This is a genomic window from Ruminococcus sp. AM42-11 (genome assembly GCF_003480145.1).
GTDB classification, from domain to species: Bacteria; Bacillota; Clostridia; order Lachnospirales; family Lachnospiraceae; genus Blautia_A; species Blautia_A faecis.
Genome location: NZ_QUIO01000012.1, coordinates 57,672 through 111,121, shown reverse-complemented (window position 1 = coordinate 111,121; position 53,450 = coordinate 57,672). Strand labels below are relative to the sequence as shown.

The following is a 53,450-nucleotide window of genomic DNA, read 5'->3' as shown; positions in this document are numbered from 1 at the left end:
TTAGTCGCAGTTAGCAGTTAGTTCGCTGGAGCGTTGCGCCGGCGAGTGAGCAATCACCATTGTCCGAATGCGTCCGCCTTGAACAACTTTCAACACACTAAATAGCAACTTAGCTAAGTACCTTCCTGGACTCCTCATCCGCAAATTGCTGCCGTACCAACTGGTAATAGTAGCCTTTCTTCGCCAACAGTTCCTTGTGTTTTCCCTGCTCTACGATCTTACCGTCACGGACTACCAGAATCAGGTCGGCGTTTCGGATGGTGGACAAGCGGTGGGCGATCAGGAAGGAAGTGCGGTCTTTCAATAGTTTGTCTGTAGCCTGCTGGATCAGCTGCTCGGTTTTGGTGTCGATAGAGGAAGTTGCTTCGTCCAGAACGAAAATGGCGGGATCTGCCAGTACTGCGCGGGCAAAGGAAAGAAGCTGCTTTTCTCCGGTGGAGAGACGGTCGCCGCCTTCACCTACGTCACTGTCATAACCTTTGTCAAGCTTTTCGGCTACCTCATCGGCATGAACTGCCTTCGCAGCAGCCTTTACTTCTTCATCAGTGGCATCCAGTCTTCCATAACGGATATTCTCCATCACAGTCCCGGAGAACAGATGGGGATTCTGAAGCACATACCCGATGTTGCTGTGCAGCCACAACTGACTTCGCTCACGGTAATCTCTGTCGTCGATGAGGATTCTTCCCTTAGTGGGCTCAAAGAAACGGCAGGCCAGGTTCACCAGCGTACTTTTTCCTGCACCGGTCTCTCCGACGATTGCCACATTGGTACCAGCCGGAATTTTCAGGTTGAAGTTGCTGAGCACCTCTTCTTTTCCATCGGGATACTGGAATGAAACGTTTTCAAACTCAATGTCGCCTTTAATGGGTTCCCAGTTCTCCTTGTGGGGATCAAAGAAATCTCCATACTTTTCCAGAACCTCTGGGGAGTCTACCACCTGGGGCTTCTCTTCCAGAAGGGAGGTCACCCGCTCAATATTTGCCTGAGCAGAAATGCACTGGGACAAAATTCCTGCAAGTCTCTGAATTGGTTCAAAAATTCCAACTGCATATGCAGTAAATGCAGCAATTGTTCCTATGTCCATACTTCCATTCAGAACCATAATGCCGCCACGCTCCAGTACAAGGGCAGTTGCCAGAGCTCCAAAGAAAACTACCAGCGGAATATAAATTGCATTTAATCTGGCAGCCTTGATAGACGCACTTCTCATCTCCTCAGTGACAGAGGCAAACTCCCGGAAGTTTTTCTCCTCCACAACCAGGGATTTCACAGTTTTCGCGCCCATAATTCCTTCGTTGTAGCCACTTGTGATCTTGGAATTGATTTTTCTCACCTGACGGTTCCATGTGAGGATCTTATTCTGGAAATACCAGGTAAGGACTGCAATAGCTGGAACGATCAGCATGATCACCAAAGCCAGTTTCCAGTTCAGAAACAGCATTGCAACAAACACACCCACTACATAAAAGATAGCCCACAGCATATCGATCACATCCCAGGCGATCAACTCTGTGATCCTGGCTACGTCGTTCATTACCCTGGACAGGATATATCCAACCGGAGTTGCATTGTAGTAGGAAAAAGACAGCTTCTGAAGATGAACAAACAATGCCCTTTTCATATCACGGCCTGTTTCCACATCAAGTGTCATGCAGCCTCTGGTGAAACAGATGACGGACCACATCTGAAAGACGATCACTGCAATATACAGCGCAATAAATCCTCCAAGTCCTGCCAGAGTATTTTTAGCGATAAAGGAATCAATGGCCTGTCGCTGAAATAACGGCATGATAATATCCACTGCTGAGCAGAGAATATTCATCACAATTACCATAATCAGCACATTTTTCCGGGGTGCAAGGAAAGGGAAAACCTTTTTCCAGATGGAAATATCAATAGACTTTGTATATTCTTTTTCTTCTATTCGCATGCTGCACCTCCTTCCATGAGACGGATGTCACTGTTCATCTGGATCTCATAAATGTCTTTGTATGGTCCCTCCTGGTGGAGTAGTTCCTCATGGGTACCCATCTGCTGGATTTCTCCCTTGTCCATCACAATAATACAGTCAGCCTGCATAAGAGATGTGATCCGGTGGGAAATCATAATAACCGTTGCTTTCTCCATCTCTTTTTTCAGTTCTTTGCGGATTTTGTTGTCTGTCTCCGTATCTACTGCGGATAGGGAATCGTCAAATACCAGGATCGGAGCTTCTTTCATCAGCATTCTGGCAATTGCAACACGTTGCTTCTGTCCACCGGACAAAGTGACGCCACGCTCACCTACGATGGTGTCATATCCGTCTGTAAAATGAAGAATTGACTCATCTACACAGGCAATCTCCGCTGCATGGCGAATTTCTTCATCCAGAAGCTTCTCCTTTGTGATGCCAATATTCTCACGGATGGTTCTGGAGAAAAGGAACGGTTCCTGGAGTACCATGCCGATATTCTGGCGCAGGTACTGACGGTCAATGTCACGAATGTCTGTACCGCCAATGGTAATACTGCCGCAGTCTTCCGGCAGATCATATAAACGGTTCAGTAAATGGACCAGAGTTGATTTTCCACTTCCAGTTGTGCCAAGGATTGCAAAGGTGCTTCCGGATGGGATTGTGAAATTGATATTTTTCAGAACCGGGTGGTCTGGAGAATAACCGAAAGATACATCGCGGAAGCAGATATCGCCATCCATGGCAGGTTTCATTCCACTGACAGGTCCCAAAGTCTGCTTTTCTCCACAGCCTTTATTTTCGGAATCCTCACTCGTTTGCTCTGCTGTCCGCGCAGGAATCTTATAATCCAGAGTTGCCTCACTCTGTCCTGCCTTCTTCTTTTTCGCAATATTCTCTGCATTTTCATTTCTGTCTGTACACTTAGCTTCACACTTTACAGCAGCATCCTCTTCCTCAGCCTCCAGAATATAAACCACACGTTCCATGGAAACCCCAGCCTTACTCATATCTGAAATAATCCTTCCCAGGCTTCGCACCGGCCAGGTCAGGGACGCATTATAGGAAATAAATGCCATAAACTCGCCCAATGTGATCTGTCCATTCACGGCAAAAACAACACCAGTCACCATAACCACCAGCACCTGCAGGTTGGTGATCAAATCTCCCGATGCCCAGTAAACGCTCATCAGTTTTCCAAGATATACCCATAAATTGGAGTAGGCATTATTTTTCTCATCAAACCGGTCGATTTCATACTTTTCTCTACCAAAAGCACGCACTACACGAACTCCAGTCAGATTCTCCTGCACGGTACTGGAAAGTGCCCCCTCCGCCTCATCAGCATCCTGAAAACGTTTCCCGATCCTGGAATAGAAATAGCAGGAATAACCGATGATCACCGGGAAAAAAGCTGCCGCAGCCAGTGTGATCTGCACATTCATGGAAAACATGATTCCCAGATACAGTACGATCAGGAAACAGATTCGAAACACCTCCGGCAGCTGCCTGCACACAAAGTTACGGATCACTTCCACGTCAGAGGTACATCTCTGAATGATCTCCCCGGTCTGGTGCTTTACATGCCAGGAAAAAGGCAGATACTGGGTGTGGTGATACAAGGTGTCACGGATGGATTTCAGGAAATTCTCTGAGCCTTTTGCCAGGCACATTTTACTTAAGTAATTAAAAACTCCCGAAAGAACTGCCGAAGCAGCTACCAGAAGTGCTGCCAGAAGCAGTGTCTGCCGCACATTCAGACCATCCGGAATTCCATCCAGCACCAGAATATGGTCTGCTGTGTATTTCACGATCTGTGGGATCAACGCATTACATGCTGTAAACAGCACCGAAAATAATAGCGTCCCCACAAAGAACCGGATATTTCCTTTCAGGAAACGGAAAATGATCCGGAATTTCCCGGTTTTATTTTTCGTATTCATACTTTCCCCCATTTTATAAAAAAAGAACACTCCCTGAACGAATCAAGGAATGTCCTCCTTCACTCCAAAAGTTTTACATATTCTTTCCAATGCATCATATTCCAAGGCCTGGTTTCCTACATAACTCTCAAAAGCTCCAAAAAATTCCCAGGCTGCAGGCTGCAGATACAGTTCTTTTTTCACATATCCATCCAGGATCACTGCTTCTGGCAAAAAGCTTTTATAGGCGGCGCTCTGTGCCCCCAGCACATAAATCCTGTGCACCTTCGATAGCTGCTCCAATGCTTTTTTCTGCTCTGCAGTTGGTGCAAGCTCACCATTTACCAGAATACTTCCCGGAACCGGCTTTTGTACCAGCTTCATGGAAATACGCTCTCCCTGCAGGTTCCATTTCCCACACACAAGGTAAGTCTCACCATTGTAGGAAACCGTTTCCACCTGGTTCTCCTCTGGTCTGGCTGCAGCAAGTACCGGAAGGCGCATTATCCGAGGCGGTTTTCCTTTCCGTAGTCTCCCAGCTGCTGGCAATCTGCCGGAGCATATATCCGGTCAAATACAGTAAGGGCTTTTCGCCATCTTGCCGGATATTTTTCATGGATGTAAGGCAGAAAATCAAGATCCACCAGAACTTTCATTTTCGCCGGTGCCTCTGCTGCCAGATAATATGGCAAATACCCGGTACTTCCAGCCATGATTACCACATCCCAGGAACTGCTGCCGAACAGCCTGCCCCACTCTCTTTGGGCAAGCATTCGCATATATCTTCGTATTTCCGGATTTTCCAGATAAAGAGCCGGATTTTTCTCAATCATACGGTAATTCAGGAAATCCTCCTCACTCAGAGTCATCCTTCCTGCGCCCATCACTTTTGGAATCTCTTTTTCAAAGGCGAGAAATTCTTTCACATCTCCCCTGCTTCCAAGCCAGCCACTATAAATAACCGTATCATATTTTTCCCTATCCATACTGTCTGCAAGCTTTCGGACAACAAGCTTAGCCTCCCGCTCGGCTTTCCAGCTGCTAAGGATCAGGACTTTCTTCCTTTCCTCCTGATTTCGAAGGGAGAAAAACTCCATTCCAGGCACTGCATTCTGACTTCGGATACGCTCCAGAAGACTGCCTCTGCCTTCTTTTAATCCTTCCTTTTTCTCTATGATCACATTTCCATCATAGACTTTTCCCAGGGTGCATTTTTCCAGCCATGCTTCCTTCGCTTTGCTCTTAGACGGAGCGTAGATATAATCTGTTTTCAGAAGCTCCCTTGCCGTAACTGAGAGAAATTCTGCAGTCTCCACAGACTTCCTATCATAAATTTCCAGCATGGGATTAAAATAAACCTGTGCTTCTTTTTTCACAAAAGAGCCTGGCAGAACCATATTACCGATAATGTAACCTGCCTGGGAAAGCGCCTCCAGATATTCACGACTTTCCTCTTTTACATAGTCCACACCTGTTTTTTTCACCAGATGAAAACCGCCTTTTATGCAGGCCGTAACACTCGCCTTCTCAGAGGAAACATAATTCTTCAGCGCATAGTCCAGCATTTCCAGAAGCAGGTCACTGCCAGGCTTTTTTCATCTATAAGGAAGAAAAAATGGGAAGCATCCACCGGATTCCCGCATACCTCTGCGTAGGCATAGTTTTTGGAAAGTTCTTTCTTATTCTCATGAATGAATTTCAGAGCCTGACGCTTCACGCTCTCATAATCCTCCATATTATCTTTCAAAATCTTCTCTATCTCATTCATCTGAAGTCCTCTTACCTTCTATCAGCTCATCCAGCTTCTCACTCTGTTCCTGATTCCAGGATCTGGCCTGGAAGCTGTAAGGCATTTCCGTTGTGCAGTCTTCTGCCAGCAGCTTCATATTCATGGTTTTTGCAGCAAGGGTACCCAGGCTTTCTTCTTCCCCTTCCGGGCAGATAAAATAATCGCACAGATTCATAAATGCAAAGGGTTTCTCAAGCCATCCGGTAAGGATTACCCTTCCCTCCAGGTGAAGATCTGAAACCATAGCTTTCAGCTTCTGATACCCTTTCCCTTTTCCGGTAATGTAAAGACAGGTATTTTTCTCCAGACGGCAAAAAGCTTTCAGAACGTTCTGGGCTTTTTGCTGGTACATGCAGATATAATTGATTTTCTCTGTATCCGGTGCCGGAATGGCTTCCACAGTAATAACAGCTGGATTACTTCCCTGGTATCTGGCAATAAAGTAGCTTTCTGTGGCAGATACGATTACCTGCTGGCCTGCCAGCTCCTTTGCAATCTGTTTTTCACGGACAAAACGTGCATTGTATTGGAAAAACCGAACGCCATCCATCTCCTTTGCCACCACTGAAAACAGGCTCTTTTTCCCGGTAAGGTCAATTGCACAGTCGAATTTCGCCTCTCCAAACAGGCGCCTTGCCTCTCTCTTGTAAAAAGCATGTGGAATATCTTTTATTTTTCCCTTCAAAAACAGCTCATTCTTCGCGATTTCCTCCGCTTTTCCGTTAAAAGGCTGACCACGGTAAAGGATCCGAAGCCCGGCAGGAAGACCTATGATCTGTTCTTCTGCAAAATTGTCTCCACCACCGCACACAAGCAGGGTAACATCGTATTTCTGAAAATCCAGGTTCTCTGCAAGTCCAAGAAATGCTTCGGTGTCATCTCCCTCCGAAAAATCACCGGCATACATCAGAAGCTTTTTCTTTGGTGACTGCGCCTCATCCTGACAGGCTATACACCGGGAATCTTCTTTTCCGTGGAACACAATGTCTGCAAGGCGGCGGCAGACCTCTCCGTCATCTTGCGGACACGCCCAGGCTGCTTCCCTTTCGTAAACCTTCCAGTATGGCTCCATGGCTCTTTCGGCATCCTTCACATAATCTTCAAGCTGCTCATAAGTTTCTGCAACAGGACCCGGCAGCTTATCAATTCCGAAGTATAAGCCTCTGTAATTTTTATATTCTGCAAGATCCGGGATAAAGAACAAAATGGGCTTTTTCGATACCAGATAGTCAAAATAAATACTGGAATAATCGGAAATCAGAACATCTGTAGCACGAAGAAGCTCATTGGTATCTACGGTTGCAGGAATATACTGACCGGTTATCCCTACTGTGTCTTTAATGTGGTAGTATACAATTTGATGAGGCTTCACCAGCACCTGGTACTCCCTGGTATCCACATTCTCCTCGATGGTACGGATCATCTTCTCATAGGCATCCAGGCTGGTATCCGGGCTGGAATACCTGCTTCCCTTCCAGGTAGGCGCATAAAGGATCAGCTTCTTCTTTGGATCAGCCTCCACGCCTGCCATCTGCAGCTTCTTAAATATGGCCTCCCGGTCTGTGTGAAAATAGCTGTCATTACGGGGCTGCCCGATTTCCAGGATTTTTCCGGGATAAAGATTTTTCATTTTGAACGCATTCTCATAAATCTCTGTCATAAAATGATTGGGCGCGATCAGATAGTCTGCTGCAAGGAAATTCCTTACTGTATTTCCTGCACTCACCTTGCCTGCCGGAATGTCAAATCCAATGGTTTTTAACGGGATTCCGTGCCAGGTATCCACAAAGATCTGCTCCTTACGTTTGGTAAAATATCCGGGAAAGCTTACATTATTGATCAGATATTTGGCTGTAGCCAGATATTCCCTGTATTCTACAGACTGGAATTTAATAAATTTCACATTTGGATCATCCCTGTAAAGTCCCATCCATGGTTCATTATCCGAAAAATCGTCAATGACCCAGACATGGAGATACTCCTGAAATTCTGTCTGGGTCAGCAAATACTTGAAAATGGCATGAGGGCTACAGGTCATGCCTCTGCCCCCAAATGCCTCGTATAGTATACATTTTTCTTTTATGGGACTGTCAAGAAAATCCGCGTACTTCTCCCGAAGCTCCTCCGTAAGATTGTATTTTGCCTCATCCCGGGCTCTCTTTAAGGCAGCCTCAAAAGTGTCCTTTTCTTTACCGGAATTTTCATCCGGGCGGACTATCCTTTTCACCAGCTTCTTCAGATTGTTCACGGTGATCTTCATGTTACTTCCCCCTCTTCTTCGCAACTACACGTTCAAAAAGTCCGTCCCATTCTTTCACAGCCTTGTCGATAGAGAAATCATCAGACTTGGCAATGGCGTTCGCAGACATCCGGGCACGAAGCTCTTCATCATGTGCCAGTTTCAGCATGGCCTGGGCAAATTTGTGGGGATCAAACGCTTCAGGAAGGAAACCGGTCTTTCCGTCATCAATGATCAGATCCATGGCGCCCATATGATAAGCGATCACCGGAAGGCCAAACTCAAAGGCTTCCATAATCACCATAGGCCAGCCCTCCCATCTGGATGGAAGAAGGAAAACAGAAGAATTCAGATAATACTTCTCAGGCTCATTGGTATATCCTACAAAATGGACACGCTTCTCCAGATGACGCTTCTTCGCATCTGCCTGATCTGGTCAAAAAGATCTCCGTCTCCGATGATATCAAGCTCCCACTCCGAATCCTCTTTGCAGAACTCTTCAAAGGATTCCATCATCAGATCCAGTCCTTTGGCATATACGAAACGGGTCGCCATGAGAAAACGTTTGGATTTCACATCGCACTTCTTTTCACTGACAAAGCTTCTGGGATTGATTTTTACTTCACAATCTATTCCAAGCTTCTCCATATAGTCCCGCTTATCATAATCACTCAACACAATGTAGCGGTCCAGATTTGGCAGATACTGCTGAAGAAGGTTCTCCTGCTGCCAGAAGACGACAGGCTTCACATGAAGATATCCGTCATAGCAGTTATGCTGCCAGCCGATGGTTGCGGCTTTTAGCCGGGGCGCGATCATGGCAAGTCTCAGGCTTAAGGATGCTGTGGTAAGGATCACGTCATAATCCTGGGAATTGAAATATTCCACCCATTTCTCTCTTGTTTTTTTAGGAAAAATTGCTTCTGCAAGAATGGGATTCAGGCTTTTTTTATTAAACAGACCAGATCTGTCATTGAGCTTCTTCACCAGATAGCGGGCGCAGAAAGCCGGGGTATGATGCTTATTCACGAACTGGCTGTTGTCAATGAAATCCACATTGATATCTTCACTTAAATGATACATGGTGCGGTCTTCACGAAAGCGGTCTTCATAAGTCATGATCGTCACTTCATGCTCTTTCACCAGCTCGTTTGCCAACAGGGAAACCACTCTCTTGGTTCCGCCCAGATCAAAGATTTTTGTTATCCAGATACATATTTTCATGTTATATACCACCCCTGCAGGGGCTTCCTCCTTTTGCGGGATAAATCCTGAAGCATGTAAAAAAGACTTTCGTATTTTCTCTGTTATACCGTAATTTTGAAATAATCCAGAACACGTTTGCAGTAATTATCTGTTACATTATGAGTCTTTGCAAGAATTGCCTTACGCTGATTCTCATAGTCATCTTTTCCATTTTTGACATCCAGAACAAACTGTTCAAACTGCTGTACATTGTAAATATGTTTTCCTGGCATGTATTCCAGTGGATCTTCAAATACCCATCCTCTGGACTCCGTATAGGCATCATAGTCATCCAGGGTAAATCCAATAGGTCTGTTGAGAAGCAGATAATCAATTGCCACAGAGGAATAGTCAGAAATCAGGGCATCCGAACAGTTGATAAACTCATAAAGCTGCAAGCCATTGTCTTCCAGATCCTGATTTTCCAGGTAAACAATATTTGTCAGCACATTTTCTCCAAAGTCATATGGAATCTGGAGATAATGCTTCTTAATTACCACAAGTACATGATTATCACGACAGAAATTATTAAAAGCAAGAAGCCGCTCCTTATCGTCCAGGATCGGGATATTAAATTCATTGTTCAGCGTTTCCTCATTCAGTCTCTCGCTGCTTGCATGACGGTAGGTAGGCATCCACAGGATCAGCTTGTCACTGTCAGCTGCTTTCAGAAGCTTTTCCTTATATGCTCTTGCGGCGTCGCTTCCCTTCATCATCTGATCGTAACGGGGATAGCCAAGTGCAAGAAGCTTCCTGGAACTGCAGCCAAAGAACTCTTTCTTCGTCTCAATAAACACATCTCCTGGCACCAGACAGTAGTCGAAAAATACCTTGCGGTTGTTCTTGTTCGCCTTGTAGCCGCAGCCATGCCAGAGATTTACAAAAGTCTGACCCTTTCTTGCCATTCCGATCCAGTTAAACGCCTGGGTGTAAAAAATAAAGGCTGAGGTCAATGCATAGCGGTAAGCTGCTGCCCTGCGGATCGTCGTGTTCTTCTTGAAATTGCGAACAAACTTCACATTCTCCGCCTGGTATTTCTTATACTTCTCCGGCTCATGAACCAGCCAGACAAGCTCATATTTTTTATTATATCCATTTGCAACCATATAATCAAAAAGAGCCCGGCAATTGTCTGTAAAATCATCATTTGTCTCAAACAGGATTCTGTTTTTCACCATACGCGGGGGGAATTTACGAAGTCTTCTCACTTTCCAGCGGTCATATAAAGCATAAGTCACATAGCCTTTGAATGTGGTGAACAAAGGTCCTGCGCCCTGCTCTTTCAGGATTTTTGAAAATTTCTTTAGAATTCTCTGTGCTCTTTCCATGGATTTTACCTTTCTTAATATATTACAATCCAGAGCCTGTTTAAAAAAGGCTCTAAATCAGTCCGCATTAATACTCTTTCAGTTTCTCACGAAGCATTGTAGAAGAAGTATCTTTGGTGTAGGGAAGATAAACCAGCCTGGCTCCCAGGGCTTCCATCTCTTTCCCGGTGCGCTCCCAGCGCTCATTTCCCTTCCAGTCATCTCCGATATAAATTTCATCGAAACGGATCTTATCCCAGATTTCTTTTTTATCAAGGGTATTCGTGATGATCACCTCGTCCACATATTTAATAGACCGGACGATCTCAGCCCGCTCTTCCAATGGCACGATAGGTCTTTTATTCTTATAGCTTTCCACAAGCTCATCTGTATTTACGCCTACGATCAGATAATCACATCTTCTCTTAGCATTTTTGATCAGGTTCAGATGACCGATATGAAACATATCGTAAGTTCCCTGTGTGTATCCGATTACCTTTCCCATTTATCCCTCTCCTGTATCTGTTTTTTTCGAAAAAATAATCATAGCACATTGTTTTCTAAATAACTATACCACTCACTTGTCTGTGAATCCGATTGATATAATTATTTACGAAATGATGTACTAGAACCTTTTTGGATGGGTAACTTCTGCTTTTATTTTACTTTATATTCAAATACTCTGCAAGTGCCTCGCAGTAACCTGACTTCTTTGGCATAGTGTGCATTGCAGGCAATAATCTTCTTCTCTCTTCTTTAAAAGGATCCTCTCCCACTGCGATATGGGAAAAATAGTCCTTCAGATCCTCTAAATTGTAAATCTTCTCACCTGGCATATATGCTTCCGGATTTTCAAATACAAATCCTCTTGTATTTCGATAGCTTTCCAGGTCTGTGAGCACATAGCCCAGAGGTCGGTCAAGAAGCATATAGTCTACTGCAATGGAGGAATAATCCGAAATCAGTCCATCCATAAGTCCCACCAGTTCATACAGCTGAATGCCCGATTTCTGAAGCATTTCTTCTGTCACATAACGGATATTGGTATACGCACCTTCATCCAGGGACCAGCCAGACTGAAGGGGATGTTTTTTGATGATCAGAAATATTCCGCATTCCCTTAAATGAACATCCAGTGCTTTCAGCTCCGCCTCGCTCTCCAATGCAGGAAGCTGAAAGGGAAGTTCAATTTCATTCTCTGCGCTGATCAGCACCTCACTTTTTCGGAAAGTAGGCATCCAGATCACTGTTTTCATATCCTTATGGGAAAAAAGCTTCTCCAGCGCCTCCCCACGGCTGACAGATGGATGGAGCATCCAGTCATACCTTGGATAGCCAAGGGCAAGAATCTTCTCTTTCTCACAGTTCCAGTAACGGGATTTTGTTTCCACAAACACAGGTCCCGGCACCATGGCATGGTCAAAATGCATCATGCTTTTTCCTGTAGGCGGCTTGTTGTCTTTGGCTGCATCCTTATAGCCGCAGCCATGCCACATGTTCACTGTGATCTGCCCTTTACAATGGTAAAAATTCAGGTAAGCTGTATTGTTTGTATAGAAAAAAAATCCTGCAACAGCGCCATAATAATAAGCAAGGGGGCTGGACCAGCCATATTTATTCTCTGCTGTTACAAATTTAACATTCTTGCATTTCAGTTTCTCACATTTTTTCTTATCGGAAACCATCCAGATAATCTGATGGTTCTCATTTATTTTATTCTGAATCAGATATTCATAAAAGGCCCTGGGATTGTCTGTCATGTCCTGCATGGTACGGTTTTTCAGCACAATACAGTTCTGACGGAGCTTCCCGTGATTCCCGAACCATTTTCCCACCAGGGCAAGCTCCGCCTTTGAACAAAAGCGGCCCAGATAATAAAGAACACTTCCAGCCAGACCCTCTTCTTTTATTTTCCTTTTAAGGGAATCCTTTGTCATCTCTTACCCTCGTTTCTATAATTTACCTGATAAAATTACGATACACCAGAGTGCTTTTGAAAAAAGCTATTTGCAATTACATCTCAAAAGACGATTTCTCCGGAAAATCACTTCGAAGCTTTTCTGAATTTCTTTCTTCTGCTTCTCAAAATCGCCCACATTCACATCATCATTAAGGCAGATCATCTTACACGCCTGTCTGCGAATGGTATGGTGAATCTGCTGATCATGTTTTCCTATGGTATAAAATCTTCCAAGCTTCGATGACTGGGGCGTGAATTTTCCTTCCATGTACTGCCAGTATTTCATCACGTACTGGTTCACATCGAATACTGTGCGGAAACGATTTTTACAAACCTCATCCAGAACAGTGCCTTCTTCGTCCCATACTTTCCAATAGGTTGCTTTCAAAAAAGGACTTGGAAGATGTGAATATTTAAAACTGGAAAATTCACGATAAGGCAGCATCAGCACATTGCGGAAGAGCATTGCTCCATAAGCCGGGCTAAACCATTTTTTTGCCTGCTTTTTGATCACTTCTTTTTTATTATAATGCATATTGACAAGAGCTGCATCATTCATAAGAATATTGGCAAAAGGATTGCGGATATTGTCCTGCACAAGGGCAGTCTCAATACAGCAGTCACAGGGAGTCCGTTTTTGAAAAAATCTTCCTGTTTCACGGAATCAATGAGAAACATATCATCATTAAAAAAGACGAAATGCTCTGACAATCCTTTTATTCGGTGAAGATTCAGTTCTATAGAATTAATATTAAAGGTAGGAAGATAAGCAGGCGCCATAAAATCCTCATGCTTTACAATCTGAATCTTTTCATGCGCTGTGTTCAGCCACTTTGGAACATGTCCCCATGTAACAAAATATATTTTATTTACCCAGGGAGCAAATTTCTCCACACCGCGGAACCAGTACTGAAGATTGTCCCAGTCGCGGTATCTGCTCTCCCCGGCGTCAGTTCCCCTGCCAGGCTGATATTCCCTGCGCTGTGCAAGCCAGTCAGGGTCACTGCCGTCCACCCAGGTGAGCACAAAATCTATTTTTTCCATTTACGTTCTCCTGCTCTTTAAATGATTGCGGGCTAGAGCGTGTCTGAAAAAGGCTTTCTGCAAGATGTTCGTCACAATTTGTGGGAGATTTCGCCCTGATGAGGGCGCCGTAGCGGGCTACGGCAACCGAATTCGGGTGAAATATACCGCAAAGTGGGGCGTGCAGATTGCGGGAATGATTTTTCAAACACACTCTAGAGCCTTCTCAGTCAGCTTATCTGCCATACAGAAGCATCAGCTTCTGCCCTTCCTTATGGATGTCAAATCCTGCTTCTGCCAGCCTTCTGGCCGCTTCTTCTCTTTCGATTCTCCCGGCTTCCTTCATCTTAAACACAGCTTTGGCCCATTTCTCCGGGCTTTCTGCCAGAGAAATCATCGTCACATTTTCCCGGGAGAGTACTGCTTCTCCTGTGATCTGGTCTGAAATCACACAGGGCAGGCCATTGGCCTGAGCTTCCAGAAGAGTAAATGGAAGTCCTTCAAATAAAGAAGGAAACAGGAAAACATCCATGGCGCTTAAGTACCGCTCCACGTCCTGACATACCCCCGTAAATATGATTTTATCCAGGACACCCGCCTTTTTAGCCTGCTCCTGGATCTGTTCCTTTAATTCGCCGTCACCAATAAGGCAAAGCCTTGCAGCTGGCTCTTTTCGTTGGATTTCATGGAAAATACGAAGAATGGCCTCATGATTCTTCTGAATCTGAAACCTGCCTACATGCCCTACTACCAGGGCATCCCCAGAAATCCCCAGCTTCTCTCTGATTTTCCGCCTGTTTGACTCTGAAAAGCCATATTTATCTGTCTCAATTGCGTTTGCAACCAAAGTTACTTCGCCCCGTTCAAAAGCCTTATCTCCGAACAACCATCTGCCTGCTTTTTCGGAACAGGCAAACTTCTCATTCACATAATGCTTCATTCTGGGACGATTCACGCCATCCATCAGCTTACGCACAATTCCCGGTGCTGAAGCGTTATGGGAATGTGCGATCACCTTTCTCACTCCTGCCTGCTTCGCCAGGCGAAGTGGTACGATATTGGCTGCTGAAAGCATATTCACATGCACGACATCGTACTTCTCCCGGGAAAGGAGCTTCCGAAAGGCCTTTATATAGCCAAAGTAATCTTTTTTTATATTGGGAACATAAAAAACCCGTCCACCAAGCTCCAGGATTTCTTTCTCATAAGCAATCGTTCCATACATGGATACAAAATCAAAGGATACTCCCTGTCTGGCCAGTTCCCTGAAATAATTCATTACAAATGCTTCCATACCGCCAGGATTATTTCCCAGCCCTACCTGCAGGATTTTCATTTTTCACCTTCTAAACGCTTTATCAGCTTGTCATATCTGGAAACTTCCCGGGTTAATTCCTTTTTCATAATCAGCCACCTATCATTTTACTGTATTGCTCAGAGATCGGATCAATGTCGCCGTATGCGATCAGCTTGCCTTTTTCCAGAATCATGGCCTTATTGCAAAGGCGCTGTACCTGTTCCAGAGAATGGGATACAAAAAGGACGGTAACACCTGAGTCAAACATACTCATGATCTTCTTTTCACTTTTTTTACGGAACTTGGCGTCACCTACGGAAAGGACCTCGTCCAGGATCAGGATCTTCGGTTCTACTACTGTGGCAATGGAAAAGCCAAGTCTGGATTTCATACCGGAGGAATAATTTTTCACCGGAACATCCATGAATTTCTGAAGTTCAGAGAATTCTACAATCTCATCATATTTGCTGTCAATAAATTTCTTGGTATATCCAAGCATGGCACCATACAGGTAAATATTCTCTTTTCCTGTATACTGCGGGTCAAAACCAGCGCCAAGTTCCAGAAGGGGAACCATTTTCCCATGTTTGTCCACATGACCCTCTGTAGGCTTGAATACACCGGAAATCACCTTAAGAAGAGTACTTTTTCCAGCTCCGTTAAGACCAAGGATACCTACACGGTCTCCCTTTTCCACGCTGAAGCTTACATTCTTCAAAGCCCAGAATTCATTGTACTGGATTTCTCTCTTAATGGTTTTAAATATATAATCTTTTAAGCTGTCAACCTTCTCACGGCTCAGGTTGAACTTCATGCTTACGTTATCGACTTCAATGGCTGTCTTGCTCATATTTTCTCCTTAACATGTTCCTGTAAATGGTAGTTTAGAGCGTGTTTGAAAAATACTTTCTGCAGGGAATGATTTTTCAAACAGGTTCTAGATGTACAGAATAAAATTATCCTGTTTTTTCTTGAAGCATACAAGTCCGATGATGGTGATCACTACGCTGAATGCAGCTGCATAAATTACATATGGCGCATACATAGGCTCTCCGAAGATTGCAGATCGGAAAATCTGAATGGTACAGTACAGAGGATTGAACTTCAGGATCCATGCCCAGCCACTCTTCAGCAGCTTGCTTGGATAATAGAAGATGGCACATGTATACATGATCAGCATCAGGGCAACAGACCAGAGGTACTCAATATCTCTGAAAAATACACCGATAGTTGCAAGGAACATTCCACTTCCGTAGGAAAGGATCAGAATGATGATCAAGGCAACCGGTGCCTGAAGCAGATAAATAGTCGGTTTCACACCCAGGATCACGCCTACAATGGCAAGCACAACCAGGGAGATCAGAAAAATAATATAATTATAAATTACAGTTGAAAGTGGATACAGATATTTCGGTACATACACTTTCTTGATCATTGCTGCATTGGACCGGATGGATTTCAGCGCAGCTTTGGTTGCAGAGGAATAAAAGCTGTACAGAAGACGTCCGGAAAGAATGTATACAGGGAATGTTTTGTCCGTGTTTCCATACAGGGTTCCGAAGACAATTGTCAGTACCACCATGGAAAGCAGTGGTTCTAGCATGGACCACAAAATACCAAGGTAGGAACGACGATATTTCAGCTTGATTCCTTTTTTGACCAGCTCACTTAACAGGAACTGATACTGTCTGAGATTATCTAAATATTTCTTCATATTCACTCCATTATATTTTGAAAAATTTGGCTTTCTGTTTTATCCAAAGCATTCGTATATAAACTTCTTTTTGGAAAAAAGCCAAACTGTATTGTAACATACTCTTTCCCAGGTTGCAATATTGCGATTTAACCTGGAAGCGATCAATCAGTTACTGTGTTACTCCGTGACCAATAACATCAATCATTCCAGATTCTTACTTGCATCTACTGCCATCTGGTAGGCTTCTGCATAAGAAATTCCAGTCTTTCTGCAGATTTCCGCCAGGCTTTCATACTCCGGATAGCATTTCTCTGCTCCTTCTGAACCGCAGATTTTCACTTCCACCTCACCGAAGGGAATCATTACTTTCCGCTTTCTCCGGGGCAAAATCGTGCGCTCCATCCTGACCCTGCGGATACCAATACTGGTAGTTTCTGCAAAAATCAAAGCTTCCATTCCCGGGACATCTTCTTCCTTACAGATTACGGTAAGAAGCCATGCAGGACGGTTTTTCTTCATATATACAGGAGTATAATGCACATCCCTTGCACCGGCCTCAAAAAGCTTCTCCATGACAAAGCCAAGTACTTCGCCGCTGCAGTCATCGATGTTTGTTTCCAGCTTGTAGATGTAGTCTGCATAATCCGTGCTTTCCGTAACACCGGTCTGAATTTTGGCAGCAGCTTCCCGATTGAAAATTTCAGCAGTTTCATTTGCCGCACTTTCATTTCCTGCCGGAATTCCCACCGCTTTTTCCGGTTTATGGGATTCTTCCGGGTGAATCAGCATTGCACGCAGGATTCCCGGGCACTCATAAGTCCTCTTGCCGGCTCCGATACCTGTTTTCTCAATTACAAAGGTTTCCGGTAATTTGCAGGAAGTGCGGACTGCTGCCACGATTGCCGCTCCTGTAGGAGTTACCAGCTCGCCTCGTACCTGAGTGATCCGCAGATCCAGGCCACACTGCTGTACAATATGGGTCACCGCCGGAACCGGAACTGGTAAAATGCCATGCTGGCAGCGGACCGTACCCATTCCTTCGCATAATACAGGTACAATGACCTCTGTAATTCCAAGATTGTCCAGGCAGACTGCCACGGACAAAATATCTACAATGGAATCCACAGCACCAACTTCATGAAAATGCACCTCTTCCACCGGAACATTGTGGGCTTTCGCTTCTGCCTTTGCCAGAATCTGAAAAATTTTAAGGGCAATACCTCTGGCGCTGTCAGTCATCTTCGTATCAGCAAGTATCTGACGGATTTCGTTCATGCCGCGGTGTTTGTGCTGACGATGGGGCTCGTGAGTATGTGCTGCTATCTCATCTCCATGATCATGTCCATGTGCTGCCACATTCTTTGCAGCTGCCTCATGGCTATGCTCATACTGGTGATTATGTTCTTCTGCCATATGCGTATGACTGTGATTATGTTCTTCTGCCTCATGCGTATGACTGTGATTATATTCTTCTGCCCCATGCGTATGACTATGATCATGTCCATGCAGATACTCCATATCATGGTCATGTCCGTCTATCTCTGCATCCAGGATTACATCGAAATCACAGGCATCAATCCCGGATTTCGTCACCCTGCTTACTTTTATCTCAAATCCCTGCACCGGAATACTTTCAAGTACATCCTCCAGCACCTTCTGATCTGCTCCCAGATCCAGCAGTGCTGCCACTGTCATATCACCACTGATTCCGGAATAACACTCCAGATATAATGATTTTCCCATAATTCTCCTCGTTACAAATTTATCAAATTGCTTTTCAATTTGTGTCTCTTACTTACCAAGCGCCAGCCGGTTCATCTGCGTTGCCAGATATCCGGCTCCATATCCATTGTCAATATTCACGGTGGCAATTCCATTAGCACAGGAATTGATCATGGTCAAAAGTGCTGATAATCCATGGAAATTCGCTCCATATCCCACAGACGTAGGCACCGCGATCACCGGTCTGCTCACAAGACCGCCCATAACGCTGGCAAGAGCGCCCTCCATGCCAGCCACAGCCACAACACAATTAGCATCCTGAATGATCTCCAGCCTGGAAAACAGCCTGTGCATTCCACTTACACCAACATCATAAATTCGTTCCACGTAAGTTCCAAAATATTCTGCAGTCTGTGCTGCTTCCTCGGCCACCGGAATATCTGCAGTGCCTGCAGTACAGACAGCCACCTTTCCCTCATGAATCTTATCTGGTTTCTCTATTTTCAGGATTCTGGAAACAGGGTCATACTGAACTTCTGGAAACTTCTCCTTCACCAGCTCATACTGTGCCTGGGAAGCCCTTGTTCCAAGTACTTCTCCCTCTTCCATATATAAACGTTCAAATATTTTCAGCAAATGGGCATCTGCCTTATTGCTACAGTAAATCACCTCTGCAAAACCAGTGCGGGCTTTTCTCCCCGTATCCAGCTTGGCATAATCCATTTCCTTGTAGCCATCCTGTCGAATCAGCTTTCCTGCTGCTTCCGGAGAAAGTCCTCCCATTTGCACCTGGACAAGGATTTCTTCTAATGTCATGTACAAATCACTCCATTTCCTAAAACGTGTTTGAAAAAGGCATTCTGCAAAATGTGCGTCACAATTTGCGGGAATGTTTTTTCAAACAGGCTCTAAAATGCAACACAATTATAACGTTTTCTTCTCTTTTATTCAACAAAAAAATCCTGCCTCATTTTGCTGAAGCAGGATTTCTATGCATCGCGAAGCGTGTTGCTGATCACGTAACGAACCGTAACGGGATTTCTTCCAAAGCCGGCTGTTCTGCGCGTAATCAGAGCTCCCATGGCGTCTGATTATGTTTTATTTCGCTTTGGCCGCCTTTTTATCTCCAAGGAAGCCAATCGATGTAACACAGATCAGTTTATCAAAGATCATAAACATGGCAGGTAAAATAAACAGTACAACTACCATACTGATGATTGCACCACGGGCAAGCAGTGTACAGATAGAACCGATCATCTCAACCTGTGAATAGCAGGAAACACCGAAGGTCGCCGCAAAGAAGCTGAGACCACTGCTGATAATAGACGGCATGCTGGTCTTATGGGCAATGCTGATGGCTTCCATCTTATTCTTACCGTGCTGTCTCTCTCTCTGATAACGGGTAGTCATCAGGATCGCATAGTCAACGGTTGCACCCAGCTGGATGGCACCAATAACAATACTTGCAACGAACGGAAGGCTGATTTCCTGATAGTACGGAATGGCCATATTGACAAAAATCGCAAACTCAATAACCGCAACCAGAATGATCGGAAGGGAAATTGATTTAAAGATAATCATAATGATCAGGAAAATGGCGCCGATGGAAATTACATTTACACGAACCAGATCGGCATCTGTGGTATCCTGAAGATCCTTCATAAGCGGTGCCTCACCGATTACCATCGCCGTAGGATCATATTTCTTTACGATCTCATTGATGGATGCAAGCTGGGCATTTACCTCATCTGTAGCAGAACCATATTCAGAGCATACAAATGCAAGCTCATACTGATCTCCTTTGAAAATCTTCTTCAGATCATCCGGGATCATAGACTCCGGAACGGTAGGTCCGATCAGGGAATTCATACCCAGACTCCACTTCACACCCTCAACCTTATCAATATCATTTAACATCTGCTGTTTCTGCTTGGAGTCCATATTCTTATCCATCATAATCATATGGATATTGCCTACTGCAAAAGTTTTCTCCAGCTCATCATTGGCAATGTTGCAATCCAAAGTGGCTGGAAGGGATTCTGCAATATTATAGTAAATCTTTGTATGATTGTTTCCATAAATAGCCGGAAGCAGAAGCACCAGGAAAATCACAGTCCAAAGCTTATAATGCTTCGTAATAAATGCAGACGGTTTATCCATTCTGGCAAGAAGCAACTTATGCTGTGTCTTCTCAATAGGCTTGTCAAAAAACAGAACCAGTGCCGGAAGAATGGTTACACAGCAGATAACACCAATAATAACGCCCTTTGCCATAACAATACCAAGGTCACGTCCAAGAGCAAAGGTCATAACACAAAGTGCAACGAAGCCGGCTACTGTGGTAACAGAGCTTCCAGCTACAGACTTAAAAGTATTTGCAATGGCATGCCCCATGGCACGGTCCTTTTCTCCAGGAAAACGCTTCTTATTTTCCTCATAGCTGTTCAGAAGGAAAATGGAATAATCCATGGTAACACCCAGCTGAAGTACCGCGGTAAGTGCCTGTGTAATATAAGAGGTCTCGCCCAGAATAATATTACTTCCCAGGTTGTAAAGGATAGCAAGTCCAATACTAAGCAGGAACAAAAACGGAACAACAAAGGATCCGCTTGTCAGCTCCAGAACGATCAGACTGAGTACTGCTGCGATCACAACGTAAATCGGCAGCTCCTGCATGGCAATGTTCTTAATATCTGTAACAACTCCTGTCATGCCACTGAGGAAGCACTGCTCGTTGGCAATCTTACGTAGTTCTGTGATAGCTTCCATGGAAGTATCTGAAGATGTGGTATTATCAAACAGAACCAGCATCATGGTTGCATCGCCATTTATAAATACCTTTCTGTACTTCTCAGGAATCATCTCTACCGGAAGAGTGATATCCGCCACATCATCATACCAAAGAACATCCTTTACATGCTCTACTTCACTGAATTTCTCTTCCAGCTTCTGGACATCCTTCATATCCATATTCTCCACAATTACCATGGAAAAGGCGCCCATACCAAACTCATCCACCAGAATATCCTGACCTTTTACTGTCTCAAGGGTATCCGGCAGGTAACTTAACAGATCATAATTGACTCTCGTCTCTGCGATTCCGATCACAGACGGGATTACCAGCAAAAGTCCGATCAAAAGCACCAGGACCTTATGCTTGGCTATCCATTTTCCTACTTTGACCATTGATGTCATCTCCTTAAATTCATTTCTTTCGTACTATAGTATAACCCAAAATGACCAATAGTCAATATTATTTTTAACAAAAATGAAAAATAGTCATTTTTCTCAAAAACCAATCAAAACGCCAACAATTTTTACCAAAAATGCCGCAATCCAGGCGATCACACACTGACCGATCACCACTCCTGCTGCCCATTTTCCGCCAAGCTCACGTTTTACAGAAGCGATTGCGGCTACACAAGGCGTATATAAAAGGCAGAAGGTAAGAAGGCACACTGCTGCCAGCGGAGAAAGCACCTCCACCAGTGCCGCTGTGCTTCCAAATAATATGGACAATGTGGAAACCACGCTCTCCTTTGCCATGAAACCTGTTACAAGGGCTGTGGAAAATCTCCAGTCCCCAAAGCCAAGAGGCCCAAATACCGGTGCAATAAATCCGGCAAGTACTGCAAGAATACTGTCTTTGGAATCTGTCACAATATTCAGATGCAGATCAAAGGTCTGTAAAAACCAGATCACAATGGTTGCCACAAAAATAACAGTAAAGGCTCTCTGAAGAAAATCCTTTGCTTTTTCCCAAAGAAGCTGGCCAACGTTTTTTGCACCTGGAAGACGATAATTAGGAAGCTCCATTACAAAGGGAACCGCTTCTCCCTTAAACATGGTTTTTCCAAAAATCAGTGCCATCAGGATTCCCATAATAATTCCGCCGAAATAAAGTGCTATCATTACCAGTGCACCGTATTTCGGGAAAAAGGCAGCTGTAAAGAAAGCATAAATAGGAAGCTTTGCCGAACAGCTCATAAAAGGAGTAAGGAGGATCGTCATCTTACGGTCACGCTCTGAGGGCAGGGTTCTGCTTGCCATAACGCCAGGAACTGTGCATCCAAAGCCTACAAGCATTGGGACAATACTTCGTCCGGAAAGTCCAATCTTTCGAAGCAGCTTATCCATTACAAAAGCAACTCTGGCCATATATCCACTGTCTTCCAGAAGTGACAGGAAGAAAAACAGGGTGACGATAATCGGCAGAAAGCTGAGCACACTTCCAACTCCATTGAAAATACCGTCAATTACAAGAGAATGAAGCACATTATTTACGTTCCATGCAGTCATGGCCTGATCCACCACTGCAGTCAGCCAGGTAATTCCCATATCCAGAAGATCTGAAAGTCCCTTTCCGATCACACCAAAGGTCAGCCAGAAAACCAGAGCCATAATTCCTGCGAAGCATGGAATGGCTGTATATTTGCCTGTAAGTATTTTATCCATCTTCTGACTGCGCAGATGCTCCTTGCTTTCATGAGGCTTAATCACGGTCTCAGCGCAGACTTTTTCAATAAAGTCAAAGCGCATATGGGCAATCGCCGCGGACCGGTCAAGCCCACGCTCCGTCTCCATCTGCTTTACAATATGCTCCAGGGTTTCTTTTTCATTCTGATCCAGCCCAAGCTTTTCCAGGATCAGTTCATCCCCTTCCGCAAGCTTACTGGCTGCAAAACGTACCGGGATATCTGCCTGCTGAGCATGATCCTCAATGAGATGCATAATTCCATGAAGACATCTGTGAACAGCACCGCCATCATCGTTTGCATCGCAGAAATCCAGACGCTTTGGTTTTTCCTGATATTTTGCCACATGGATCGCATGGGCTACCAGTTCATCGATTCCCTCATTTTTCGCTGCTGAAATAGGTACTACAGGAATTCCAAGCGCCTCTTCCATCTGGTTCACACGTACAGAACCGCCATTCTGCCTTACCTCGTCCATCATATTCAATGCCAGGACCATAGGAACATCCAGTTCCATCAGCTGCATGGTAAGATATAGATTTCTTTCAATATTGGTTGCATCCACAATATTGATAATTCCTTTTGGATGCTGTTCCAGAATAAAGCTTCTGGTTACGATTTCCTCGCTGGTATAGGGGGACATGGAATAAATTCCCGGCAGGTCTGTCACCAGAGTATTCTTTTTCCCACGGATAATACCATCCTTGCGGTCTACAGTAACTCCCGGAAAGTTGCCTACATGCTGACTGGAGCCGGTTAACTGATTAAACAGGGTTGTTTTACCGCAGTTCTGGTTTCCTGCCAGCGCAAAGGTAAGAAGCTCACTATCCGGAAGGGGATGTTCATCTGCTTTTTCATGATATTTACCGCCCTCGCCCAGACCTGGATGAGGAATCGCCCTGACACGGCTGCCTCGTTTCTGTTCTTTTTCATCCCTTACATTATCAATCTGAATCTGGGCAGCATCTGCAAGACGCAGGGTCAGCTCATAGCTATGTATCCTGACTTCAACAGGGTCACCCATAGGTGCATATTTTACCATGGTCACGTCCGCCATGGGAATGATTCCCATATCCAGGAAATGCTGCCGCAGGGCACCCTCTCCTCCTACTACTGTAACTGTGGCAGTTTTCCCGATGGGAAGGTCTTTTAATGTCATATGTACTTGTCCTCTTTTCCCATATGTAAGATTTTTGTTGCTGTTCAAAACTAAGCAGCAACCATTTTTGATAAAATTCGTCTGCTAATGATAAATTTTATCATTAATGTTACAGGAGTTAGTTTATTCTAATATCATCAGGATGTCAATATTATTGAGAAAAATTATTGACAATTTTATCATTATCTGATAAAGTTACGAAACAAGGTTTCCCTGTGAGGGAGTAGCAAGCGTGTCCACAGACGCGTGGCAAGTCAACATACCGACCGTATGAATCTGTTTGTATAGATTGCTGTTCACTGAATGAACAGCAGATTTCAGAGCAGTGTTTCGATCTGGCTTGCATTAAATTGCGAGACTCATGTATAACGTTATGCTATACATGGAGTCTGTCCTTTTATAAGAATGCAGATGACCCATATATAGCCTGTGGTTATATATCGGGTCTTTTTTCATGCTGTAAAAAGCTTCGCCGAGAGATCTGTTTCCACAGCAAATAAAAAAATGGAAACCAGTAATAAAATACATTACGGAGGAACGTAAAAATGAACTACAGTTTTGTGTTTTTTCTGAACAGCGCCCTGCTTGGAGTCGGACTTGCAATGGATGCTTTTTCTGTGTCCCTGGCAAACGGCCTTCACGAGCCTAAGATGCGCATGAAAAAAATGTGCGGCATTGCAGGCACATTCGGTGCTTTCCAGGCCATCATGCCAATGACCGGATGGTTATGTGTCCACACCATTGTAGAATACTTCAGGACATTTGAGAAATTTATTCCATGGATCGCGCTGATCCTTCTTGGCTATATTGGTGGCTCTATGCTGATCAATGGTATCCGGGGAACCGATGAGGATGATGAAATTCCAGGAGTTGGTCCCAAGGCCCTTTTCATTCAGGGCGTTGCAACTTCCATTGACGCCCTGTCCGTAGGATTCACCATCTCAGAGTATGACTGGCTGATGGCTCTTGTCTGTTCCCTGATCATTGCCATAGTCACATTCTTTATCTGCATGACCGGACTTTCCCTTGGAAAACGCTTCGGAACCAGGCTTTCCAACAAGGCGGATATTCTCGGCGGCGTCATTCTTATTGCAATTGGTCTGGAAATTTTTATCAGCAATATGTTTTAATTTTTCAGCATATTTACCGCTATTCAGCTGGTACTGTTCCGCTAGGTGTTTTTCTATGCAAGCGTTGATTTTCACCTGTTTTCCAATCAAAAAAGCTTTCATCTCTCCCTTTGCGGAATGGATGAAAGCTTTTTCTGCTTTTATTAGCGGGCAATAATATATGCGCAATAAACCAGATATACCACTACCATTATAATACCCTCTTTGCGCTCAATTTTTTTCCTGGTTCCTGCAAAGATCCAGACCATAACCGAAAATACCATAAGAAGCACTATATCGATTATGTTTTCCCGGATCAAAGCTACCGGACTGATAGCAGATGAGATTCCAAGAACCATCAGAATATTGAAAATATTGGATCCGACTGCATTTCCAACTGCCATATCAACTTCATTTTTTCTTGCTGCAACTACAGAGGTTACAAGCTCCGGAAGTGAAGTTCCGATAGACACAATGGTAAGCCCGACCAGAGTCTGGCTCATTCCAAGCTCTATTGCAATCCTGCTGGCTGTATCAACGGTAAGGTCACCGCCAAAAGCAATTGCAGCTGCACCCACGATCAGAAAGAGAATACTTTTGCCGTATGACAGCTCTTTCATATTGTCACATTCTTCAACGCCTTCTATTTCAACCTTCTGTCCTGCAGCACGCGCTTTCATTGCGCTTCGTACCATTGTGAAAATGTATCCGGCAAACACGATTAGGAAAATAACTCCATCTGCATGACCCAGCGTCATTCCCGCCTTATCTCCCAGTCCTGAAACTCCCAGTACAAGCAGAAATAGTGCACAGCCTAAAGACAAGGGAATATCTCTTACCACAGTTGCTTTCTGGACCATAATCGGCGTCAGAATTGAACAGACACCAATTACAAACATCAGATTAAAAATATTGGATCCTACTACATTGCTGACCGCAAGTTCATTATTCTGTACCAGAGAAGCAGTCACACTCACGGCTGTTTCTGGCAGTGAAGTTCCCATAGCCACAATCGTAAGACCAATGATGATGGGCGGAACCTTTAACTTCTTTGCAATGCTGGAACTTCCCTCCACAAAAAAATCAGCCCCTTTTACCAGAAAGGCAAATCCCACTGCCAGCAGCAGGATAACAGCTGCAATCGGCAATCCATTAATAATATTTTGCATAATATTCTCCTTTTGTTATCCGCATATTTTTACCTTTACAGATTCTCCAGAGTGTGTTTGAAAAAGGCTTTCTGCAAAATGTGTGTTACAAAACAGCATTTACTTCATAAGCCTGCTTCTTTGGAATTACATCTGCCCAAAATGTAAAAAGACTCATGTATGCCATAACATGCATACATGAGTCTCATTCTTTAAGATTTGCCAGGCCTGAATCAGATCTGATCAAAGCCGCGACTGTTGACAAACCACGTTTTCACGCAAACTACTCCCTCACAGAATCCATATGTGTAGTTAATATACCAAATTGCCGTTAAGAAGTCAACCTCTAATCTTCCTCTATATGCTCTCTTCCCTGGTCAATGATCGTCCGAACATGCTCATCTGCCAGAGAATAGAATATAGATTTTCCATCCCTGCGGCTTTTTACCAGTTTACTCTGTTTCAGGATACGAAGCTGGTGGGAAATAGCTGACTGAGTCATGTTCAATGCCTTTGCCAGGTCGCACACGCACACCTCTGCTTCAAAAAGTACAAACAGGATCCGGATCCTGGTAGAATCTCCAAACACCTTGAACAGCTCTGCCAGATCATACAGCTCGTTTTCCTCCGGGATGGTCTCGTTTACAATTTGCAGAAGATTTTCATGAACCTCACAGCAATCACAGATTTCCACTTCTTTATCTATGTCTTTTTTCATTCTGAATACCTCGATATCATCATCAAAGATTTTTCACAAACAAAGTACGGATTGCATTGAGCACTGCCAGTACCATAACTCCTACATCTGCAAAAATGGCTATCCACATGTTTGCAATGCCGAGGGCACCAAGTACCAGGCAGATCAGTTTCACGCCAATTGCAAAATAAATATTTTCATATACAATTCGCATACACTTCTTGGCAATGCGAATGGCTTTCCCAATCTTCAACGGGTCATCGTCCATCAGGACAACGTCAGCCGCCTCGATTGCAGCATCAGAACCAAGAGCACCCATTGCAATACCAATATCCGCTCTTGAAAGAACCGGTGCATCATTGATTCCGTCTCCAACGAAGGCAAGCTTCTCTTTTTCAGACTTGTCTGAAAGAAGCTCTTCCACCTTGGAAACCTTATCTGCAGGAAGAAGCTCGCTGTGAACCTCTCCGATTCCAAGGTCAGCTGCTACAGACTCTGCCACTTTTTTTCCGTCACCGGTGAGCATAACCGTTCTTGTAATGCCTGCTTTTTTCAGGTTCTCAATTGCCTCTTTGGCATGAGGTTTGATAATGTCAGAAATCAGGATATGACCTGCATATTTTCCATCCACAGCCATATGGACAACCGTTCCTACATGATGGCACTCTTTGTACGCAATACCAAGACGGTTCATCAGCTTCGCGTTGCCGGCAGCTACAGACACACCGTCCACCTTTGCAATAACACCGTTTCCACCGATTTCCTCAATGTCTGTGACACGGCTGCGGTCAATTGGCTTGCCATATGCTTTCTGAAGGCTCTTGCTGATGGGGTGTGAGGAAGAGCACTCTGCATATGCTGCATATTCCAGAAGCTTTGCATCCTCCATCTCATTATGGTGGATTCCGCTGACCTCGAATACGCCCTTTGTCATAGTACCTGTTTTATCAAAAACAACAATCTTCGTCTGGGAAAGTGTCTCCAGATAGTTGGAGCCTTTTACCAGAACGCCCTGATTGCTGGCACCACCGATTCCAGCAAAGAAACTGAGGGGAATACTGATCACCAGTGCACATGGACAGCTGATTACAAGGAACGTCAGGGCACGGTAGATCCAGTCTCCCCATTCCGGAGAAAGTCCCATAAACAGCATTCTGCAAAGAGGCGGAATGACTGCAAGTGCCAGAGCACTGTAGCAAACTGCCGGGGTATAATATTTCGCAAATTTTGAAATAAAGTTTTCAGATCTGGATTTCTTGGAGCTGGAGTTCTCAACAAGATCCAGGATCTTGGAAACCGTAGATTCACCGAATTCCTTTGTGGTGCGGATTTTCAATACACCTGTCATGTTGATACAGCCGCTGATGACCTCATCTCCCACTTTCGCATCTCGCGGAAGGCTTTCTCCTGTCAGTGCGCTTGTATTTAATGTGGAATTTCCGTCTTCAATCGTTCCGTCAATCGGAATCTTCTCTCCCGGCTGAACCACAATGATAGTTCCAACCTCTACCTCGTCCGGGTCTACCTTTTCCAGCTTGCCGTCCTGCTCGATATTTGCATAATCCGGACGGATATCCATCAGCTCGCTGATATTTCTTCTGCTCTTTCCAACGGCATAACTCTGGAAAAGTTCTCCGATCTGGTAAAACAGCATAACCGCAGTGCCTTCCTGATAATCGCCGAGAGCAATGGCACCAATTGTGGCAACTGCCATCAGAAAGTTTTCATCAAATACCTGACGGTTCCTAATTCCCTTAAACGCTTTTTTCAGAATATCATAACCGATTACCAGATATGGGATCATGTAAAGTGCCATTCGAAGAAAGCCATCTACCGGAAGAAAGCGCAGCAAAACCAAAAGGACAAAAGCAATAATAATTCTGGTCAATACTTTTTTCTGCTTCTTGTTCATATTCTTTCACATGCCCTGAGGGCACGGCCTCCATTATAATGATGTCGCTGGCACGCGACATATTCGCTTAATTCATTTGCGTGACTGAACAGAGTACATCCTGTCCGGTCATTGTCTTACCGTTCATTCTGTGCCTAGAACGTGTTTGAAAAAAGCTTTCTGCAAGATGTGCGTCACAATTTGTGGGAGATTTCGCCCGGATGAGGGCGCCGTAGCGGGCTACGGCAACCGAACTCGGGCAAAATATACTGCAAAGTGGGGCGTGCAGATTGCGGGAATGATTTTTCAAACACGCTCTAGTAACTGCTTTTCCTCATTGTTTTCATAAGAAGATCTCGCAGTCGTCTTCTACTTTCTTACAGTTCTTCAGGACTTCCTGCATAACAGCCTTCGGCTCCTGTCCATCTTCAAACTCAACGATCATTTTCAGAGTCATGAAATTTACAGTCGCATCCTTAACACCAGCAGTGTTCTTAGCAGCTTCCTCCATCTTGTTTGCACAGTTTGCGCAGTCAACATCGATCTTGTAAGTTTTTTTCATGGTAGTGGTCTCCTTTTGAAAATGTTTTCTTTTTTCATATGAACAATTATTCATATGTTTGTTTTTATTATAGCATTTAAATAACTTCTGTCAATAGGTTTGGCATAAAATCTTTCTTTTTCTATGATTTAGCATAAATGCTTTCTTTTTCCTGTATTAATATAGTAATTTCTTTTTTTGCTCTGTTCAATTCTATTTTTTTCGTGTATAATAACCCAGATGTTATTGGAATGAAATTAGAGGAGATTTTAAACATGAAAAGTTATCTAATCGTTTTTCTTATTTCTATGGTACCGCTGATCGAGCTGCGAGGCGCGATTCCGTATGCTGTAGGTTTCGGAATTCCGCTGGTTCCGGCGTACATTATTGCCATTATCGGAAACATGCTTCCAGTACCGTTCATCTACTTCTTCGCCCGCAAGGTTCTGGAGTGGGGCAAGGATAAACCGGTGATCGGGCGCTTCTTTACCTTCTGTCTTGAGAAAGGCGAAAAAGGAGGAAAGGCCCTTCAGGCAAAGGCCGGCCGCGGATTATTCGTAGCGCTTCTGCTCTTCGTAGGAATTCCTCTTCCCGGCACAGGTGCCTGGACCGGAACCCTGGCTGCCAGCCTTCTGGACATGGACTTTAAGTCCAGTGTTCTGGCTGTAATGCTTGGTGTCATTCTGGCTGGTCTTATTATGGGCGCTGCAAGTGCAGGACTTTTTGGGGCATTATTTGCAGTATTCAGCTGACAGGATTACAAGAAAAAGTATATGAAGTTTATCTGATTACGAATAAACTCATATACTTTTTTTATGCCTTAAAAGAAACTAAAACAAGCCTCTGTCGTTTTCGCTCGTCTTAGAGCCTGTTTGAAAAATCATTCCTGCAATCTGCACGCCCCACTTTGCGGTATATTTCACCCGAATTCGGTTGTCGTAGCCCGCTACGACGCCCTCATCCGGGCAAAATCTCCCACAAATTGTGACGCACATCTTGCAGAAAGCCTTTTTCAAACACGCTCTAGTTTCTTTTCCCACTCATTTTTTAATTAATGTTTTTGTTCCTGTTCACAGAAAACCCGAAAATTGCGGTGCAAAATCATGCGAATGCATGATTTCTGTGCATCACGAAGCGTGCTGCCGGTCAGGTCATAAACAGCAACATGTTTTTAGCTTCAGAAATTGTAATACGGTTCCTCATCCCGTGCCCGATACTCATGCTTCTCATAATAGCCGATCAAAGCTCCATCCTCATCACGCAGGGCTACCATATATACGTCCTTCGCCTGTTTCTCATTATAAAAAGTATGGATCCGGTTGTGCTCCTTATCTTCTTCAAACCAGGCAACCACTTTTTCAATTATTTCCTTTGACTTCGGATTGTGACAGTTCATAAGACTTTTTCCAAGCAGTGCCTCACCACCCCATTTATGATAACTCTCCACGGCCTCGGATTCATGTAGATAATTTCATGCTTCAGGTTGCAGATAACAACGGATGCAACATCCTGATCGATAATACTCTTAAAATATGGTGTCAGATTCATTTTAAATTTCTCCCTCCTACTTTAGAGCCTTTTTCAAACACACTCCAGATAATGGATCTGGTTTCTGTTTACTTCAATAATTCCCTCTTTTCGCATTTTTCCAAGCTCATTGGAAAGCGCACTTCTGTCTACGCCAAGATAATCAGCCAGTTCCTGCCGGTTAAAGGGGATCATAAACCGGCTGCTGCCCTGCTGCACCATCTCCTGGGAAAAATAGGAAAGCAGTCTCCCCCGGATGGATTTCGGTGCCGTATGAAGGCTTCTTCTGGAAAGTTCCAGGTTCTTCTTCGCCATAACCATCAGCATGTTATGAATCAGTTTCTCGTGACAGGGGCAGGTATCCGGACAGGTGCGAAAAATCTTTCCCACCTCCAGAAAAAGGATCTGGCAGTCCTCTGCAGCTGTCACCCCTATGAGCAGCTTTTCCCCTGGAATGCAGGCATATGTCTCTCCGAAAACCTGGCCTGGCGCAATCCGGTTCAGAATACTCTTGTTTCCCATCATGTCAATGCTCTCAATATGAACACTGCCGTTAAGCACAAGTCCCATCATCTTCACCTGGTCTCCCACCTGCCAGATCGTGCTGCCCTTGGCAAAGCTTTGCGGAGTGGCTTTCAGACAGGAAAGCATGTGCTTTGTTTCTTCTGGACTTGTTCCCTGAAAGAGAAAAGTCCTGGAAAGAAATTCATAATTCATTTTTCTCCTTTTGTTGTTATAACAACATACTTGTTGGGTGGATTATATTATAGTATGCGTACAAAGTCAAGGACGGTGGCAGAAATAAATTATCCATCTCTGACTTTCTCATGCGAAGCGAAAAGAATTTCCTGTTACTTTTCCTTTTGCAATTACAAAACAATCAGAAACCAATCAACTTATTTTCACGAAATGCTTATACCTTATAGAACAATATGATCAAATTCAGGAGGAAACTATTTATGGAACAGAACATGTTTTGTTTTCAGTGTGAACAAACTGCCGGATGTACCGGCTGTACAGGTGCCAAAGGAGTCTGTGGAAAAACCGCTGATACAGCCAGACTTCAGGATGAACTTACCGGAGCTCTCATCGGACTCTCCCATGCAGCAGATGAGAATACACCACTTGCAGAAACCACATGGAAACTGATGGTGGAAGGTCTGTTTGCTACCCTTACCAACGTAAGCTTCGATGACAAAGCCATCGCAGAAATCACAGACCGCATCCACCAGGAAAAAGCCCGGCTTCGCCCAGACTGTGGCGGCTGCGCTTCCCCTTGCGGACATAACGACGACTACGATATGAAGCTTCTCTGGAACGCCCAGGAAGACATCCGCTCCCTGAAATCTCTGATTCTCTTTGGAATCCGCGGAATGGCGGCTTATGCCTACCATGCAATGACACTTGGATATACTGACACAGAAGTAAACGAATTTTTCGCAAAAGCACTTTTTGCACTGGGCGAGGACTGGGATATGGACCTGCTTCTTCCTATTGTAATGGAAACAGGTAAATACAATCTTTCCTGCATGGAGCTTCTTGACCGCGCTAACACTGCCACTTACGGCACACCAGCTCCTGTTACAGTACCTCTTACTGTGGAAAAAGGCCCATTCATCGTCATTACCGGTCACGACCTGCATGACCTGAAACTTCTTCTGGAACAAACAGAAGGAAAAGGCATTAATATTTACACCCACGGTGAAATGCTTCCCTGTCATGCTTATCCGGAACTGAAAAAGTACAGTCACCTGAAAGGAAACTTCGGTACTGCATGGCAGAACCAGCAAAAAGAATTTGCAGAGCTCCCAGCTCCTGTTCTTTTTACCACAAACTGCCTGATGCCGCCGAAACCAAGCTACATGGACCGGGTATTTACTACAGGAACTGTCACTTTCCCTGGAACTGTTCACATTAATGAAGAAAAAGATTTCACACCAGTTATCCAGCGTGCCCTGGAGCTTGGCGGATATCAGGAAGACCAGCATTTTACCGGAATCAACGGCGGAACTTCCGTTACAACCGGCTTCTCCCATGGAACCATTCTTGGCGTTGCAGATCAGGTAATTGATGCTGTAAAAGCAGGTGCTATCCGTCACTTTTTCCTGGTAGCAGGCTGCGACGGCGCAAGAAGCGGACGCAATTACTATACCGATTTTGTAAAGCAGTCTCCTTCTGATTCCGTAATTCTTACACTTGCATGTGGAAAATACAGATTTAACGATCTGGACCTTGGAACCATCGGTGGGCTTCCAAGACTGATGGATATGGGACAGTGCAACGATGCTTACGGCGCGATCAAGGTTGCGGGCGCTCTTGCAGAAGCATTTGGATGTGGGGTAAATGAGCTTCCTCTTTCCATGGTGCTCTCCTGGTATGAGCAGAAAGCAGTTTCCATTCTGCTTACCTTGCTTCACCTTGGAATCAAAAACATCCGTCTTGGCCCGACCCTTCCGGCATTTTTATCACAGAATGTGCTGAATTATCTGGTAGAAAACTTTGGGATCGCTGCGATTACTACGCCAGAGGAAGACTTGAAAACGTTGTTGGGATAAGGAGGATACTCTCATGATCAGAAAAATCATTCATATAGATGAAGAAAAATGTAACGGCTGCGGGCTCTGTGCCCGCGCCTGCCACGAAAGTGCAATTGGAATTATAGATGGTAAAGCAAAACTGCTTCGTGAAGATTACTGCGACGGTCTGGGCGACTGCCTCCCTGCCTGTCCAACAAATGCCATTTCTTTTGTAGAAAAGGAGGCAGCTGCTTACGACGAAGCCGCAGTTCTGGAAAATAAGAAAAAGCTGGAAGCACACTCCCAGCTTCAACAGTGGCCGGTACAGATTAAGTTAGTTCCTATCAATGCTCCATATTTTGACGATGCTGACCTTCTTATTGCTGCAGACTGCACAGCCTATGCTTACGCTAACTTCCATCAGGATTTTATCAAAGGTAAGATTACTCTTATCGGCTGTCCGAAACTGGACTCTGTAGATTACAGCGAAAAGCTCACCGAAATCATCCGTCAGAACAATATCAAGAGTGTTACCATCGTGCGTATGGAAGTTCCATGCTGCGGCGGAATCCAGAATGCAGCCATAAATGCCATGAAAGCCAGCGGAAAATTTCTTCCATGGCAGGTGTACACCATCTCCACAGATGGAAGGATTCTTGCCTGATTTTGCCCCACAAAAATCCGGACTGCTCCACACAGCCCGGATTTTTTATACCTGTAATCCCTTTGATTGATGAATCATATCTTCCACTACAATATCAAAGATTTCTCCAATGGAATTACAAAATTGAATGTACTCCCATTTCTTTATTCTTCTTTTCTCTTATAACTCCAAAATCATCTTTAACACATTCAGTACGCTGTCCGGACCTGGTTTCTCCAGTACGTATCTGGCGGCCTGCTTGGCTTCCTCGCGGGCAGTAGTAACTGCATAGCTCTTTCCAGCTTCCAGCAGCATGCTCACATCATTGCAGTTATCTCCGAAAGCAACAACCTCTTCTCTCTTCGTAATTCCAAGACGGTTACAAAGTTTCTGAAGAGCATTTCCTTTTCCGGAATGCACATCCACGAAATCCACCCAGTAATCACCGGAAGCCATGATCTGAATCTTATCTCCAAAACGCCGCTTCGCTTCCTCTGCTCCTACAGCTGCATCCACTTCTTCATTGTACATGGCAACTTTTGTCATAGTTTCTGGAGCATTCAGTACATCGTCCACTTCATTTACATGAAGCTTGTACCCTTCCCGAAGTTTCTTCACAAAAGCCTGGTCTGCCCGCTCCACGTATGCCTGGGCACTGCCTGCTGTCATGAAAGAAGCTCCCTCCTGGGCTCTCACATACTCCACAACCTCTTTGAGTATATCTGCAGGAATTGCCATTTTCTCAATAATCTCTCTCTGATAGGAAATGATTCCACCGTTTCCTGCAATAAAATAAATATCATCTTTCACAGGTGCAAACACTCTTTCAATACTGTCATATTCTCTGCCACTGACAGCCGCAAATACAATTCCCTTAGCCTTCAGCTTTCGGATAATGTCATAAATTTCCGGATTAATATCCATGGTGCCTTCTTTCAGAAGTGTACCATCCAGATCTGATGCGATCAGTTTTATCATAGCTCTACCTCATGTATTCTGCTAGTACATAACAGGGGATTCCAACATATTTTCTATTCCATAAAAATCCACAGAACTCCCAACCTTTATCTGTCAGAAATCCTGTGGACTATTATACTATGAAAGGAACACTTTATCCAGAGTATATTAAAAAAATCATTCCTGCAATTCCAAAGACAGTGTTACTGTTCACTCCGTTCACAGTAACACGCTTCGCGATGCACAGAAAGACGAACCTTCTTGTGACAAGCACAAGAAGTAGCGTTTGCTGCGCAAACTTAATTCTCGGGTTTTCTGTGAACTTTGTTCACAAAAAACACCTCGCGGAACGTTACCAGTGAACAGTAACAAGACAGTTACTGTTCCTTCTGTACTTCTATAATATTAGCACAATCTTCATAGCCAGACGGAATCCTGTCTGTAATTATCGTAGATCTGTAAAAATCTGCAAAGGTCACAGAACTGATATTGTCAAACTTGGAACTATCGCAGAGCACATAGCACTCCCTGCACTGCTCCATGGCAGCTGCTTTAACTGCCGCTTCATTGGCATCCGGGGTAGTACAGCCACTCTTTCTGGTAAGTCCATTGGTTCCAAAAAAGCCTTTGGTAAAATGATAACCACGAATCGTATTCATAGCCTGATTACCAATTACTGCTTCTGTAGTGCTCTTCAGCTCTCCACCTACAAGAAGAACCTTAAAGCCTCTTCCTGCCAGTGTCTGGGCATGTACCACTGCATTGGTAACAAATACTGCCCTTGTAACCTTAAGAAACTTCAGGATATCCCCAGTAGTAGTACCTGCATCAATATAGACAAAATCCTCATCCTGGATAAGACCTGCTGCATATTTTGCGATCCGGTCCTTCTCCTCCAGCTTCAGTCCCATTTTCTCGGCAACTGAATATTCATATGCAGTTACCCGCTCCTTCAGTTCCACGGCACCACCGAAAACTTTCTCCAGCTTGCCTTCCTTATCCAGTGCAGTGATATCTCTTCTCACTGTTGACTCTGATGTATCTAAAAGATCCTTCACTTCTGTGACAGTAATACTTCCTTTCTCTCTCAGAAGCTCCAAAATGATCTCATGTCGCTGCTGTGTTAACATTCTTTTCCCGCCTTATAATCTGTAACATTGGTTTCCAGAATGATCTTACGCAGTGGAAGAATACTTCCCGGTGAAACAGAAAGCTCGTCCACTCCCATTGCCAGAAACTCTTTTGTAAGTGACTGGTCAGCACCAAGTTCTCCACAGATTCCAGCCCAGATACCAGCCTTATGAGCATTCTCCATAACCAGGGAAATCATGCGCAGCACTGCCGGATGATGAGGATCAAAAAACAGGTCAAGCTGAGGATTCTGACGATCGATTGCCATAGTATACTGGCTGAGATCGTTGGTTCCGATGCTGAAGAAATCAACCTCTTTCGCAAGATCATCACTGATGATTGCTGCTGCCGGAGTCTCAATCATAATTCCCTGTTCCGGATTGCCAAACTCTACGCCCTGAGCGGTAAGCTCCGCTTTCACTTCCTCTACGATTCCCTTGATCTTACGCACTTCCTGTACGCTGGTGATCATAGGATACATAATTGCGATCTTGCCAAATGCACTGGCACGGAATAAAGCACGAAGCTGTGTCTTGAAAATCTCCGGTCTTGTCAGACAGATACGGATTGCCCTGCATCCCAGTGCCGGATTCTCTTCATGCTCCATGTGGAAATAATCGCATTGCTTGTCTGCACCAATGTCCAATGTACGGATGATCACTCTCTTGCCTGCCATAGTCTGTGCAACCTGTCTGTAAATCTGGAACTGTTCTTCCTCTGTTGGGAAATCTTCCTTCTCCAGATAAATAAACTCACTTCTGAAAAGACCGATTCCACCAGCATCATTCTGAATAACTGTTGCCAGATCCTTGATGTTGCCAATATTAGCGTACAGCATTACTTTCTGTCCGTCAAGTGTAACGTTCTCTTTTCCTTTAAGGGTCAAAAGAAGCTGCTTTCTGGAAAGATCTTCTTCCTGGCGCTTCTTCATCTCTGCCAGAGTCTCCTCATCCGGATCTACATAAAATGTACCGTCTGCCCCGTCTACAATTCCAAGTCTGCCATCCATCTCACTCTCAAGAGACACGGAAGTATTTACAAGTGCAGGAATCGCCATGGTCCTTGCAAGAATCGCTGTATGGGAATTCAAGGAGCCTTTCACTGTAACAAAAGAGAGAACTTTATCCTTATCCAGCTGTACAGTCTCTGATGGCGCCAGATCCTCTGCCACAATGATCTTCGGCTCGTCTGCATCTACAGCCCCTGTCTCTTCTCCATTTAAAATGGTGAGAAGCCGCTCAGAAATATCACGAACATCAGCTGCACGCTCTCTCATATAATCGTCGTCCATTGCCGAAAACATCTGCGCATAATTGTCACCTGTAGTTGCCACTGCATACTCTGCATTTACGCCCTGGCTGCGAATGATATTCTCTACAGATTCATTATATCCATCGTCCTCCATCATCATCTGATGAACTTCGAAGATTGCTGCATTGGCTTCCCCGACTTCTCTCAAGGCCTTATCGTAAAGTCCCTGAAGCTGTTTAATCCCTTCTGCTTTAGCTTTCTCATAGCGCGCCATCTCCTGTTCCGGATCATCAATCTTCACACGCTTAACCTGCTGCTCTTTTTTCTGATATACGCTGATCTTACCGATGGCAATACCACCGAAAACACTTTTTCCATTATATATCTGCATTTTTCTCTCCCACTTATTTGATCTGCTGACAGGAGACCAAACGCTCCTGCCATCCTATCCCGTTCTCGTGATACTCACCAAAGTCTCACGCAAATATCACTTTGACAAGCTGTTTACAAACAAACAGGGACATACCCGCAGGTATGTCCCCTTCCTGTCTTACAGAGTTTCCTGCATGAATTTGCTCACTGCCTCATATGCAGCGTCTTCATCTGCACCTTCAAATGTAAGAGTAACCTCGTCACCTTTCTTCACTGCAAGTCCCATAATTCCGAAGATTGCCTTACAATTCATAGCCTTGCCGCCCTTTGCGATCTTGATATCAGAAGAAAAAGCCTTTACTGCTTTTACAAGCTCTCCTGCTGGACGTGCGTGGATTCCTTCCGGGTCTGTTACAACATATTTAAATTCTCTCATGATTCATTCCTCCATTTTTCTTTTTATCTTTGGTCTCTATTGATTTTCTTATTATTTGATTTCTTTATATCTGATTTCACATTCTGTGTCAATCACTATTCACGATTATGTTACTGTTCATGACCTTCACAATAACACGATTATACCTGCATATCTTTTCCAGACATGAGTTACCATTCATTCCGCAGCCAATATTAGAGCCTGTTTGAACATCCATTGTCAGGCATTTTTCTTTTTCAGAACTCCCAGGAGCACTGCGGAAACAACAGTTCCCACTACCAGTGCACTCACATACTGCACTGCATTTCCCATAACCGGAACTACGAAGATTCCACCGTGAGGTGCCATCAGGGTACAGCCAAATGCCATGGACATTGCACCTGCAAGACCAGATCCCACAATACATGCCGGAAGCACATGAAGCGGGTCGGCTGCTGCAAAAGGAATGGCTCCCTCTGTGATAAAGGCAAGTCCCATAATAAAGTTGGTAGGACCAGACTCCCTTTCTTCTTTCGTAAATCTGTCTTTAAAAAGAAGTGTAGCAAGTGCGATGGCGCATGGCGGAACCATACCACCAACCATAACGGCTGCCATAATATCATAGTTACCAGCTGCAATCGCTGCAGTACCAAATACATATGCTGCCTTGTTAAACGGGCCACCCATATCGATTGCCATCATTCCGCCAAGGATCAGTCCAAGAATGATCTTACTGGAGCTTCCCATGGAGGTAAGTCCGTTATTCAGTGCTGTATTGATACCCCCCATGATGGGCTCTACAACAAACAGCATCAGAAGTCCCATGATCAGAATACCAACAACCGGATAAATCAGAACCGGCGCAATCTTCTCAAGGGCTTCCGGAAGCTTCTCACATACCTTACGAAGTCCCAGAATAATATATCCTGCTGCAAAACCAGCTACCAGAGCACCAAGAAAACCTGAAGTTCCGCTGTGTGCCATCATTCCACCCACAAAGCCAAGTGCAAGTGCCGGTCTGTCACCGATTGCCATGGCAATAAATCCCGCCAGAACCGGAAGCATAAAACCAAATGCCACATCACCGATTTGTTTGAACATAGCTGCCGCCGGAGTAATAGACCCAAAATTAGAGCGCTCGGCTACATCCAGGGCATTCATATCTACCATAAGACCATCGATCAAAAAGGCAATGGCGATCAGAATACCACCGCCAACTACAAACGGAAGCATATGGGAAACACCATTCATCAGCTGGGTGTAAATCTTGTGTCCCACACTGCCGCCGGCCTTATTCTGACTCTGTGATGAGGCTGATGCATTTCCGCTGTGATAAACCGGTACGTTTCCAGACATGGCAAGCTCTACAAGCTCATCAGCCTTATTGATTCCATCAGAAACCTGACGCTGAATCACTTTCTTTCCATCGAAACGATCCATGGGAACCTGGGCATCGGCCGCAACGATAATGCAGTCTGCATCCTGAATCTCCTGCTCTGTAAGCACATTCTTGGCTCCGCCAGAGCCTCTTGTCTCAATTTTCACAAAACAGTTCTTCGCCTTGGCAGCCTTCTCAATTCCTTCTGCTGCCATGTAGGTGTGGGCAATTCCTGTAGGACAGGAAGTAACAGCCAGAATCTTAAACTGATCCGCTTCAGCCTCTCCCATATCGGCCAGACGCTCATCTACGCTCTTCTTCTCCTCATCTGCCTGATCAATGATCGCAAGAAATTCCTCTGGTGTCTTCGCTGCACGAAGGCTCTTGGTAAAGTCCTCATCCATCAGCATCATGGAAAGCTTGCTGAGCACATCCAGATGAACATTATCCTCTGTATTTGGCGCAGCAATAAGAAACAGCAAGGTAACCGGCTCTCCGTCAAGAGAGTCAAAGTCAACCCCTCCCGGGATCACCATAGCGGCAAGTCCTGGTTTCTCTACTGCATCACATTTACCATGAGGAATGGCGATTCCCTCCCCGATTCCTGTAGTACTTTCTTCCTCTCTGGCATAGACCTGCTTACGGTACGCTTCCTCATCATTAATCTTGCCACTTCTGGTCATAAGGGAAACCGCTGCATCCAGAGTCTGAGACTTATCTGCTGGGGCAGCATTTAACGAAATACTTCTTACGTCCAGTAAATCTGTGATCCTCATTTCTTCCTTACCTCCTGATCCTTTCCTGTGATCTGCTGATATACAGCTTCAATCTCTTCTCTGGTAGCAAGATTCTCAGAAAACGCACTGGCACTTCCAGCTGCGATTCCCATGTGGAACGCATATTCATAATCCTGCTTCTCCATATATCCTGCCATAAATCCGGCAACCATGGAGTCTCCGGCTCCAACACCATTGATCAGCTTGCCTTTCGGTGCAGGCTCCTCATAAACGTCTCCATTCTCAGCAATAAGGACCGCGCCCTCTCCTGCCATGGAAATCAGTACATTCACAGCTCCCATCTCCTGGAGTTTCTTACCATATGGGATCACGGACTGGCGGTCTTTCAGTTCTACGCCGAAGATCTCACCAAGTTCATGGTTATTTGGCTTAATAAGAAATGGATGATAGGGGAGAACCTTCATCAGAAGATCTCTCGTCGCGTCCACTGCGATTCTTACGCCTCTGCCGTCCAGCATAGCCATGATCTTCTGGTAGGCATCATCCGGCATGGATGATGGAATGCTTCCGGAAAGGAAAAGTACATCGCCTTGTCCAAGCTCTCCTAACTGCTTCATCAGCAGATCCACCTTATCAGTTCCGATCTTCGGTCCCTGTCCATTGATTTCTGTACCGTCTATACTCTTCAGCTTCAGATTGATTCTGGAAAAGCCTTCCCCTACCTGGATGAAACCATTCCTCACACCCATCTCCTCAAGACGTCTGATAATCTCATCTCCGGTAAATCCGGCTGTAAATCCAAGGGCTGTACTCTCAATTCCCAGATTCATAAGAACTGTAGAAACATTAATTCCCTTGCCTCCCGGCAAAAGCATCTCCGAACTGGTTCGATTGGTAAGACCAAGCTGGAAGTTCTCTACCGACACGATGTAATCCAGTGACGGATTAAAAGTCACAGTGTAAATCATTTCTGCCTCCTGCTTATTTTTGCTTGTTTTTGATTTGTTGTGCTTATTATACTTTCATATACAGTCAAAGTCAATCAATCTTTTTCACAAGATTTTCACTTATGATTTATTACAATTGCACAAATATGAATTATTTTGACTGTTTTTGATTTTTTATATGCAACGATGTGCCAGAGCATGTTCAAAAAAGCTTTCTGCAAGATGTACGTCACAATTTGTGGGAGATTTTGTCCGGATGAGGGCGTCGTAGCAGGCTACGGCAACCGAATTCGGGCGAAACATACCGCAAAGTGGGGCGTACAGATTGCGGGAATGATTTTTCAGACGCGCTCCAGTACAGTGAAAATTAAGTATCTGCCACATTGGCGCAGTATATGACAGATCAGACAGATCAATATGGCGGTTATTTACTATTGGCTGTACGAATAGTAATATCCATAAATCACAAAAAAAATGCAGATATCAGGCTGTGCCCCAACCTGAACCCTGCATTTTTCTGTATTTTATAATGATGGTCAAAATCAGTCATCAAATTCTGTTATTTTAATCAGTTCGAAGCGCTGTCACCGGATCACTTTTAGCAGCTTTTCTTGATGGGATCAGTCCGCCAAGAAGAGTCAGAACCACGCTCAGTCCAATCAGAACTACTGCTGCCACAGGAGGAAGAGCCGCCTTCACATTCACTCCGTCAGCCAGTGACCGGATAATGCTGTTCGCAGGAATGAGAAGAAGCAATGTAATTCCAATCCCCATAGCACCTGCGCAAAATCCGATAATAAACGTCTCCGCATTGAACACCTGTGACACGTTGTGCCTGGAAGCACCAATCGCTCTTAGAATACCAATTTCTTTTTTCCTCTCCAGAACACTGATATACGTGATAACACCGATCATAATGGAAGAAACCACAAGGGAAATCGCTACAAAAGCCACCAGAACATAACTGATAATATTTACAATATTCGTAACTGACGACATCAGCGTTCCCACAAGATCCGTATAAGTGATCACCTTCTCATCCTCTCCTGCCGCTTCCATATCCGCGTTATACTGATCCAGAATACCTACAATTTCTGATTTACTTTCAAAATCCTTTGGATAGATATTAATTCCGCCAGGAACATTTAGATCTGCATATCCAAGCTTTTTCAGATTTCCGTCATAAGAAGAATTTTCAGATGACAGCAGGGACATCATGAGCTCTGAGAGGTCGTCCTCATTCATGTTCATCTGAATTGCTTTTGCAAAAGCCTCCGGATTAATGGAAAGCGCATCTTCCATATTTCCCATGCCGCTTCCCAATCCGCCAAGTCCGCTCATAGCCTGGCTCATGGCAGAAGTAAGACTCGATGATACACTGGTCATCACAGACTGCATTGCCTCCTGCATACCGGAGCTGATATTTCCCATCATCTGCTCCATAGCAGTCTGGATTCCCTTTGTAAGCTGTTTTTCCACCTGTTCCATTATCTCTGTAAATTTTGACTCAATCCCCTTTGCGATCGCATCTGTGAAAGAAGTCATCATGGCTTTCATGTAAGTTTCCATTGCCTGGGAAAACTTCGTCTGCACCTCGCTGGTATCCACAAGAGTCATAAGTCCATTCATGAGACGATTCTGCCCATCCTCTGTCTGCATATATTCCAGAAAATAGGTTCCCAGATTAGCCGGGTCCGGAAGGGAATTATTCCTGGCATACTCCGGATAAGCAGCTACAACGTCCTGCATAAGAAGATCCCGTATCTGTTTTGTGGTAATATTCACTGTCACGCTGTTTTTAACCAGATTCTCTGCTTCCTCTTTGATCTGCTGCTGGATTTCCCCCTGACTTAAAAAGGCAAGAATGCTGGCCACATCTGTCTGGGTGATACCATTTGCCTTGGCATACTCCTGATACTGGTTCATCAGCCCCACAGCCACTGCGATCAGTTTTTCCGAAGACATATCCACGTTCACGTTATTTTTCACCAGCTCCTGCAGATCCTTGCACAGACGTTCGTTCATCTCTTTTGATGTCAAATACTGCTTCAATGCTGCCTGCATTTTATCCATATCTGCTTCCGGTTTATCTTTAATGCTTTCCTGATAACCAGTAAGAACCTCTTTCAGCAAAGCAGTTACCTTCTCTTCTGTAAAATCAAACTTCACTGACTTCAGCGCCTGACTCATATCCGGAACCTGGTCTGCCGGAAGATTTTTCAGAATTTCTTCCGGATCAATCATATGGGAAAGATCCAGATCAAGGTCATCCAGCTTGATAAGCTTGGAAAGATCCGGCATACTGCTCTCATCCAGATTTATATTTCCAGCCAGAGCTGACATGTCAGGCATATCCGGCATTTCCACATCAATCCGGAGGACAGCCCCGAAAGACTGGACAGGTCCATATTAAATCCACTGAGATCTACCTGAAAGGCCTCCTGCAGGGCATCCGCGTTAATGGAAAAAAGGGATTCCATGTCAAACTTACTGTTCTCATTGTCTTCTTTTCCAAATTCCTCTCCGGTAAAAACATTTATCTTTTCATCCGCCAGCTGCTGCTTCACAATTTCACTGGAAGCAGCCTTCTCGATCACATGTTTGGTAAGCTCCGGGGTATAACAGATTCCTGCAGTGAGCATGGAAGCAGTGGCACCTTCCACAGGCTGGACAATTCCCACAATTGTCAGATCTTCTCCGTTTTTCACCAGTTTTTTCATATAAGAGCTGTTGTCTGATTTATCCTTCCAGACCTTATATTCTTCATCATATTCATAATAATCGGTACTGTTTACCAGCTTAAATTTCTTCCCCAGGATTTCATCATAGGTGTATGGGCCCTCGTTTTCTGGCGTTTCCACTGCCTCTTCTGCCATAAATTTCTGAACCATATCATCCAGTTCCTTACCGTCCCGAAGCCCAAGAGTGTACTGGAGAAAATCACTGATATCGCCCTGTGAAGTAAGCACCAGTACACATTCTTTATAATTTTCAGGCCATCTTCCCGCTTTCACGTCATATTGATCCTTATAAAGATCAGCATCTTCCGGCATTTCATGAAAAACATCAGTGCTCATGGTAGAAGACATAATGCTGTTGGAGGAACCAGAGCCCAAACCCATAGCCGAAAAAGATTTGTCCGGATTTACCTGTCGGATATTTTTTCCATTTTCCAGAAAAATCTGGGGAGAAACAGAATACGTATACTCCACCGAATTTGCATACTGGGAAATGCTGCTTTCATTACTGTCCAGGTAAACCTTCAGAGACTCCAGATCATTGGAATTCATTTTGGAGAACATATTAGTCACCATCTGGGCAACTCCTACTTCCCCATCCTTTTTCCCACTCTGCGCTGTGGCTGCTCCCATCATCATAGAGGTAAGATCCACTCCTGTGCTTTGTATCTGCAACGGATATTCTGAAAGTGTTTCTTCTTCCATATTTGTAATGTATTTGTCTACACCATTTGATATGGAAAGGATCAGCGCAATTCCGATAATACCGATGGAGCCTGCAAAAGAAGTAAGTAAGGTCCGGGCTTTCTTAGTCTTCAGATTCTGAAAGCTAAGGGAAAGTGCAGTAAAAAAGGACATGGAGGATTTTCCCATATTCTTGTGAACAGGAGGTGCCATGCTCTCGCTGTCTATCACAAACGGATCTGTATCAGAAAGGATCCGCCCATCTTTTACCGTCACGATTCTGGTGGCATAAAGCTGAGCAAGCTCCGGATTATGGGTGACCATTACTACCAATCGTTCCTTTGCGACCTCTTGCAAAAGATCCATAACCTGTACACTGGTATCTGAATCCAGGGCTCCTGTTGGCTCATCCGCCAAAAGAATTTCCGGGTCATTTACAAGTGCTCTGGCAATTGCCACTCGCTGCATCTGACCGCCTGACATCTGACTTGGCTTTTTGTGGATCTGGGCACCAAGGCCTACTTTTTCCAGAGCTTCTTTTGCACGGCGTCTCCGCTCACTTTTTGATACACCGGAAATGGTAAGGGCAAGCTCCACGTTTGCAAGAACTGTCTGGTGTGGGATCAGATTATAACTCTGAAACACAAATCCTATGGTATGATTTCGATAAGAGTCCCAGTCCCTGTCTTTATATTTTTTCGTAGAATCCCATTGATGATCAGATCGCCTCTATCGTACCGGTCAAGACCACCAATAATATTCAGAAGAGTGGTTTTTCCCGAACCGCTGGGACCAAGAATTGCCACAAATTCATTGTCCCGAAGACTAAGGCTCACTCCGTCCAGGGCACGCTGTACCAAATTTCCTGTTCTGTATTCTTTGTGTATGTCTTTGATCTGAAGCACTTACTACTTCCTTTCTGTCGCATAATAAATGTTTATAACCATTCACCAATTCAGGCAAAATATACCGCAAAGTGGGGCGCCGAAGATTTCGATTTTTATGTGAGTCAGATTCACATAAAATACCTTGCGGAATAATATTTGCTGAATAGTTCAAATATTTTTTATTATAATCTTAAATTGTGAACATATTGTGTTTTTAAAATAAAACCATTCTCTTGAAATCCAACTATTTCTATCGTATAATAAGAAGATACATTACCGCTTTAGAGAGATGATGCATGCAGATTGCGGCTATCGCAGTCTGATATAACTTACTTCAGAAAGGATGAAAAACATGAAGGTTTTACTCTTAAATGGCAGCCCGCGCAAGGAAGGCTGTACGTTCACCGCACTTAGTGAAGTGGCAAAAACACTGAATCATAATGGAATTGATACTGAGATTTTCCAAGCTGGAAATCCGGATACAGATAATGTAAAAGCCGCCGCGGCGAAATTAAAAGAAGCAGATGCGCTTATAGTTGGTTCTCCGGTATACTGGGCTTCCCCATCCGGACAGATCATTGAATTTATGGATAAGCTTTGCTCCATGGCAGGCAAAGACATGCTCCACAAACCAGCTGCAGCAGTTGCTTCTGCAAGAAGAGCCGGCACCACAGCTACTTTAGACGTTCTTCAGAAATATTTCAGCTATCATGAAATGCCTGTTGTATCTGCTAACTACTGGAACATGGTTCACGGAAATACTCCTGCAGAAGTTGCGCAGGATGAAGAAGGACTTCAGATCATGCGCTCACTTGGAAACAATATGGCATGGCTTCTGAAATCCCTGGAAGCAGGGAAAGCGGCAGGTATTGCAGTTCCTCAGGCGGAAGATAAGATCAAGACAAATTTTATCCGCTAAATATGGTGCAGTAGTTGTCATATCTTCACATAAATGAAGCTCCAGAGCATATCTAAAAAAGGCTTTTTGCAAGATGTGCGTCACAATTTGTGGGAGTTTTTGCCCGGATAAGGGCGCCGTAGCAGGCTACAGCAACTGAATTCGGGCAAAATTTCCCACAAAGCGGGCGTGCAGATTGCAAGAATGATTTTTCAAACAGGCTCTGGCTGCACCAGTTTAATAATGTGTGTGACATGGAAGAAGTTCCGTTCGCATACATCAAAAAAAACTTCCAGAGAGGTATTTTATGCTGCAAATAATCGAAACCATCAACACCGCTGTAAATAATTTTATCTGGGGCGTTCCTGCAATGGTCTGTATTTTCGGAGTTGGTCTTTATCTTAGTATCCGCACCAATTTTCTTCAGATCCGCAAATTCCCCTACGCAATCAAAACAACCCTTGGACGTATTTTCCGCAAACGCGACGCATCTGACGGTGCTATCACGCCTTTCCAGGCAGTGTGTACAGCACTTGCAGCCACGGTTGGTACTGGCAACATTGCCGGTGTAGCAGGCGCTATCGCGATCGGCGGTCCCGGAGCCATATTCTGGATGTGGGTTTCTGCACTGTTTGGCATGTGTACCAAATATGCTGAGGTTACTCTGGCGGTACACTACCGCGAGATCAATGCCAACGGTGAACTGGTAGGCGGTCCCATGTATTACATCAAGAACGGTCTTAGCAAAAAATGGCACTGGCTGGCTTATCTGTTCGCAGCATTCGGCGTGCTCACTGTATTTGGTACCGGTAACGCTACACAGGTCAATACTATCACCACTGCCATCAATTCTGCATTGCTGAATTATAACGTGATCAGCGAAAGCGCCGTTTCTACTTCCAACCTAATCATCGGAATCATAATTGCCATTCTGATCGCCATGATCCTTCTTGGCGGAATCAAACGAATTGGCCATGTCACCGAAAAGCTGGTCCCATTTATGGCTCTGCTTTACATTCTTCTCGGACTGGGAGTTATCCTTCTGAACATTCAGAATGTACCAGCTGTATTCGTTTCTATTTTCAGAGGGGCATTTCAGCCCAGAGCTGTAACAGGCGGCATTGTTTTAAGTATGTTCACAAGTTTAAAAAAAGGTGTTTCCCGTGGTATCTTCTCTAACGAGGCTGGTCTTGGTACCGGATCCATTGCCCATGCGTGTGCAGATACCAAAAAGCCTGTAAAACAGGGTATGTTCGGTATTTTCGAAGTCTTTACAGATACCATCGTGATCTGTACACTGACTGCACTGGTTATCCTTTGCAGCGGCGTTGCTGTTGATTATGGAAAAGCAGCTGGCGCAGAGCTTACGATCCTTGGATTTACTTCTACATATGGAAGCTGGGTATCCATTTTTACAGCAGTTGCCATGTGCTGCTTCGCTTTTTCCACAGCAGTCGGATGGGGACTTTACGGTGCCCGCTGCATCGAGTTCCTGTTCTCTGAAAAAGTGATCAAACCTTTTATGGTTATTTATTCCCTGGTTGCCATCCTTGGCGCAACTGCCAACCTTGGACTGATGTGGAGCATTGCCGAGACATTTAACGGTCTTATGGCAATTCCCAACCTGATTGCTTTGTTCCTGCTTTCCGGTACAGTTGTGAAGCTGACAAAAGAATATTTTGCCGGTGAGGGCAAAACAAAATAAATATAAAAAGGGACATCGCATGAACCGTTTTCGCTCATGTGATGTCCCTTTCAGATTATTGATCAATCCTTATTCTCTTCCTCGGCAGCTGCATCTGTAGTTGTATCAGCATCTTCGCTTTTCTCTTCCTCACCGATCTCAACTGCATTTTTTTCTTCCTCAGTCTGCTCCTGCACATCCGTAACGCTTACCTTATGGTCATACCATTTGCCCTTTTTACCAATGATTGCCAGGTCAAATTCTTCATCAAGCTTCTCTACTGGAACATTGAATCCATAAACCTCCTCTGTCATGCCATCGCTGTAAGTTACCTTATCAATAGTAGGCTGAATCAGTTCGGCACCGTCTTTCTGTGCATCCTCTGCTGTTCCAAGGAAAACATTCTCAATATTCTTGGAAACGAGAGTAATATGAACGGTCATTTTACCATCCTTTACAGTGAGGGTAGCTCTTCCGTTGCAAGCCTCATTTACATGGAACATACTGCTGTCTGTGTCAAACTCTACACCATAAACACCGTCTTCAAGTTCGCTGTCTGCGGCATTCTCTGCACCATCTGTGGTTTCCTCTGCCTCAGCCTCTGTGGCTTCTGCAAATGCCGGGAATGCAGTTCCTGCTGTCATAGCGGAAATACTTACAGCTGTTAATAAAATGACTAATGAACGTTTCATAATAACTCTCCTTGCTTTTTCTTTATTTACGGTACACTTGTGTGTGCCGTATTTGTTTTATTACTCAAACAGCTGCCCCACAGTGTAGGAGCAGCTGCTTTTGTTCTGTTGCAATAACAATTTATACCAGGATAATTATTTCGCGATGGAATCAATAGCTGCCTGAGTATGAGCTACATAAAGCTGCTCAACAGCGTCAATTCTTCCAAGACCTTCGATCTGGCAGTCAATCTCATCGAAATCTCCAGAAGCCTCGAACATGCTCTTCCAGGAGTCATCATCATCACCAGCCATATCATTGTTTGCATGGTCACCAGCAACAACCATAAGCGGACGAAGGATTACTTTCTTGAATCCGGCATCTTTTACTTTATTGATAACTTCATCACAAGCTGTATCCTCTGGCTCACCTTCTACAGTACCGATGAATGCGTTTGTGAATTCAAGTTTCTCCATCTGGGTCTGCATCTGATCATATGTAACGTTTGCTGTATGGGAAGTACCATGTCCCATGAATACAAATGCGGTTCCATCTTCTGCAGCTGCTTCCATGCTGTCATATCCAGCTTCTTTTACAGCTTCATCTGTGATTGCCTGAGCAACAGCAGCTTTGTCATCGTTGATAACGGTAGCGTCATCGCCAACCTCACCAAGCATTGGTTCAGCGATTGCTACAGATTCAAATTTATCTTTGTAAGCATCAATAGCTTCTACCATCTCATCGTACTCAGCACCATGCATAAGATGTGTAGGCTGAACTACAAGATTCTTAACACCGTTTGCTACTGCACGGTCAAGTGCCTGCTGCATGTTATCAATCTTCTCATCATCTCTTGCCTGTACATGGTTGATAATGATCTGAGCGGTAAATGCTCTTCTTACAGACCAATCCGGGAATGCTTCTGCAAGAGCATCCTCGATTCCTTTGATATCCTCTGCACGGCTGTCGTTAAAGGAAGTACCAAAGCTTACTACAAGAAGCTCATTCTCACCGATCTCGTCCTGATTACGCGGATCATCCTTGGAAGCATCACCTGTGTCACGTCCGAAATACTCTGGACTTGCCTCTTCTCCCTCTACAAGCTCTTTCTGAGCATCTGTAAGGGCATCCCATGCTTCTTTAGCTTCCTTGCACTGCTCATCTGTATCATCTGTTCTCTCCTGAACATAAATAGCATCGATAAGTGCTGCTACTTTATCAGCCGCTTCCTTATCTGCATCTGCAGTGTCATCAGCTGCTTCTGCATCGTCTGTTGTCTCCTCTGCTGCTTCCTCTGTCTCTGCAAATGCAACAGTTGCTGTTGCTGCTGTCATGCTTGCTGCCATAGAAGCTGCAAGAAGGATTGCTAATAAAGATTTTCTTTTCATTTCTTTTTCCTCTTTTTTTTGTATTTCCGGATAGAATCACGTATAAAGAATCCCATGGGAAATCTATCACCAATCTCCCATTGCATAAAAACAGCCGCATTTTCTGCGACTGCACACATTCTCATATACACACTTTTCTTCCAAAAAACATTCAGGAAATATTCATGTATCGTTATGAGAATACAGGTTCTGTGTACCGCAGACCTAAGATTCCACGCCAAGGCAGTTCTCCTGACTTCGGTCAACACTGCTCCCCCTTCCCGGTTTCCCAGTGGGCTCTGAAGCAGTTCCCTTACACAGTGACGGCATCGTTCCGGACTCTCACCGGATTCTCTTTTGCGCATCATGTTCATGATGCAACCTTCGCGCTATAACCATTATACATATTCGACTCGGATATTTAATATGTACCATATTATTATATATTTTTTATGAACTTTTTATGTATTTTTTATGAACTAGAGTATGTTTGAAAAAGGCTTTCTGCAAGATTTGCGTCACAATTTGTGGGAGATTTTGTCCTGATGAGGGCGCAGTAGCGGGCTACGGCAACTGAATTCGGGCAAAATATACCGCAAAGTGGGGCGTGCAGATTGCGGGAATAATTTTTCAAACAGATTACTATTCACTCCGTTCATAGCAACACGCTTCGCGATGCACAGAAATCATGCTTTCGCATGGTTTCGCGCCGCAATTCTCAGGTTTTCTGTGAATTACTTATTGACAAATACCCCGCCAGGGTATATATTGGTTTCATCAAATACATACTGGCGGGGTATATAAGGAAAGGAGTCCGCCTATGACAGCTGATTATAAATCCGAATCCTGCTGCAGCCACACCGCAGCCGATCCTGCAACTCTTTCCAGCCAGGAACCTACCAAGAAGGTCTGTTCCTGCTGTTGTACCAAGCACACCGATCGTTCCGAAGCAGAGCGCAGGAAGCTGGTAAACCGTCTGAAACGTATTGAAGGCCAGATAAGGGGGATTATAGGAATGCTGGAGAATGACGCTTACTGCAACGATATTCTTATTCAGTCAGCAGCTGTAAATGCCGCTGTGAATGCATTTAATAAGGAACTTCTCGCCAATCATATCCGAACCTGTGTGGCAAGAGATATCCGTGATGGTAAAGACGAAACCATTGATGAGCTGGTTGCAACTTTGCAGAAGCTAATGAAGTGAGATACCAGCGTATTCCGAATGTGTACCTGCCTGCGGAGGTACGAATGCGCAGAGCAGTCCGTTGGTATCGAAACACTGTATTCGAAGGAGGAATTTATTATGGAACAATACAACGTCACCGGCATGAGCTGTGCAGCCTGCAGCGCCCGTGTGGAAAAAGCGGTAAACAAGGTTCCGGGAGTTACTTCCTGCTCCGTAAGCCTGCTTACCAATTCCATGGGAGTGGAAGGAACTGCCTCAGCCTCTGCCATTGTCTCAGCTGTAGAAGAAGCCGGATACGGCTGCAGCCTGAAGGGTGCTTCCGGCCAGAAGGAATCCGTTTCTGATGCTGAGAAAGCCCTGGAAGATCACGAAACGCCACTCCTCAGGAAACGACTTATTGCCTCAGTAGGTTTTCTTCTGGTGCTGATGTACTTTTCCATGGGACACATGATGTGGGGATGGCCGCTGCCAGCCTGGTTTGATGGCAACCATATCGCCATGGGACTTGTACAGCTGCTTCTTGCAGGAATCGTCATGGTCATCAATCAGAAATTTTTCATCAGTGGCTTCAGGAGTCTGTGGCACCGCTCTCCGAACATGGATACCCTGGTAGCTCTCGGCTCCATGGCCTCCTTTGTATGGAGTGTCTACGCCCTGTTCGCCATGACCAGAGCCCAGGTTGACGGCAATTCCGAACTTGTCATGCACTACATGATGGAATTCTATTTCGAATCTGCCGCTATGATCCTGACCCTGATCACCGTTGGAAAAATGCTGGAAGCCCGTTCCAAGGGCAAGACCACGGATGCCTTAAAAGGTCTTATGAAGCTTGCTCCCAAGACTGCCGTTGTCATCCGAAACGGCCAGGAAGCCACCGTTCCCATTGACCAGGTTATAAAAGGAGACACCTTTGTTGTCCGTCCTGGTGAGAACATCCCGGTGGATGGTGTGATTATCGAAGGCTCCAGTGCAGTCAACGAATCTGCCCTTACAGGTGAGAGTATCCCTGTCGACAAAGCTGCCGGAGATCTTGTCTCCGCAGCCACAGTCAACCAGTCTGGCTTTATCAAATGTGAAGCTACCCGCGTTGGCGAAGACACCACCCTCTCCCAGATCATCAAAATGGTCAGTGATGCTGCAGCCACCAAAGCTCCTATTGCAAAAATCGCAGACCGTGTTTCCGGTGTTTTCGTACCTGCTGTTATCACTATTGCAATTATAACTACTATTGTCTGGCTGCTTACCGGTCATGAGGCTGGCTACGCCTGGCAAGAGGAATTTCCGTTCTGGTCATCAGCTGCCCATGCGCCCTTGGTCTTGCCACTCCGGTTGCCATTATGGTTGGAAACGGAATGGGTGCCAAAAACGGTATCCTTTTCAAAACAGCCGTCTCCCTTGAGGAAGCCGGAAAGGTTCAGATCATAGCCCTTGACAAAACCGGAACCATCACAAACGGTCAGCCGGAGGTTACTGACATTCTCCCTGCAGACGGCGTGTCTGAGAACGATCTTCTCACCATTGCCTACGCCCTTGAAAAAAAGAGCGAGCACCCTCTTGCGAAAGCCATTCTGGAAAAATCTGCAAGCCTTGGTCTTACAGCCCAGGAAGTCACAGAATTCCAGGCTCTTCCCGGCAATGGACTCTCTGCGAAGCTTGGCGCTTCCACGCTTATCGGCGGAAGCATGAAATACATCAGCACTCTGGCAGCTGTCTCTCCGTCTCTTATGAACCAGGCCGAGAAGCTTGCCGAAGCAGGAAAAACTCCTCTTCTTTTCGCAAAAGATGGAAAACTTCTTGGAATCATTGCAGTTGCTGATGTAATCAAACCGGACAGTGCACAGGCGGTCAAAGAGCTTCAGAATATGGGTATCCAGGTAGTTATGCTTACCGGCGACAACGAGCGCACTGCCAGAGCTATCGGCGCACAGGCAGGTGTTGACCAGGTTATTGCAGGCGTCCTTCCAGATGGAAAAGAGAGCGTCATCCGCTCCCTGAAGGAAAAAGGCAAGGTTGCCATGGTTGGCGACGGAATCAACGACGCACCAGCCCTTACCAGAGCAGATATTGGTATTGCCATCGGTGCCGGAACGGATGTAGCCATCGACGCAGCAGATATTGTCCTTATGAAGAGCCAGCTTTCCGACGTGCCAGCTGCTATCCGTATGAGCCGCGCTACTCTTCGCAACATCCACGAGAATCTCTTCTGGGCGTTCTTCTACAATGTAATTGGTATTCCGCTGGCTGCCGGCGTATGGATTCCAATTTTCGGATGGACCCTGAACCCGA

The 53,450-nt window shown here is 44.8% G+C and carries 49 protein-coding genes, 7 pseudogenes and 1 riboswitch (1 of these 57 only partly in view); of the genes and pseudogenes, 13 read left to right on the top strand and 43 right to left on the bottom strand.

What is annotated here, in order from left to right:
* Positions 1 to 109: 109 nt before the first annotated feature.
* The 21 genes from DW904_RS09210 to feoB all read right to left on the bottom strand — a co-directional run bounded on the left by DW904_RS09210 (position 110) and on the right by feoB (position 23,788).
* A complete protein-coding gene (locus DW904_RS09210; protein WP_118579621.1) occupies positions 110 to 1,933 on the bottom strand; it encodes an ABC transporter ATP-binding protein in 1,824 nt (607 codons plus the stop codon).
* Positions 1,924 to 3,897 carry an ABC transporter ATP-binding protein gene (locus DW904_RS23795; protein WP_243110357.1) on the bottom strand — a complete coding sequence of 658 codons (1,974 nt, stop codon included), beginning with the start codon at positions 3,895 to 3,897 and terminating at the stop codon, positions 1,924 to 1,926. The genes DW904_RS09210 and DW904_RS23795 overlap by 10 nt, the downstream gene beginning before the upstream one ends.
* Before the next feature lie 42 nt (positions 3,898 to 3,939).
* Positions 3,940 to 4,380, bottom strand: coding sequence for a hypothetical protein (locus DW904_RS09200; protein ID WP_118579615.1), 441 nt, complete (start codon positions 4,378 to 4,380; stop codon positions 3,940 to 3,942).
* Positions 4,380 to 5,360 carry a hypothetical protein gene (locus tag DW904_RS22840; RefSeq protein WP_202187695.1) on the bottom strand — a complete coding sequence of 327 codons (981 nt, stop codon included), beginning with the start codon at positions 5,358 to 5,360 and terminating at the stop codon, positions 4,380 to 4,382. The genes DW904_RS09200 and DW904_RS22840 overlap by 1 nt, the downstream gene beginning before the upstream one ends.
* A gap of 62 nt (positions 5,361 to 5,422) precedes the next feature.
* Entirely contained in the window at positions 5,423 to 5,644 is a 222-nt protein-coding gene (locus DW904_RS09190) for a hypothetical protein (RefSeq protein ID WP_118579612.1), read from the bottom strand.
* Positions 5,637 to 7,925, bottom strand: a complete 2,289-nt coding sequence (locus DW904_RS09185) for a CDP-glycerol glycerophosphotransferase family protein (protein WP_118579609.1) — start codon at positions 7,923 to 7,925, stop codon at positions 5,637 to 5,639. The genes DW904_RS09190 and DW904_RS09185 overlap by 8 nt, the downstream gene beginning before the upstream one ends.
* Before the next feature lies 1 nt (position 7,926).
* Complete coding sequence (locus DW904_RS09180) at positions 7,927 to 8,310, bottom strand: glycosyltransferase (protein WP_118579606.1); 384 nt, start codon at positions 8,308 to 8,310, stop codon at positions 7,927 to 7,929.
* A complete protein-coding gene (locus DW904_RS09175) occupies positions 8,286 to 9,128 on the bottom strand; it encodes a glycosyltransferase (RefSeq protein ID WP_118579603.1) in 843 nt (280 codons plus the stop codon). Before DW904_RS09175 ends, DW904_RS09180 begins: the two co-directional genes overlap by 25 nt.
* 83 nt (positions 9,129 to 9,211) lie before the next feature.
* Positions 9,212 to 10,477, bottom strand: a complete 1,266-nt coding sequence (locus DW904_RS09170) for a CDP-glycerol glycerophosphotransferase family protein (RefSeq protein ID WP_118579600.1) — start codon at positions 10,475 to 10,477, stop codon at positions 9,212 to 9,214.
* Between the two features lie 67 nt (positions 10,478 to 10,544).
* The gene (locus tag DW904_RS09165; protein ID WP_118579597.1) at positions 10,545 to 10,961 is read right to left on the bottom strand and encodes an adenylyltransferase/cytidyltransferase family protein; all 417 of its coding nucleotides are present in this window, start codon (positions 10,959 to 10,961) and stop codon (positions 10,545 to 10,547) included.
* Positions 10,962 to 11,118: 157 nt separating this feature from the next.
* Complete coding sequence (locus DW904_RS09160; RefSeq protein WP_118579594.1) at positions 11,119 to 12,393, bottom strand: CDP-glycerol glycerophosphotransferase family protein; 1,275 nt, start codon at positions 12,391 to 12,393, stop codon at positions 11,119 to 11,121.
* Positions 12,394 to 12,459: 66 nt separating this feature from the next.
* The gene (locus DW904_RS09155; protein ID WP_147422306.1) at positions 12,460 to 13,014 is read right to left on the bottom strand and encodes a hypothetical protein; all 555 of its coding nucleotides are present in this window, start codon (positions 13,012 to 13,014) and stop codon (positions 12,460 to 12,462) included.
* Entirely contained in the window at positions 12,972 to 13,460 is a 489-nt protein-coding gene (locus DW904_RS09150) for a stealth family protein (protein ID WP_118579588.1), read from the bottom strand. The genes DW904_RS09155 and DW904_RS09150 overlap by 43 nt, the downstream gene beginning before the upstream one ends.
* Positions 13,417 to 13,653 (bottom strand): DUF6783 domain-containing protein, encoded by a 237-nt coding sequence (locus tag DW904_RS25355; protein ID WP_347562077.1) that lies wholly within the window; start codon positions 13,651 to 13,653, stop codon positions 13,417 to 13,419. The genes DW904_RS09150 and DW904_RS25355 overlap by 44 nt, the downstream gene beginning before the upstream one ends.
* 21 nt (positions 13,654 to 13,674) lie before the next feature.
* Positions 13,675 to 14,775: a glycosyltransferase family 1 protein gene (locus tag DW904_RS09145; RefSeq protein ID WP_118579585.1), complete on the bottom strand. Its 1,101-nt coding sequence runs from the start codon at positions 14,773 to 14,775 to the stop codon at positions 13,675 to 13,677.
* 70 nt (positions 14,776 to 14,845) lie between these two features.
* Positions 14,846 to 15,586 (bottom strand): ABC transporter ATP-binding protein, encoded by a 741-nt coding sequence (locus DW904_RS09140; RefSeq protein WP_118579582.1) that lies wholly within the window; start codon positions 15,584 to 15,586, stop codon positions 14,846 to 14,848.
* A gap of 87 nt (positions 15,587 to 15,673) precedes the next feature.
* Positions 15,674 to 16,450 carry an ABC transporter permease gene (locus DW904_RS09135; RefSeq protein WP_118579579.1) on the bottom strand — a complete coding sequence of 259 codons (777 nt, stop codon included), beginning with the start codon at positions 16,448 to 16,450 and terminating at the stop codon, positions 15,674 to 15,676.
* 183 nt (positions 16,451 to 16,633) lie between these two features.
* A complete protein-coding gene (gene larC, locus DW904_RS09130; protein ID WP_118579576.1) occupies positions 16,634 to 18,175 on the bottom strand; it encodes a nickel pincer cofactor biosynthesis protein LarC in 1,542 nt (513 codons plus the stop codon).
* A 48-nt stretch (positions 18,176 to 18,223) separates the two neighbouring features.
* On the bottom strand, positions 18,224 to 18,970 hold the full coding sequence (gene larB / locus DW904_RS09125) for a nickel pincer cofactor biosynthesis protein LarB (RefSeq protein ID WP_118579573.1): 747 nt from the start codon (positions 18,968 to 18,970) through the stop codon (positions 18,224 to 18,226).
* Between the two features lie 282 nt (positions 18,971 to 19,252).
* Entirely contained in the window at positions 19,253 to 21,340 is a 2,088-nt protein-coding gene (locus tag DW904_RS09120; protein WP_118579570.1) for an MMPL family transporter, read from the bottom strand.
* A 102-nt stretch (positions 21,341 to 21,442) separates the two neighbouring features.
* Positions 21,443 to 23,788 carry a ferrous iron transport protein B gene (gene feoB, locus DW904_RS09115; protein ID WP_118579567.1) on the bottom strand — a complete coding sequence of 782 codons (2,346 nt, stop codon included), beginning with the start codon at positions 23,786 to 23,788 and terminating at the stop codon, positions 21,443 to 21,445.
* Positions 23,789 to 24,333: 545 nt separating this feature from the next.
* Between feoB and DW904_RS09110 the strand changes: the two genes are divergently transcribed.
* Positions 24,334 to 24,918 (top strand): manganese efflux pump MntP family protein, encoded by a 585-nt coding sequence (locus DW904_RS09110; protein ID WP_118579564.1) that lies wholly within the window; start codon positions 24,334 to 24,336, stop codon positions 24,916 to 24,918.
* Positions 24,919 to 25,061: 143 nt separating this feature from the next.
* On the opposite strand, the gene DW904_RS09105 is transcribed toward DW904_RS09110, so the two are convergent.
* From DW904_RS09105 to DW904_RS25350, 4 genes are all read right to left on the bottom strand, one after another.
* A complete protein-coding gene (locus tag DW904_RS09105) occupies positions 25,062 to 26,066 on the bottom strand; it encodes a calcium/sodium antiporter (RefSeq protein ID WP_118579561.1) in 1,005 nt (334 codons plus the stop codon).
* Between the two features lie 325 nt (positions 26,067 to 26,391).
* Entirely contained in the window at positions 26,392 to 26,763 is a 372-nt protein-coding gene (locus DW904_RS09100; RefSeq protein ID WP_118579558.1) for a metalloregulator ArsR/SmtB family transcription factor, read from the bottom strand.
* Between the two features lie 22 nt (positions 26,764 to 26,785).
* Positions 26,786 to 28,654, bottom strand: a complete 1,869-nt coding sequence (locus DW904_RS09095; RefSeq protein WP_118579555.1) for a heavy metal translocating P-type ATPase — start codon at positions 28,652 to 28,654, stop codon at positions 26,786 to 26,788.
* 67 nt (positions 28,655 to 28,721) lie between these two features.
* Positions 28,722 to 28,901 (bottom strand): DUF6783 domain-containing protein, encoded by a 180-nt coding sequence (locus DW904_RS25350; RefSeq protein ID WP_334300299.1) that lies wholly within the window; start codon positions 28,899 to 28,901, stop codon positions 28,722 to 28,724.
* Here DW904_RS25350 and DW904_RS25345 point away from each other — a divergent pair.
* Positions 28,833 to 28,982: a DUF6783 domain-containing protein gene (locus DW904_RS25345; RefSeq protein ID WP_347562078.1), complete on the top strand. Its 150-nt coding sequence runs from the start codon at positions 28,833 to 28,835 to the stop codon at positions 28,980 to 28,982. The two genes, DW904_RS25350 and DW904_RS25345, sit on opposite strands and share 69 nt — an antisense overlap.
* Here the strand turns inward: DW904_RS25345 and DW904_RS09085 are convergent.
* Entirely contained in the window at positions 28,977 to 29,195 is a 219-nt protein-coding gene (locus DW904_RS09085) for a cation transporter (RefSeq protein ID WP_118579549.1), read from the bottom strand. The genes DW904_RS25345 and DW904_RS09085 overlap by 6 nt on opposite strands.
* A 254-nt stretch (positions 29,196 to 29,449) precedes the next feature.
* Here DW904_RS09085 and DW904_RS09080 point away from each other — a divergent pair, with 254 nt between their 5' ends.
* Positions 29,450 to 29,926: a small multi-drug export protein gene (locus DW904_RS09080; RefSeq protein ID WP_118579636.1), complete on the top strand. Its 477-nt coding sequence runs from the start codon at positions 29,450 to 29,452 to the stop codon at positions 29,924 to 29,926.
* Positions 29,927 to 30,004: 78 nt separating this feature from the next.
* Here DW904_RS09080 and DW904_RS25340 read toward each other — a convergent pair.
* Positions 30,005 to 30,130: pseudogene (locus tag DW904_RS25340) on the bottom strand (DUF6783 domain-containing protein); the annotation flags it as partial.
* Between DW904_RS25340 and DW904_RS25335 the strand changes: the two are divergent.
* Positions 30,089 to 30,229: a DUF6783 domain-containing protein gene (locus tag DW904_RS25335; RefSeq protein WP_308768423.1), complete on the top strand. Its 141-nt coding sequence runs from the start codon at positions 30,089 to 30,091 to the stop codon at positions 30,227 to 30,229. The pseudogene DW904_RS25340 and the gene DW904_RS25335 overlap by 42 nt on opposite strands.
* A gap of 122 nt (positions 30,230 to 30,351) precedes the next feature.
* Here DW904_RS25335 and DW904_RS09070 read toward each other — a convergent pair whose 3' ends face one another.
* Both DW904_RS09070 and DW904_RS09065 read right to left on the bottom strand, forming a co-directional pair.
* Positions 30,352 to 30,621 (bottom strand): hypothetical protein, encoded by a 270-nt coding sequence (locus DW904_RS09070; protein ID WP_243110356.1) that lies wholly within the window; start codon positions 30,619 to 30,621, stop codon positions 30,352 to 30,354.
* A 134-nt stretch (positions 30,622 to 30,755) separates the two neighbouring features.
* Positions 30,756 to 31,418, bottom strand: coding sequence for a Crp/Fnr family transcriptional regulator (locus DW904_RS09065; RefSeq protein WP_118579543.1), 663 nt, complete (start codon positions 31,416 to 31,418; stop codon positions 30,756 to 30,758).
* Between the two features lie 242 nt (positions 31,419 to 31,660).
* Here DW904_RS09065 and hcp point away from each other — a divergent pair, with 242 nt between their 5' ends.
* Positions 31,661 to 33,256: a hydroxylamine reductase gene (gene hcp / locus DW904_RS09060; RefSeq protein ID WP_226838092.1), complete on the top strand. Its 1,596-nt coding sequence runs from the start codon at positions 31,661 to 31,663 to the stop codon at positions 33,254 to 33,256.
* Positions 33,257 to 33,269: 13 nt separating this feature from the next.
* The gene (locus DW904_RS09055; protein ID WP_118579540.1) at positions 33,270 to 33,881 is read left to right on the top strand and encodes a 4Fe-4S binding protein; all 612 of its coding nucleotides are present in this window, start codon (positions 33,270 to 33,272) and stop codon (positions 33,879 to 33,881) included.
* Between the two features lie 159 nt (positions 33,882 to 34,040).
* On the opposite strand, the gene DW904_RS09050 is transcribed toward DW904_RS09055, so the two are convergent.
* The 7 genes from DW904_RS09050 to DW904_RS25330 all read right to left on the bottom strand — a co-directional run bounded on the left by DW904_RS09050 (position 34,041) and on the right by DW904_RS25330 (position 41,351).
* Complete coding sequence (locus DW904_RS09050; RefSeq protein WP_118579537.1) at positions 34,041 to 34,838, bottom strand: HAD family hydrolase; 798 nt, start codon at positions 34,836 to 34,838, stop codon at positions 34,041 to 34,043.
* 356 nt (positions 34,839 to 35,194) lie between these two features.
* Positions 35,195 to 35,947, bottom strand: coding sequence for a DeoR/GlpR family DNA-binding transcription regulator (locus DW904_RS09045; RefSeq protein ID WP_118579534.1), 753 nt, complete (start codon positions 35,945 to 35,947; stop codon positions 35,195 to 35,197).
* A complete protein-coding gene (gene ptsP, locus DW904_RS09040) occupies positions 35,941 to 37,590 on the bottom strand; it encodes a phosphoenolpyruvate--protein phosphotransferase (protein WP_118579531.1) in 1,650 nt (549 codons plus the stop codon). The genes DW904_RS09045 and ptsP overlap by 7 nt, the downstream gene beginning before the upstream one ends.
* A gap of 159 nt (positions 37,591 to 37,749) precedes the next feature.
* Positions 37,750 to 38,007: an HPr family phosphocarrier protein gene (locus tag DW904_RS09035; RefSeq protein ID WP_118579528.1), complete on the bottom strand. Its 258-nt coding sequence runs from the start codon at positions 38,005 to 38,007 to the stop codon at positions 37,750 to 37,752.
* 219 nt (positions 38,008 to 38,226) lie between these two features.
* Positions 38,227 to 40,140, bottom strand: a complete 1,914-nt coding sequence (locus DW904_RS09030; protein WP_118579525.1) for a fructose-specific PTS transporter subunit EIIC — start codon at positions 40,138 to 40,140, stop codon at positions 38,227 to 38,229.
* Complete coding sequence (pfkB, locus tag DW904_RS09025) at positions 40,137 to 41,069, bottom strand: 1-phosphofructokinase (RefSeq protein ID WP_118579522.1); 933 nt, start codon at positions 41,067 to 41,069, stop codon at positions 40,137 to 40,139. Before pfkB ends, DW904_RS09030 begins: the two co-directional genes overlap by 4 nt.
* A 153-nt stretch (positions 41,070 to 41,222) precedes the next feature.
* On the bottom strand, positions 41,223 to 41,351 hold the full coding sequence (locus DW904_RS25330) for a DUF6783 domain-containing protein (protein WP_313721186.1): 129 nt from the start codon (positions 41,349 to 41,351) through the stop codon (positions 41,223 to 41,225).
* Here DW904_RS25330 and DW904_RS25325 point away from each other — a divergent pair.
* Positions 41,310 to 41,447 (top strand): annotated as a pseudogene (locus tag DW904_RS25325) (DUF6783 domain-containing protein); the annotation flags it as partial. The gene DW904_RS25330 and the pseudogene DW904_RS25325 sit on opposite strands and share 42 nt — an antisense overlap.
* A 165-nt stretch (positions 41,448 to 41,612) precedes the next feature.
* Here DW904_RS25325 and DW904_RS25320 read toward each other — a convergent pair.
* From DW904_RS25320 to DW904_RS25310, 3 genes and pseudogenes are all read right to left on the bottom strand, one after another.
* Positions 41,613 to 42,350, bottom strand: a pseudogene (locus DW904_RS25320) (ABC transporter permease); the annotation flags it as partial.
* Positions 42,351 to 43,366: 1,016 nt separating this feature from the next.
* Entirely contained in the window at positions 43,367 to 45,115 is a 1,749-nt protein-coding gene (locus DW904_RS25315) for an ABC transporter ATP-binding protein (protein ID WP_202187698.1), read from the bottom strand.
* Between the two features lie 5 nt (positions 45,116 to 45,120).
* A complete protein-coding gene (locus DW904_RS25310) occupies positions 45,121 to 45,375 on the bottom strand; it encodes an ATP-binding cassette domain-containing protein (protein ID WP_202187697.1) in 255 nt (84 codons plus the stop codon).
* A gap of 334 nt (positions 45,376 to 45,709) precedes the next feature.
* On the opposite strand from DW904_RS25310, the gene DW904_RS09005 reads away from it, so the two are divergent.
* On the top strand, positions 45,710 to 46,276 hold the full coding sequence (locus DW904_RS09005) for a flavodoxin family protein (protein WP_118579516.1): 567 nt from the start codon (positions 45,710 to 45,712) through the stop codon (positions 46,274 to 46,276).
* A gap of 73 nt (positions 46,277 to 46,349) precedes the next feature.
* Complete coding sequence (locus tag DW904_RS25305) at positions 46,350 to 46,415, top strand: DUF6783 domain-containing protein (protein ID WP_306797093.1); 66 nt, start codon at positions 46,350 to 46,352, stop codon at positions 46,413 to 46,415.
* Here the strand turns inward: DW904_RS25305 and DW904_RS25300 are convergent.
* Positions 46,392 to 46,511 (bottom strand): annotated as a pseudogene (locus DW904_RS25300) (DUF6783 domain-containing protein); the annotation flags it as partial. The gene DW904_RS25305 and the pseudogene DW904_RS25300 overlap by 24 nt on opposite strands.
* Positions 46,512 to 46,562: 51 nt before the next feature.
* Between DW904_RS25300 and DW904_RS09000 the strand changes: the two are divergent.
* Entirely contained in the window at positions 46,563 to 47,960 is a 1,398-nt protein-coding gene (locus DW904_RS09000; protein ID WP_118579513.1) for a sodium:alanine symporter family protein, read from the top strand.
* 62 nt (positions 47,961 to 48,022) lie between these two features.
* Here the strand turns inward: DW904_RS09000 and DW904_RS08995 are convergent, their stop codons facing one another.
* The 3 genes and pseudogenes from DW904_RS08995 to DW904_RS25295 form a co-directional block, all read right to left on the bottom strand.
* Positions 48,023 to 48,631 carry a hypothetical protein gene (locus DW904_RS08995; RefSeq protein WP_226838095.1) on the bottom strand — a complete coding sequence of 203 codons (609 nt, stop codon included), beginning with the start codon at positions 48,629 to 48,631 and terminating at the stop codon, positions 48,023 to 48,025.
* A 135-nt stretch (positions 48,632 to 48,766) separates the two neighbouring features.
* Entirely contained in the window at positions 48,767 to 49,999 is a 1,233-nt protein-coding gene (locus tag DW904_RS08990) for a sirohydrochlorin cobaltochelatase (protein ID WP_118579510.1), read from the bottom strand.
* 203 nt (positions 50,000 to 50,202) lie between these two features.
* A riboswitch (cobalamin riboswitch) is annotated at positions 50,203 to 50,379 on the bottom strand.
* 71 nt (positions 50,380 to 50,450) lie between these two features.
* Positions 50,451 to 50,552: pseudogene (locus tag DW904_RS25295) on the bottom strand (DUF6783 domain-containing protein); the annotation flags it as partial.
* Here DW904_RS25295 and DW904_RS25290 point away from each other — a divergent pair.
* From DW904_RS25290 to DW904_RS08980, 3 genes and pseudogenes are all read left to right on the top strand, one after another.
* Positions 50,529 to 50,639, top strand: a pseudogene (locus tag DW904_RS25290) (DUF6783 domain-containing protein); the annotation flags it as partial. The pseudogenes DW904_RS25295 and DW904_RS25290 sit on opposite strands and share 24 nt — an antisense overlap.
* 159 nt (positions 50,640 to 50,798) lie before the next feature.
* Complete coding sequence (locus DW904_RS08985; RefSeq protein ID WP_118579507.1) at positions 50,799 to 51,182, top strand: metal-sensing transcriptional repressor; 384 nt, start codon at positions 50,799 to 50,801, stop codon at positions 51,180 to 51,182.
* A 99-nt stretch (positions 51,183 to 51,281) separates the two neighbouring features.
* A pseudogene (locus DW904_RS08980) lies at positions 51,282 to 53,450 on the top strand (heavy metal translocating P-type ATPase) (it continues 515 nt past the right edge of the window).

Bases quoted from the DNA above. Each gene is read 5' to 3' on its own strand.
- DW904_RS09210 (WP_118579621.1), bottom strand. From the start codon at position 1,933: ATGCGAATAGAAGAAAAAGAATATACAAAGTCTATTGATATTTCCATC.
- DW904_RS23795 (WP_243110357.1), bottom strand. From the start codon at position 3,897: ATGAATACGAAAAATAAAACCGGGAAATTCCGGATCATTTTCCGTTTC.
- DW904_RS09200 (WP_118579615.1), bottom strand. From the start codon at position 4,380: ATGCGCCTTCCGGTACTTGCTGCAGCCAGACCAGAGGAGAACCAGGTG.
- DW904_RS09190 (WP_118579612.1), bottom strand. From the start codon at position 5,644: ATGAATGAGATAGAGAAGATTTTGAAAGATAATATGGAGGATTATGAG.
- DW904_RS09185 (WP_118579609.1), bottom strand. From the start codon at position 7,925: ATGAAGATCACCGTGAACAATCTGAAGAAGCTGGTGAAAAGGATAGTC.
- DW904_RS09175 (WP_118579603.1), bottom strand. From the start codon at position 9,128: ATGAAAATATGTATCTGGATAACAAAAATCTTTGATCTGGGCGGAACC.
- DW904_RS09170 (WP_118579600.1), bottom strand. From the start codon at position 10,477: ATGGAAAGAGCACAGAGAATTCTAAAGAAATTTTCAAAAATCCTGAAA.
- DW904_RS09165 (WP_118579597.1), bottom strand. From the start codon at position 10,961: ATGGGAAAGGTAATCGGATACACACAGGGAACTTACGATATGTTTCAT.
- DW904_RS09160 (WP_118579594.1), bottom strand. From the start codon at position 12,393: ATGACAAAGGATTCCCTTAAAAGGAAAATAAAAGAAGAGGGTCTGGCT.
- DW904_RS09150 (WP_118579588.1), bottom strand. From the start codon at position 13,460: ATGGAAAAAATAGATTTTGTGCTCACCTGGGTGGACGGCAGTGACCCT.
- DW904_RS09145 (WP_118579585.1), bottom strand. From the start codon at position 14,775: ATGAAAATCCTGCAGGTAGGGCTGGGAAATAATCCTGGCGGTATGGAA.
- DW904_RS09140 (WP_118579582.1), bottom strand. From the start codon at position 15,586: ATGAGCAAGACAGCCATTGAAGTCGATAACGTAAGCATGAAGTTCAAC.
- DW904_RS09135 (WP_118579579.1), bottom strand. From the start codon at position 16,450: ATGAAGAAATATTTAGATAATCTCAGACAGTATCAGTTCCTGTTAAGT.
- larC (WP_118579576.1), bottom strand. From the start codon at position 18,175: ATGGGAAAATCATTATATCTGGAGTGTTATTCCGGAATCAGTGGTGAT.
- larB (WP_118579573.1), bottom strand. From the start codon at position 18,970: ATGACATTAGAAGAAATCCTTGTCCAGGTGCAAATGGGAGGACTTTCT.
- DW904_RS09120 (WP_118579570.1), bottom strand. From the start codon at position 21,340: ATGGTCAAAGTAGGAAAATGGATAGCCAAGCATAAGGTCCTGGTGCTT.
- feoB (WP_118579567.1), bottom strand. From the start codon at position 23,788: ATGACATTAAAAGACCTTCCCATCGGGAAAACTGCCACAGTTACAGTA.
- DW904_RS09110 (WP_118579564.1), top strand. From the start codon at position 24,334: ATGAACTACAGTTTTGTGTTTTTTCTGAACAGCGCCCTGCTTGGAGTC.
- DW904_RS09105 (WP_118579561.1), bottom strand. From the start codon at position 26,066: ATGCAAAATATTATTAATGGATTGCCGATTGCAGCTGTTATCCTGCTG.
- DW904_RS09100 (WP_118579558.1), bottom strand. From the start codon at position 26,763: ATGAAAAAAGACATAGATAAAGAAGTGGAAATCTGTGATTGCTGTGAG.
- DW904_RS09095 (WP_118579555.1), bottom strand. From the start codon at position 28,654: ATGAACAAGAAGCAGAAAAAAGTATTGACCAGAATTATTATTGCTTTT.
- DW904_RS09085 (WP_118579549.1), bottom strand. From the start codon at position 29,195: ATGAAAAAAACTTACAAGATCGATGTTGACTGCGCAAACTGTGCAAAC.
- DW904_RS09080 (WP_118579636.1), top strand. From the start codon at position 29,450: ATGAAAAGTTATCTAATCGTTTTTCTTATTTCTATGGTACCGCTGATC.
- DW904_RS09065 (WP_118579543.1), bottom strand. From the start codon at position 31,418: ATGAATTATGAATTTCTTTCCAGGACTTTTCTCTTTCAGGGAACAAGT.
- hcp (WP_226838092.1), top strand. From the start codon at position 31,661: ATGGAACAGAACATGTTTTGTTTTCAGTGTGAACAAACTGCCGGATGT.
- DW904_RS09055 (WP_118579540.1), top strand. From the start codon at position 33,270: ATGATCAGAAAAATCATTCATATAGATGAAGAAAAATGTAACGGCTGC.
- DW904_RS09050 (WP_118579537.1), bottom strand. From the start codon at position 34,838: ATGATAAAACTGATCGCATCAGATCTGGATGGTACACTTCTGAAAGAA.
- DW904_RS09045 (WP_118579534.1), bottom strand. From the start codon at position 35,947: ATGTTAACACAGCAGCGACATGAGATCATTTTGGAGCTTCTGAGAGAG.
- ptsP (WP_118579531.1), bottom strand. From the start codon at position 37,590: ATGCAGATATATAATGGAAAAAGTGTTTTCGGTGGTATTGCCATCGGT.
- DW904_RS09035 (WP_118579528.1), bottom strand. From the start codon at position 38,007: ATGAGAGAATTTAAATATGTTGTAACAGACCCGGAAGGAATCCACGCA.
- DW904_RS09030 (WP_118579525.1), bottom strand. From the start codon at position 40,140: ATGAGGATCACAGATTTACTGGACGTAAGAAGTATTTCGTTAAATGCT.
- pfkB (WP_118579522.1), bottom strand. From the start codon at position 41,069: ATGATTTACACTGTGACTTTTAATCCGTCACTGGATTACATCGTGTCG.
- DW904_RS25330 (WP_313721186.1), bottom strand. From the start codon at position 41,351: ATGTTTCGCCCGAATTCGGTTGCCGTAGCCTGCTACGACGCCCTCATC.
- DW904_RS09005 (WP_118579516.1), top strand. From the start codon at position 45,710: ATGAAGGTTTTACTCTTAAATGGCAGCCCGCGCAAGGAAGGCTGTACG.
- DW904_RS09000 (WP_118579513.1), top strand. From the start codon at position 46,563: ATGCTGCAAATAATCGAAACCATCAACACCGCTGTAAATAATTTTATC.
- DW904_RS08995 (WP_226838095.1), bottom strand. From the start codon at position 48,631: ATGAAACGTTCATTAGTCATTTTATTAACAGCTGTAAGTATTTCCGCT.
- DW904_RS08990 (WP_118579510.1), bottom strand. From the start codon at position 49,999: ATGAAAAGAAAATCTTTATTAGCAATCCTTCTTGCAGCTTCTATGGCA.
- DW904_RS08985 (WP_118579507.1), top strand. From the start codon at position 50,799: ATGACAGCTGATTATAAATCCGAATCCTGCTGCAGCCACACCGCAGCC.